This window comes from Pseudoalteromonas sp. SR43-2 (assembly GCF_014163885.1).
Taxonomy (GTDB): Bacteria; Pseudomonadota; Gammaproteobacteria; order Enterobacterales; family Alteromonadaceae; genus Pseudoalteromonas; species Pseudoalteromonas distincta.
On record NZ_JACJED010000025.1, the window covers coordinates 1 to 57,671 of the forward strand.

A 57,671-nucleotide genomic window follows, 5' to 3' on the forward strand; every position below is an offset into this window, starting at 1 on the left:
ACATATGGTCACTCAGTTTCAATTGAGACTCTAATTTGTTTGCCTCGCTACCTAAGTAGTTTGGCTGTTAGAACTCAATCTGTACGAGTGCCCACACAGATGATTGCTTTATATTGTTAAAGAACATTTTGAGTCGCTTTAGCGTCTCAAGGGATGCGAATAATACACCCTTTATTTTTCGAGTCAACACTTTGTTTTAAACTTTCTTTTGGAAGATTTAAAACCGAAGTTTTATTTAACTCTCTGAGTAGTTCGTGCCTCGCTATGCTTCGTCCGCTGCGCGTCGCCATATCCCGTCTCAGTGGGGTCGCATTATAGGGAGCGGCGGATTTTACGCAAGCGTTATTTGCATAAAATAGTAATTAAAATTAAGCCCCAAGCAAGCACACATGATAAGCACAAGTTACCCACAAAACCCTGTTGATAACTCTGTTTTTTAACTATAAAACTAAACACTTTTATCCTGATGTGATAAGTTGCGGTCACTTTTTTTAACTCATGTATTTAGGCAGTATCCATGACAGACATAATAAATAGTATAAGTGCCCTTCTATGGGGGCAAGTTCTCGTCTACTTATTAATAGCAGCGGGCCTCTTCTTTACTTTTCGACTAGGCTTTATTCAATTTGTGCAATTCCCACATATGTTCAAAGTTATGTTTGGTTCTCGTAAATGTGCCGATAACGAAATTTCATCCTTTCAGGCTTTTTGTACTTCATTAGCAGCTCGTGTCGGTACTGGTAATATGGCAGGTGTTGCTGTTGCCTTATATCTAGGTGGCCCAGGTGCTATTTTCTGGATGTGGCTTATTGCATTAATAGGTATGGCTACAAGTTTTGCCGAGAGTACTTTAGCTCAGGCTTATAAAACAAAAGATGCAGATGGTAATTTTAGAGGTGGCCCTGCTTATTATATGCAAAACGGTTTAGGCAAACGTTGGATGGGAACTTTATTCTCGTTATGTTTAATTTTAGCCTTTGGTTTAGTATTTAACGCAGTACAGTCAAACTCTATTGCTGCAGCATTTGAAGTAGCGTTTGATGTACCTAAGTACATAGTAGGCATTTGCTTGGTTATTGGCTCTGGCATCATTATTTTTGGTGGCCTAAAAACAATTTCTCGCTTTGCTGAAATGGTTGTGCCATTTATGGCATTAGCTTACCTGCTGGTTGCACTTTATGTATGCGCCATTAACTTTACTGCACTACCTGATGTGCTAGTGCTTATTATAAAAAGTGCTTTTGGTATTGAACAAGCTGGTGCTGGTGCTATTGGATACGGTGTCACACAAGCGATGATCCAAGGTATAAAGCGTGGTTTATTCTCAAACGAAGCTGGTATGGGTAGTGCAGCTAATGCCGCGGCTACTGCGACGCCTTACCCTCCTCACCCAGCATCACAAGGTTATGTGCAAATGTTAGGCGTATTTATTGATACTATTGTTATTTGTACAGCGACTGCTTCTCTTATTTTACTATCGCAGCAATTAGTACCTGAATCTGGTGTTATGGGGATTGAACTTACACAAGCAGCATTACAAGAACATGTCGGCGACTGGGGTACTTACTTTATTGCTATTGCTATATTGTTTTTTGCTTTTACTTCTATTGTGGCTAATTACTCTTACGCTGAAACAAATTTAATGTTTTTAGAGCACAACTCTAATAAAGGTATGTTTATCTTTAGACTTGTTGTTTTAGGTATGGTGATGTTTGGTGCTGTTGGTGAGCTTGGTTTAATTTGGACGCTGGCAGATATATCAATGGGTTTAATGGCCATTGTAAACGTTATAGCGCTATTTATGCTTTCAGGTGTTGTTGTATGGCTTTCAAAAGACTATAACGAACAACGCAAAAAGGGCTTAATACCCACCTTTGACAAAAGTAAGCATCCTAAACTTGCTAAAGAGGTTGACCCAGCGGCCTGGGAATAGAAAATAATCAGCGAGCTACGGCTCGCTTTTTTAGTTCTAAAAATAACAAATACTACGCTTAATCATCTCATTACTTATAAATAAAAAGTTATATTAATTTTAAAACTATTTTATATTTAATTACGTAGGACATATGAATTAAGTTATCTATAAAAAGGAGAGCCGATGGATGACATGACAAAAAAATACAGTATAGACACTACTGATTACCAAGTTGGGCAAGATAATGTACAAAAGTGGGGATTTGATATCCATAACCCAGTATTTGGTATAAGCGCCTTCTTAGTTGTTTTATTTGTAATACTTACCCTAGTTTTTGACCCTACCGTTACCCGTGATGCACTAACCTCGACTAAAGACGCAATAATTAATCAATTTGATAGTTACTTTATGTTACTAGCCAATGCCTTTGTGATCTTTTGCGTTATTTTAGCATTTTCTCCTTTAGGTAAAATTCGGTTGGGTGGCGTAAAAGCTCGTCCAGAACATGGTTACATGTCATGGCTTTCAATGCTCTTTGCAGCAGGAATGGGGATTGGCTTACTGTTTTGGGGAGTTGCTGAGCCAACTGCATATTATACTGGTTGGTATCATATGCCTATGGGCGTTGAGCCAAATTCACCGCAAGCACACTCTTTAGCTTTGGGTGCAACCATGTACCACTGGGGTTTACATGGATGGGCGATTTACGCTGTTGTTGGATTAAGCTTGGCTTTTTTTGCATTTAATAAAGGCCTTCCTTTATCTATACGTTCTGTTTTTTATCCATTATTTGGTGATCGCGCATGGGGGTGGCTTGGTCATATCATAGATATACTCGCTGTACTGTCTACTTTATTTGGTTTAGCTACATCGCTAGGCCTTGGCGCTCAACAAGCTACCAGCGGGATAAATTATCTGTTAGGCACTGATTACGGGACTGCTTTTCAAATATCTGTTATTGGTTTAGTAACGTGTATTGCAATTTTCTCAGTTATTAGAGGTATTGAGGGCGGTGTTAAAGTACTGAGCAATGTTAATTTAATTTGTGCATTTATTTTATTATTAGCTGTTATTGCCCTTACTTTCTCTGATGCAATTACTGCTGTTTGGTTTACCCTTGGGGCGTACGTAGAGCACTTTGTACCTTTGAGCAATCCATTCAATAGACCCGATGAAGATTGGATGCACTCTTGGACTGTGTTTTATTGGGCATGGTGGATATCATGGTCGCCGTTTGTTGGGATGTTTATTGCCCGAGTTTCAAAGGGGCGCACTGTACGCGAGTTTTTACTCGTCGTCATTGGCCTACCAACGCTTCTTAGTTTGGTTTGGATGGGCGTATTCGGAAATATGGCAATTACACAAGTTATAGATAAAGTTGGCCCACTTGGACAAAATGGTTTAACTGATATCTCAGTGACTTTATTTCAAGTATACGAGCAGTTACCTCTTTCTAGTTTTATTTCTATTATTTCTATAGCACTCGTTTTGGTGTTTTTTATAACGTCGTCTGATTCAGGATCGCTTGTAATAGATGGTATAACTGCGGGCGGTAAAATAGATGCACCAGTGCCACAACGTATATTTTGGGCTACAGTCGAAGGCGTGATTGCAGCAGTATTGCTCTGGGTTGGTGGCTCGCAAGCATTGCAAGCGCTTCAGTCGGGCGTAGTTACTACAGCTTTGCCGTTTTCAATAGTACTTATTTTAATGTGTGTTGCGCTTATTCAAGGCTTGTTGAGCGAGTATCCAATTTACAAAGCTCAGAGTAAACTGCAATAACAATTTATCCTTTATAAGCGATCCTCAAGGGTCGCTTATAAAATCTTCGCAATTCGTATAACTAAGTGCTTAACGCATTCCCTATACTCCCACCTTAAATTTATTTTTAGACACCGCACTTCTATTACATTCATTAATGCCACCCCTCGTTAAAACTTAGGTGCAGGAGTAATTGCCATGAAAATTAAATAACCAGCGTTCTGATTTTTTGCTCTGTTATACACAGGTGCTCTTATACCAATTCAGTTAATTAACCAGCTGGGATAAAAGTAGTAACGGTTAATTACAAACAGGGAGCTTTATAAATGTATGATGGTGAAACTCTAAGATAATAAAAAGAAATAGATTTTAAAGGTAAGTAGGTATTAAAAATAAGATTAGAGAATTTAAGTAAGAATAATTTTTGAATGTTTTAAAATTAGAAGCAATTTAGAATTTAAGTGAATTTTATCTGAAGATTTTAGTAAAGATGGTGCCCGAGGCCGGACTTGAACCGGCACGACTTGTTAGTCGAGGGATTTTAAATCCCTTGTGTCTACCAATTCCACCACTCGGGCATCGAGTTTGCTAATTAAAGCGTGTGGAGTAAATTATATGGAGGCGGAACCCGGAGTCGAACCGGGGTAAACGGATTTGCAATCCGGTGCATGGCCACTCTGCCATTCCGCCTAAATGTTTCCAAATAATTTGGAGCGGTACACGAGGCTCGAACTCGTGACCTCGACCTTGGCAAGGTCGCGCTCTACCAACTGAGCTAGTACCGCAAAATACTATTTTATCAGCTTTAAATTATCTTGGTTAAACAATTTAAAGTGGTGCCCGAGGCCGGACTTGAACCGGCACGACTTGTTAGTCGAGGGATTTTAAATCCCTTGTGTCTACCAATTCCACCACTCGGGCATCGAGTTTGCTATTTAAAGCAAGTGGATAAAACTAATATGGAGCGGTACACGAGGCTCGAACTCGTGACCTCGACCTTGGCAAGGTCGCGCTCTACCAACTGAGCTAGTACCGCATCATATTAATTCTAAATTAACCATTTTATAAATTACACTTGGTAATGCAATTAAACCACAAAGTGGTGCCCGAGGCCGGACTTGAACCGGCACGACTTGTTAGTCGAGGGATTTTAAATCCCTTGTGTCTACCAATTCCACCACTCGGGCATCGAGTTTGCTAATTAAAGCGTGTGGAGTGTTGAAATGGAGGCGGAACCCGGAGTCGAACCGAGGTAGACGGATTTGCAATCCGGTGCATGGCCACTCTGCCATTCCGCCCCAGTACGGGGTATTAACCTTAAGATAAACTTGGAGCGGTACACGAGGCTCGAACTCGTGACCTCGACCTTGGCAAGGTCGCGCTCTACCAACTGAGCTAGTACCGCATTTTATTTATCAGTTATTTGAATTAGCACATGATGATTTATGTGAACATTCAGGCAACTGATTAATTACCGCTTTGTTTATCTCGGGGGCTATGCCCTCTCAACACGGACGCATTCTACAGAGATTATTAAACGCGTCAATACAAAAAATGCTAGTTTTGAACTGTTTGCTTGTTTTTTATCTAAAACGGTGCGTTATTATACATTTAGAGTTAATTTTTAGTCAATTCATCCCATGCTGCACGTAAATATTGCATCATAGAACTCAAGGTTAAAAAGGTCGCAATGTACAGTAGTCCAAAACTTAAATAGTTCATCCATGTATCATATTGCCAAATCAAACCGATAATGGCTAACATTTGTGCAGCCGTCTTAATTTTACCCATGTTTGATACAGCGACATTACCACGCTTACCCTGCTCTGCCATCCATTCACGAAGTGCAGATATGATAATTTCACGGCTTATTATAATAAGAGCAGGTATGGTCATGTACATTGACTGGTACTGATCAGATAACGCTACAAGTGCGGCACATACCATTACTTTATCAGCAACAGGATCTAAAAAAGCACCAAAAGGGGTTGATTGCTCAAGCTTTCTTGCTAAATAACCGTCTAGTATATCGGTGATTGATGCAAGCCAAAAAATAAAGGCGGCAGCAAAAAAAGCCCAGCTATAAGGCAAATAAAATATCACCAAAAAAACGGGGATAAGAAAAAGTCTAAATGTTGTGAGTGTGTTTGGAATATTCCACATAACTACTTGGATATGTCTTTTTTGCTATATTCGCATGTAGGGCTAGCCCTTGTCATGCAAATGGTTAAATATCTTCTCAGCCATGTCAGGGCTGATCCCAGGAACTTTCTTTAACTGTTCTATATTAGCAGCTTTTACTCCCTGCATGCCCCCTAAATATTTTAATAATGTTTGCCGACGCTTAGAACCGACTCCATTTATTTCTTCTAGTAGTGATTGCGTACGTTGTTTTTGGCGTTTATTACGATGACCTGCAATTGCAAAACGATGAGATTCATCACGTATATGCTGTATTAAATGTAGCGCAGGTGCATCTGAATCCATAGGAATGGTTTTTCGACCACCGTCAATTAATAGTGTTTCAAGGCCTGGCTTACGGCTAGTACCTTTAGCAACACCTACTAACAAAGGCATTTTTGTATGTGGCCAGTTAGAAAAGTACTGCTCCGCGCGCCCCAGTTGCCCCTTACCACCATCAATAAAGATAACGTCTGGAATTTTGTCTTCATCTACTAATTTGTTGTAACGCTTATTAAGTGCAAACTCCATTGCAGCATAATCATCACCACCGGTTATACCCGTTACATTATAGCGCCTATACTCTTTTGTATTTGGGCCTTGTGAGTCAAATACAACACAACTTGCAACAGTGTTCTCACCCATAGTGTGGCTTATATCAAAACACTCCATTCGGGTAATATCATCAAGTCGCAGTGTTGCTTTTAATTGTGCATAACGTTTATTAATAGAGTCTTGGGTACTTTGCTTAACTGCAATACTGTTTAATGCATTTTTATTGGCCAGTTGTAAGTATTGAGCACGCTCACCACGGGTAACTACTTTAAGTGTTACTTTGCGCTCACTTATTTGTGTGAGTGCTTCACCGAGTGCCCCGCTCTCTTCTATTTCAAAAGGTAATATGATTTCTTTTGCAATACGCCCTGTTGCTCCTGGCGCTAAATAGTACTGTCCTAAAAATGAGGTCAATATTTCTTGCTCGCTTGAATCTTTAGGTACTTTTGGAAAATACGTTTTACTACCCAATACTTTGTGATCGCGGATCATTAATAAATGAATACCATTTAAACCATTTAAATGAGCAAAACCAACTACGTCCATTTCAGCAAAATTACCTGATATAGACTGTTGCTCCTGCATTTTACGAAGTAGCATTATTTGGTCGCGAACTTTTGCCGCCAGTTCAAAATTTAATTGTAGGCTGGCTGCTTCCATTTTTTTTATTAAATCAGCAATAACTTCGTGAGATTTACCCGTTAAAAACTTACGGACATAGTCAACTTGCTCGCTGTAATCATCATCCGTAACTTTATTCACACACGGAGCTGAGCAACGCTTAAGCTGATATTGCAGACACGGGCGACTTCTTGCGCGGTAATAAGCATCTTCACATTGACGAACAGGAAATATTTTTTGCATTAACCGCAAGCTTTCAGATACCGCTCCCGCGCTCGGAAAAGGTCCAAAGTACTCACCTTTAATTTTACGGCTGCCACGATGAAACGCTAAACGAGGGTGTTTATGGCTAGTTAATAAAATATAAGGATACGACTTATCGTCGCGTAATAATATGTTGTAGCGAGGCTGGTATTTTTTTATTAGATTATTTTCAAGCAGCAGCGCTTCTGTTTCAGTATTAGTGAGTGTGACTTCGATGTCACAAATATTACTCACTAAAACGCGTGTTTTGCTATCGGTAATGTTACTTCTAAAGTAACTGCTCACACGCTTTTTTAAATGCTTAGCTTTACCAACATAAATAACTTGGTTGTCACTATCAAGCATGCGGTATACACCCGGCTCACTTGATAGCGTTTTGAGAAAATGTACGTGATCAAATTCAGACATAAATTATAGTTAGTACGAAACGTCTATATCAATCATTTTATGACGAATTGCTAAATGGGTAAGCTCAACATCACCACCTACATTTAGCTTTTCAAACATACGATAGCGATAGCTATTTACTGTTTTTGAACTTAGGTTTAAACGCTCAGCTATATTTTGTGCTTTTTCGCCTTTAGTGATCATAAGCATAATTTGCAGTTCGCGTTCAGACAAGCTCTGAAAAGGATTTTCGTCTGTGCGACCTGTCACTTGCGCAAGCGCTATTTGCTGTGCAATTTCAGGGGCAATATAACGCTGACCAGCATGAACACAACGAATGGCTCGCACCATTTCGTCAGAGCCTGCACCTTTAGTTAAAAAGCCATGTGCACCAATTTGCATTACTTTACTCGGAAACGGGTCTTCACAGTTAACGGTAAGCACAATAATTTTTACATCAGGGCAATAACGACAAATCTTTTTAGTCGCTTCTAATCCGCCCATGCCTGGCATATTCATATCCATTAATACTATGTTTGGCGCATGCTGACGACAAAACTGTACAGCCTCTTCGCCAGTTTTAGCTTCACCAATTACTTTAAACCCTCGTACATCATCAAGAATACGCTTGATTCCTGTTCGTACAAGTTCATGGTCATCAACTAAAAGTACATTAATCAATGGAACATCCTCACTTACCTAACAACATGCAATTTAATTAAATTAATTTGCCACAGTAACATACATAGAGCGAAACAATAACTAATATTATTGCCTCGCCCTAATAGTTTAAGATGACGATTTTTCGCTAAATCTGTCAACCCATAACGCAATGATACCATCACCCGTTACATTACACGCAGTACCAAAGCTATCTTGTGCTAAATAAAGTGCAATCATTAATGCAACCGCGCCTTCATTAAACCCAAGCATGCTTGTTAATAAACCAAGCGCCGACATGACTGCACCACCTGGAGCACCTGGTGCTGCAATCATTACTACACCTAACATCATAATAAACGGTAGCATACCCATTAATGAAGGGACTTCCATGCTTGGCGATAAAAACATAACAGCCATTGCACAGGTTACTATGGTTATAGTAGAACCTGATAAGTGAATAGTCGCGCAAAGTGGTACAGTAAAATTAGCTACGTCTTCTTTAACGTTATTTGCTTTACTTGATTGAAGCGATACTGGAATCGTTGCTGCACTTGACATAGTACCTAACGCTGTAAAGTAAGCTGGTAGCATATTTTTAACTAATTCGATTGGATTACGTTTTAATAGTACACCTGTCGCTATATATAAAACGCTTAACCATAACCAGTGCATAACAAGCGCTGCAATCAGTACTACGCCAAATGTTTGCAGTGTATCTACCACAGTGCCTGCCACTGTCATTTCAGCAAATACACCAGCAATATAAAATGGTAAAGCAGGAATAATTACTTTTGATAATAACCCGTCAATCACATCACGGCCCTGATCAGACACCTTTTTAAGCGTATCAAGCTCTAACTGGCTCATGCCTATGCCAAATACAAAAGCAGTGACTAATGCGGTCATTACCCCCATAAGTGGCGGGATTTCTAAATCAATAAAGCTACCAATTTCTGTAGCAACTTCTGCCTCAAATGTAATGCCACCGCTTAAAAAAGGGATAACAGCACTCACTAATAAAAATGCAAGCGTACCGGCAATAATAGTAGAGCTGTAAGCAAATCCGACTGTTTTACCAAGTAAGTGACCAGACCCTTTTGGCAGGCCTGCAATACCTGATGCAATAAAAAATAATATAATAAGTGGGATGGTAAAGGAGATTATTTGACCAATCAGCTCTTTTACTGTGAATAAAAGTTCAACTCCAGTTATAGGTACATATAGTCCAACTAGGATACCGGCCACAATACCGGCAATTAATTTTAAGATTAATTTCATTGTGATTGCTTAATTGAATTTAGATACGTGTTTTTATCATGTTTTAGAGGCATTGTGTGATAAAACTATTCAAGTTACATTCATGTGCGCAAATATTAAACAAACACAGCTTAATTCAATACTCTTTTGAACATTTTTTGACTAAACGAGGTTTTACTCTTTAAATTTTAAATTAAGCCCGCACCTATAATAACTAAAGCACCGCTAATAATTGTTTTTTATTTCGACTGGTTATAAGCCCAATAGATATATGTTATAGCCAAACTTTACTTTAGTTTTTTTAAACTCACAGTAAAGTGTGTTTATATAGTTAGTAGCAAAGGCTATTAACACGTTGATCAGATTGCATCCAAAGGAACATTATGTCTACTATTTTTGAAGATAACTCACTAAGCATCGGTAATACACCGCTGGTAAAACTTAACCGTGTTACAGGTGGGAATGTATACGCTAAAGTTGAATCTCGTAATCCAAGCTTTAGTATCAAATGCCGCATTGGTGCATCGATGATTTGGGAAGCTGAAAAGTCAGGTCAGCTTGTTGAAGGTAAAGAACTTATTGAACCAACATCTGGGAACACCGGTATTGCACTTGCATTTGTTGCAGCAGCACGTGGTTACAAGTTAACGCTTACTATGCCAAACACCATGAGCCTAGAACGTCGCAAGCTATTAAAAGCATTAGGTGCAAATCTAGTACTTACCGACGGTGCAAAAGGTATGAATGGCGCAATTGAAAAAGCAAAAGAAATTCAAGCAACAGCACCTGATAAGTATATTTTATTACAACAATTCGAAAACCCTGCAAACCCAAAAATTCACTTTGAAACAACAGGCCCTGAAATTTATGATGCGCTTGATGGCAAAGTAGACTTTTTTGTAGCCGGTGTTGGTACTGGTGGTACTATTACAGGTGTTAGCCGCTACCTCAAAACAGAAAAAGGTCTAAACGTTAAATCTATTGCTGTTGAGCCAACTAACTCTCCAGTTATTAGCCAAACGCTTGCCGGTGAAGAAATTAAACCTGGTCCTCATAAAATCCAAGGTATTGGTGCTGGCTTCATTCCTGGCAACCTAGATATGGACTTAATTGATGGAGCAGAGCTTGTATCTAACGAAGACGCCATTGCAATGGCACATCAGTTAATGAAAAAAGAAGGTATTTTAGTCGGTATTTCGTCAGGTGCAGCGGTTGTTGCAGCTAAGCGAATTGCTGAAAAGCCTGAAAACGCAGATAAAAATATTGTTGTTATCCTACCTAGTGCAACTGAGCGTTACTTATCAAGCCCAATGTTTGATGAAGAGTTTAGTGAACAAGAGCTAGTACAATAATTAATTTTAAGATTTTTAGAAGGATGCTTTAGGCATCCTTTTTTATTATTTATTATCCAATTTTCTATTTATTACCCGCCATACCTTTACATCTGCATAGATAAACCACACACTTGAAAAAAACTAATTAATAATAATTAATATGAAAAAAATCACGAGTTTATTAAGTTTGGTCATCTGTTTATTTTTATCAGCCTGTGGTGACGATACCAAAACACTCGGCGACACTCCTGGCGATACAGCAACCGCTTATTTTGATGCGCTTTATAACCAGCAAGACCTTCAAAAAGCCAGCACCATGGCAACCCCCAACCTTACACGTATAATGAAATCCTACGGCACCGCTAAACAGTTTTCCCGTAACTTAGTAAACATGCAATACGATGAAGTAACCATTGAAGTTGATATGACCAATATGAGCGTCCGTGAACAATACGGCGATAACGCTAAAATAAACCTTATTTTTACCGGTTATTTAAATGGTGACAAAATTGACGAAATGCGCAGTGTAAAAATGCTTCGTAAAAAGGGCAAATGGTACATAGATAAAATTGTTGCCGACCCTTACGCTCGTTAAAAACAACTGAATTAAACATAAAAAGGCCTTACATTTGTAAGGCCTTTTTCGCTTTAGTTAGGGCGTGTTGATCTTTGTGGATTGAAGTTTGTTCAATCTAGGGGCGATTTAATCGCGGCGCGAGGTTTGTAACCTAGTGAGCTCGGTAACTGCTCCTGCGTTACCCTACTGGCTTACATCCATGTAAGAATAAGTAAAAACCGAGCAAAGCTTCCGCGTCCTGCTCTCGCCCTTGACCTACACCCATGTAGGCAACAAAGAGTTAATCGTCCCTAGAAAGAACCCAAAGGGCAGCGCATGTTTGGCATTTATGCTGCGTTACCGCCTATTTATGGGGAATAACCACTCTACGTAGGCTCTGCCTTGCCTAAAAACCAAACAGCCTGCTGCAAATTCAACCACGAAGGTTCAACACGCCCTAGTATTTAAAGTACTGCGCTACAGCTCACCAGGTTGAAAGTTATCAACTGCAATGGCTTTCTTACGTAGCTTATTAGCATGATGCATTGCATCTGCATCAGTTTGCTCTAACAACTTATTTTCAAGCGCATAATTTATAGCACCTTCAATATCAAGCGTTGCAGGCACACTGCCCTTACGCTGCCATTGTTTTAAGTCTTTAAACTGCGCTTGCATATCATGCATAGCTAAAAATGCGCTTTCCATGACCCCTGTACCTGCATTTTCATCTACATAACATAAATGCGTTAAGCGGTTTCTAAATACACCAGGTTGAGTCATACGCTCGCAAATACTTTGTGCTATTTCATCACTTGGTCTGTGGTAATGGTTTCCCAGCGGGAACACGATACGTTTAAGGATAAAATTAACAACCGGATTTGAAAAGTTTTTAAAGAAGCCATTAAACGCTTGGCCAATTTCAAATAATGAGTTCTCAATTGCATATTTTACAAATGGTAAATCAGCTTGTTGGCGCCCTTCATCTTCATAACGTTTTAAAACAGTTGATGCCAAGTATAAATGACTTAATACATCACCCAAACGCGCTGATATCATTTCTTTACGTTTAAGCTCACCGCCAAGCATTAACATTGCAACGTCTGTACAAATAGCTAAGCCTCGGCTCATTCTACTCAGTTGTTTATAATAAATAGCCGTTTCACCACCTACAGGCGCTTTCGCAAAGTAGCTACGTGTTAAGCCATGCACAAATGCCATGCCTGCGTTACTTGCTGCAAATAATATATGGTTCATTAATAAACCATCAAATTGTTCAAGTGCTGCGTCGTCATCTTCCATTGCAGCGGCTTCCATTTCTTTTAAAACAAATGGGTGGCAGCGCGTTGCGCCTTGGCCAAATATCATTAAATTACGCGTTAGAATATTCGCCCCTTCTACCGTAATTGATACTGGAATCCCCATGTAGCCATGCGCCAAATAGTTATTAGGCCCTACTTGAATTCCTTTACCTGAATGAATATCCATTGCATCATTCATTACCGTACGACCCATTTCTGTCATATGGTATTTAGCAATCGCTGTTACAACCGATGGGCTTAATTTTAAATCAATCGCACCTGCGGTCATTAATCTGCACGACTCAAGTGTGTAAGTTAAACCACCAATACGCGCAAGTGCCTCTTGCACGCCTTCAAATTGCCCAATTGATACACCAAACTGCTGGCGTACCATGGCATATGCCGATGTCATTTTTGAAGCTAAATGCCCAGTTGCTGCACTTAATGCTGGTAGTGATATTCCACGCCCTGCACTTAAACACTCAACAAGCATTCTCCAGCCACGCCCTGCACACTCTTGACCACCAATGATCCAGTCCAGTGGTATAAATACATCTTTACCGTAAGTGGTACCATTCATAAAGGCCATATTAAGCGGATAATGACGCTCACCCGTTTCAACACCCGGATGATCGGTTGGTATAAGCGCACACGTTATACCTAGCTCTTTTTTATCACCTAATAAAGCATCAGGGTCATACATTTTAAATGCTAAGCCGAGTACAGTAGCCACTGGTGCAAGCGTAATGTAACGTTTTGACCAATTTAAACGCAGGCCCATTACTTGCTCGCCATTGTACTCACCCATACACACAACGCCTGAATCAGGAATGCTGCCAGCATCAGAGCCCGCCTCTGGTCCCGTTAGTGCAAAACAAGGAACATCTGTACCATTAGCTAAACTTGGCAGCCAACGATCTTGCTGCTCTTTAGTACCATAGTGAAGAAGTAACTCGCCCGGACCTAAGCTATTAGGCACCATAACAGTGACTGCAGCTGTTAAGCTTTTAGTCGAAATTTTTGACACTATCGTTGAATTAGCAATTGCCGAGAACTCACGACCGCCAAATTTTTCAGGAATGATCAGCGCAAAAAAACCTTCTGTTTTTAGGTAATCCCACACTTCTTTTGGTAAGTCTTTGTCTTTTTGTACAATTTGATAATCATCAAGCATCGCCAATAAGGTTTCTACTTGGTTAGCCATAAATGCGTTTTCTTTATCGCTAAGCTCTGGTTTTGGAAAGTGGTGCAGTTTTTGCCAGTCTGGGTTACCACTAAATAACTCACCATCCCACCAAACATCACCTGCTTCCATTGCCTCTCGCTCTGTTTGCGATAATGGCGGAAGCACCTTTTTGAACATTTTAAACGTAGGACGACTAATCAAGTTTAGGCGAATATCTTTAACCGCAAAAATAACCACCACCACGACCAGCAATATTATAAATATTAACATGCGCACATTCCTTACACATTGAATGAAAATAGTAACTTAATTATGACCCATCTTAATTTAAATACAATCATTGCACGACGAGTCGTGAGCCTTAACGCATTCATTTTATTGTTTTAAACATCACTGCTATTATCAACGTTTTAATAACAATAAATTAAAGGAATAGCATGACCCCCTTTCGATTTAAACTAAGTATGAGCGCCTTAATGGTAGCAAGTACTCTTGCTTTAACGGCCTGCGATGCGCAAGTATCTATCGACACTACCGATTCACCACACACTAAAAAAGCTGTAACAGCTAAAGATGCAAATACATTTATAACAAACACAGAAAAAGAACTGAGTGCACTTTATTTAGAATCGAGCCGTGCAGAGTGGATTTACGCAAACTTTATTACTCACGATACATCTGCTCTATCGGCTGAAGTTAACCGTAAAATGACCGAAACAGTCGTGCGTTTAGCAAATGAAGCTGCAAAATACGACGAACTAGAGCTTGATTACGATGCTCGCCGTAAGCTTGATAAACTAAAACTAGCACTTACACTTCCAGCCCCACAAGACGCTGATAAAACAGCGCAACTTTCACAAATTGTCGCAGAGCTTGGCGGGCTATATGGTAAAGGTAAATACTGTAAAGAAGATGGCAGCTGTTTGAGCCTTGGCGACATGACCTCAAAAATGGCCACCAGCCGAGATTACAACGAGCTACTTGATTTATGGCAAGGCTGGCGTGAAATATCAAAACCCATGCGCCCACTTTACGAGCAACAAGTAGCACTTACCAACGAAGGTGCAAAGGAGCTTGGTTATGCCGATACGGGCGCTATGTGGCGCAGTAAATACGATATGCCTGCTGATGACTTTACCACTGAGCTTGACCGTATTTGGGGCCAAGTTAAACCACTTTATAACTCGCTACATTGCCATGTTCGCGCAAAGTTAGGTGAAAAGTACGGCACCGACAAAGTACCTCAAGATCAGCCAATACCAGCGCACTTGCTTGGTAATATGTGGGCGCAAGCATGGGGTAATATTTACGATGTAGTTGCACCAGAAAACGCCGATCCGGGTTACGACGTAACCGAGTTATTAGCTAAAAATAATTACGACGAACTTAAAATGGTAAAAGGGGCTGAAAACTTTTTTACCTCAATGGGTTTTGATGCACTACCAGAGACATTTTACGAGCGCTCATTGTTTGTAAAACCAAAAGACAGAGATGTGCAGTGTCATGCATCAGCATGGAATATCGATAGCAAAGACGATTTACGTATTAAAATGTGTATTCAGCGCACAGGCGAAGAGTTCTCTGTTATTCACCATGAGCTAGGCCACAATTTTTATCAACGCGCTTATAACAAACAGCCTTTATTTTATCAAGAAAGTGCAAACGATGGTTTTCATGAAGCTATTGGCGACACCATTGCCCTTTCGGTTACACCAGGCTACTTAAAAGAAATTGGCTTACTAGAGCAAGTACCTGATGAATCAAAAGACATTGGTCTATTGATGAAAATGGCACTTGATAAAGTGGCTTTTGTGCCATTTAGCTTAATGGTTGATCAATGGCGTTGGCAGGTATTTTCAGGTGAAGTAACCCCAGAGAACTACAATAAAGCATGGTGGGAACTACGTGAAAAATACCAAGGAGTGCAAGCTCCTATCGCACGTAGCGAAAACGACTTTGATCCGGGTGCTAAGTACCACGTTCCGGGCAACACGCCTTATACACGTTACTTTTTAGCGCATATTTTACAATTTGAGTTTCATCGCAGCTTATGTGAAATTGCCGGTAACGATAAAGCCATTCATCGCTGCTCTATTTATAATTCAAAAGAAGCAGGGGATAGGCTAAACGCTATGCTTGAAATGGGTTCATCTCGCCCTTGGCAAGAAGCGCTTGAAACTGTAACAGGTAAGCCGCAAATGGATGCAACAGCAATGCTCGATTACTTTGCACCATTACAAACATATTTAGATAAACAAAACGAAGGCCGCAACTGCGGCTGGTAAATAGCGCTGAATAAAAAGCCCGCTCAAATGAGCGGGCTTTTTATTCATATTCTAATTTTAGTTAAATTAGAACTGTAAGCTTACATTTGCAAAGTAAGCATCATAATCAGAATCATCCCAGTTATTGCCGTAACCTGCTTCTAAACCAACATTGTTGTTGAAAAAGTGTTGAGCACCAAGAGTGTAATCATCATTTTTATTAACTGTAACAAAAACCGATGTTGCTTTGCTGAAATAGTAGTTAGATGCTAATTGCCAGTTACTTGAACCGCCATCAACATCTTCAAACTTACCTTCAACAGTTAAGTAGTTACCTTGCTGTAAATCAACAAAGTACTTAGCTGCTACTGCACGGTAGTCAAACTCATCATCTGCTGTTACTGTAAAGCCGATATAATCAGTGCTGTTTAACTGGTGGTTATATGCTAGGTCAAACACAAACTGATTGTCAGCATCTTCAACATCTACAAACGTTGCTTTTAATAAAAGGTTTGGATTAAAGAAGTAACCTGCAGAAAGTTCAATTACATCCGTGCTTGAGCCAAAATCACTATCGAAATTATTGTACTGTGCACCTAATACAAAATCTTCTACAAAATACTCACCGCCAACGCTAGTAACATCTCCAAAATCATTATCACTGTATGCACCATAAACATTTGTTTGCTTATTGATGTATTCAAATTGATCGTAAGGACCTAAAGTCGCTTTTGGAGAAAAATAATAAGTTGAGTCAACAGTTATTGTGTCATCACCATCTACATCCACGTATCCTACATGGCTGATTGATTGGTAAGTATCTGCAGCTATTGCAGTGGTTGCAGCGCTTGATAATAAAATGCTCGAAATGATAACGGCTAATTTTTTCATTTTAAATTCCCTATAAATATTACTTTTATGCCTCAGCTGTCTAGCTAAAGTCGGGGCGCATCCTAACGTCAAAAAAATGAACAAAAACTGAATAAGAGGGCAAATTAAAACCACTTGAAATGTAAATAATTACAAGCAAATGTAAACAACAGGTATCAAAAAAATCTACGTAACAATAGTCTGTCGTCTTTTAAACTCAAAAAGTAACAAATAAGGTACAAGTTGTCGCTAAATTAAACACAACTTAATTATTCGATAAACCTCATCAATATAACCTCCCCTCACTAAATTTTTCTAATTTCTCAAAATAATGACTATATTTAATTCATTATTTCTGAATTTATAATAAAAACTAGGTTTGTATAAGTGCATATTTTTATCTGTTTTTTCCAATAACCATTATTTACCAGCAAAAAAAACTCCAATACTCATTATTTTATAGCTATTATCATCGACTCTACTTAATGGCTTTAATAACAATCTAGCCATTTATGGCAACTCTATTTATAACTTAAAGGGGTTATTTAGATGAGCATAATAAAAGCCGTAATTATGGTTAGTAAAAGTTTATAGTTAAAAGATCAAACGTTTATAAACAACAAAGCCCGCTAAATTTAGCGGGCTTTTTAATATTACTTTTGTATTAACTAAGTACGGGACTTAATTAAAACTGAAAACGCATGTTAGCAAAGTACGCATCGTTGTCAGAATCATCAGCGTTGTTTTCGTAACCCACCTTTACACCAATATTTTTATTGATGAAGTGCTGAGCACCAAAGCTGTAAGTGTCTTGCTTGTTGTAGTTAGCAAATACAGATGTTGCTTTTGAGAAGTAGTAGTTAGTTTCTGCTAACCATTGGTTTTCTGCGTCATCAATGCTTTCGTATTTACCTTCAAAAGTTAGGTAGTTACCTTGCTGTAAATCAATAAAGTATTTAGCAGCAACTGCACGGTAATCAAAATCGTCGTCTGATGTAAGTGTAACACCTACGTAATCAGTGCTGTTTAGCATGTAGTTGTAAGCTAAATCAAATAATGCGTAATCGTCGCCATCTTTGTTTTCAACTAGTGTTACTTTTGCAAGTAAATCAGGGTTGAAAAAGTAACCACCCGTCAGTTTATAAAGCTCACTGTTAGAACCTGAATCTGGGTCTAGGTTTTCGTAAGATGCGCCAACAACAAATTCATTAATGAAGTATTCACCACCAACTGATGTTAAATCGCCAAAGTCGTCATCAGCATAGCCACCATATACGTTAGTTTGTTTATTGATGTATTCAAACTGATCGTACGGACCTAAAGTTTTTTTAGGAGATAAGTAGTAAATAGAATCTACAGCAACGGTGTCGTTGTTATCGCTATTTTTGTAGCTTAGGTTACTAATTGAATTATAGCTGTCTGCAGCAGCCGCAGTGCTAGATAATAAAATGCTCGAAATAATAACTGCTAATTTTTTCATTGTAAGACTTCCCTATGTACATTGCTTTTTATGCTCTAGCTGTATTGCTAAAGTCGAGGCACATGCTAACGTTAGGAAACTGAATGAAAACTTAACTAACCAGTTGTATTTATTAAGTTAATTGTAAGGAAGTGTTGTAAACTGTAAAATTAAAGTAGTTGCAACATCTAGTCAACAACTACTTAAAACATGTACCGTATTAAAGCGCGTGTTGGCTAATAATTCGGTAAACATCGTTAATATTATCGCCAGACTTAAACTCTTTACTAATTGGTGTTGGATCTGAGCCAACCCATATTTTTAGCTCGGCATCTAAGTCAAAATGGCCTGCACTTTCTTTACTAAACTTGGTAATTTTAGAGTAAGCAATACTCACCATTTCCATTTTAGAACCGGTCATACCTTGCTTATCAATTAAGATTAAGCGCTTATTAGTAAAAATAAACATATCACGTACTACTTTATATGCTTTTTCTACTTGCTCGCCGTCAATTAATGTATTGGCGAGGATTTTTTCTAAATCAGAATCGTCAACTTCGCTTGCATTACCCATAAGTCCGCTAAGTAAACCCATTATACTTTCTCCTGTTTAAATATTTGATTCTCTAACGTATGACCATTAACTAACTGCCTGTACTGCCAGTGTTGTTGATGACAAAAATTCAGTAGTGCAATATCAAGTGGATCGCTCGTTGGCTGATACTCAACTACATATTCTTTATGTTGGCTCATATACACACGACTCACACCTGCAATTGCTTGAAGCTGTTGCTCAACATTTTGATAAGCTTCGCTTAGCATTAATGTATAAAAGTGTTTATCGGTATTATTTGTTTTTGTTTGATGCTCGCTTAGTACGCCTTTATCTAAATGAAGTACCTGTGAGCATAGTCGCTCAAGCTCAGTTAAATCGTGAGAGCTTAAAATAAATGTAGCCTGTTCACTTAATTCTGATACCAGCTCACGTACTTCTCTGGCATGAATCGGATCCAGCCCTGCGGTTGCTTCATCAAGCATTACAATTTGTGGTGCGCCAATAAGTGCTTGCGCTATCGTAACGCGCTTGCGCATACCGTGCGATAAATCCCCCGCACGCTGCTCTGCAATTTCTTTTAAGCCAACTAAATCAAGTACACGTAGCGCCTCAGTTTGGCTTTGCTTAGCACCCATACCTTGTAGTTTTGCATAAAAAGCGAGTTGCTTGTCTATATTAAAACGAGGGTCAAGTTGCGCGTCTTGCGGTAATGCACTTACTTTATTAAATAAAGCAGCGCTCCCTGGCTTATGCCCTAATATTTCAAGGCTGCCTTTACTTGGCCCTATATAACCGCACAACAAACTAAATAAGGTGGTTTTACCCGCACCATTTGGCCCAACAAGTGCCACTGGCGCGCCTTTGTTAATTTCAAAGTCCACATTATTAAGCGCAAGTTTTGCACCATACGATTTACTCAAACCGCTGGCTGTAATTAATGGTCTCATAGTGAGCTCCTTGCAAAAATACGTTGAGCAACGCTTAGTAATACCGCAGTTTGCACAAGGGGAATAGCCACAGCGCTCAATAATGGTAGATTTTGCCCCGCTAATAGCTCTATTTGCACACCCGGAAATAAATAATCAAGCAAGCCTAATGCGGGTATTTGCCATTGCAATATACCAACTACAATACCGCCTGCTGCAAAATATAAAATTGCCAATACAATAGATAAACGCGATGAGCGAGCAAAGGTATTAATTAACGTCATTAGTGCTACAAATGGGCACAAAGTAATCACTAATATTAAAAATATAGAAAGCGCACGGGCAAAACCACCAGCCAGTAAACTTGGATCTCTAAAACCCAATACCGCGAGTGTAGCCACAAGCGTTATACCCACCAAACATGCTAATACTCCTAGCTGCCCTAAAAAACGGCCAAACAGTATTTCAAAGCGAGTGGAGCGCAGTGATAAAAACCTTAGTGTGCCGCGCTCTCTATCGCCTACCGTTTGGTCGCTACAAATAAATAAACCAAAAACGGGAAAGCTATATAAGGCTATTAACCAGTACATAGCAAATTCGGCCTCAGGCCAATCAAGCAGCTTACTTAAACCAATGGAGCCTGATATATCACGGGCTATTTGCTCAAAATCGGGTGCACTTACAATGCCTACTGCCTGCCCTATTGGGTAGCGCAGTATTATTAGCCACACCAATGCAAAGGCTGCTAATGCAATAAGTCCACGTTTTGTTAAAAACATACGTACAAGCTCAAATCCCGCTATTTGCGTTAATCGCCCTACGTTTATCGGTAATGGTGTTGCCATTGACTATCCTTAATGACTTTTTATTTTCTGTTTATTTATCCACACTAAGTGTAAACACCTTGAATTACCAGCAAAAAAAAGCCCACCTATGGTGAGCTTTGTAACAATACATTTAAATGTAACAACATAAATTGCGATATAAATTATAAATGCTGCTTATAAACCTCAAGTGCTTGGCTTAAATCGCTAATTAAATCTTCTACATCTTCAAGGCCAATATGCAAGCGAATAACCGGCCCTAAATCCCAACCTGTATTTGAGCGCAGCCCTTTCATGGTTAAATTAGCCGTTACCAAACTTTCAAAACCGCCCCACGAAAAGCCCATTTTGATATGCTCAAGGCTATCTAAAAAGGCATCAATCGCTTTTTGATTGCCGGTTTTCATCACAAATGAGAACAACCCATTACTGCCATCAAAGTCACGTTTAAAGAACTCATGCCCTGGGCAGCTTTCAAATGCAGGGTGTCGAATATGATCAACAAGCTCATGTTGCTCAAGCCATTTAGCTACTTCTATTGCTGCTTTTTCATGTTGATTTAAACGCACACCCATTGTACGCAGGCCTCTAAGTGCTAAATACGCATCATCGGCACTGGTACATTGCCCTAGTAAGTACGAGTTTTCGCGCAAGGTTGGCCAGTACTTTTTATTAGCAACAGCCACCCCCATCATCACGTCCGAATGGCCGACAATATACTTCGTTGCAGCCTGAATACTAATATCAACACCGTGCTCAAGCGGACGATAATGCAAACCGTTGCCGTAGGTATTATCAAGTATGGTCATTACGCTATGCTCATTGGCTACTTTTACCATAGCAGGCACATCTTGCACTTCCATCGTAATAGAACCTGGAGATTCTAAAAACAACACTTTAGTATTTGGCTGAATGTAGTCTTTAATACCTGCGCCAATGGTTGGCGGGTAGTAGGTTGTTGTAATGCCCAGTCCCACTAAAATTTTATCGCAAAAATCGCGAGTTGGTTCGTACACGTTATCAACCATTAAAATATGATCACCGGTTTTTAAAAACGATAAAAATACTTGGCTAATCGCCGCTGCGCCACAAGGGTATAGTGCACAGCCTTCGCCGCCTTCAAGTTCTGTAATCGCTTCTTGTAGTGCAAAGTGTGTTGTTGTGCCCCGGCGCCCATAAAATAACGTTTTATCGCCACGGGTTTTAGCCGCTTCTTTTAAATCTGCTACAGTATCAAATACAATGGTAGATGCACGCTGTACAACGGGATTTACTACGCCATGTGTATAGGCTTTTTTGCGCCCTGATGATACCAGCTGAGTGTTTTTATTACTTTTACTCGACATTGTTAATCCTTAAGGGTTTATGCGCCAATGCTCAATTAAATAACGAGAAATAGAGTCGGTTCTAGGCAGCTTTAAATGCTCCCCTTCTTCGTGCCAATTACCAAATTGCTCTAAGTCTTCACGACTAAACCATTTTGCATCGTCTAGCTCTTCTTTATCTACGTTAATTTCCTCAGATGTCGCCTCTGCAAAAAAGCCAAGCATAATGGACGATGGGAACGGCCATGGCTGAGATGCAACATAACGTACGTTATCAACCTCTATACCTGCCTCTTCTTTAACTTCACGCGCAACAGCTTGTTCCAGTGTCTCCCCTGGGTCTACAAATCCAGCAAGCGACGAATACATACCAATAGGCCACGCGGCTTGGCGACCTAATAAACAGCGTTCTACTCCGTCAGCAAAGACTTTAGTAACGACCATAATCACTGCAGGATCGGTACGCGGGAATGTAGGATGCTTACAGTTTTCGTTTTCACATACACGAGAATGCCCAGCTTCCACTGAACGGTTTTTACTACCGCAGCGCCCACAAAAACGGTGCGTGGCATGCCAATAACATAAACCTCTCGCAAGGGCGGCTATTGAGGCATATTTAATGGTTACTTGAGGCCCATATTGGCGAATATCAAAAAATTGAGCGCCCTCTATTAAAGGCGTAAGTACGCTTTCATCCAGATCAGATACATCCAATGCAAACACACCATGTTTAGCATTATTTAAACCAACAAAAATAGCACTCGTTAAATCTAAATGCGCCACTTGTTGATACGTTAAATAGCTTACTTTAGGGGTATCTTTAATAAATAGGGTTTGATTATTTTTAACTAAAACCCATTTACTTTGCGCCGACATTTGCGCTTTAAGCCACGATGGGTCTTTACGAAAATTTGAGCCTCTGTCTAGTGGCATGTTGCTGTAATGAAGCATGTAAGTCCTTGGTAACTCGTTATGCTTTAAAATTACCATAATCATTTAGCAAACCCAATTGATTACAGTAATAAAAAAAGCCTATATAAGGCTTAATTCATCTATTACGGCTTTGTATTAAAATCTCTCATGTTGCAGGCACTTAGCTTGCACCTTTTTAACTATTTTTTGCTGTTAAAGGAGCAAAGTATTGTCAATTAAATGAAATTGCTCAGCGCTTTGTTTTAATACCTCAGCAGTTAACCTGTCTGCACCGTATACATCGCACGGTACATTATATTGATTTTTTAAATGCCCAAGTAACAAAGCAAAGTCACCATCGCCAGAGAGCAAAATAACCTTATCAAGATTCTTACCCTGCTCTAACATGTCTATTGTTATGCCTACATCCCAGTCACCTTTTGCACTGCCATCACGGCGTTGAATAAATGGCTTTAGCTTTACGTCAAAGCCAATCGCACGCAAAATATTTTGAAACTGATTTTGCTTTTCATCACCTCGATAAATAGCGTACGCAAAAGCACATTCAATATTGTATTGCGCCTGCATTACCCGCCAAAACGCATTGTAGTCAAAGTTTTTTCCGTAACTCTCGCGGCACGTGTAATAAATATTTTGCACATCAACAAAAATACCTACGCGTGGTTTCGTGCTTTGCTGCTCGTTTTGTAAAGTCATTTAGTGTCCTAGTGAGGATTAATAGCAATAAAAGTAACGTTATAAAATAAGTGTACCTTGCAATTTATATTTAAGTAACCTAAATTAGTTACATACCCTTATGTAACCAATATTGGTTACATATTAAAAAGTAACCATTTTGAGATTTTTATGATTGGTGTGATCAGCGGCGATATTATTAAATCGCAAACAATCCCTAAGCAGCAATACGATGCCATGCTTTATCAACTAGAGCAAAGTTTGCGAAACATTTCGGGGGAGCAAACACTTTGGAATATATACCGAGGCGATGCCTTTCAGTTACAAGTTAATAATCCTGAGCTCCTTTTTAAAAATGCCATACTTGTATATTTACACCTTAAATCGTCAGGTTATGAGCTGCGCCAAAGCTTGGCACTTGGGCAAATAGATAACCCACGCAGCGATATAAAAACAGCAACCGGTTCTGCTTTTACCCTTTCGGGGCAAGGCCTTGATAAAATAGGTAATCAACGCTTTGTTTTTAATATTAACGAGCAGCAGCTCGATGAAAGCTTAAACCTTAATTTAGCCTTTGCCGACGTATTGCTCACTAAAATCACGCAAAAACAAGCAAATGCCCTGTATGTCTATTTAACATCACCAGACAACAGCCACGCGGCACTGGCTAAAGAGCTTAAAACAAGTCGCGAAAACGTAACCAAACTACTAAATTTAGCGCACTACCAACTTATAGAGCGCTTTATTAAGCACACACAACACGTTATAAAAAATATAATTAAAGGAGGTGAATAATGGAATTTTCACTTTTACTGGTCGCGCTTATTATTGGCCACTTACTCGCTGATTTTTACTGGCAACCTATGAGTTGGGTAAACGACAGAAATACCCGTCACTTTAAAGCCAGTAAGCTTTATTTTCATGTACTAGTGCATGGTGTAACAAGTGCACTCATTATTACCCTGTGGGAATACACATTCGGGTGGCAGCAACTAAGCAGTGTTTTAATTGCCACGGCGAGCATTATGCTCAGCCATTACTTTATTGATATAGCTAAATCGTATTCTAATAAAGGCGTGGTGCCTTTTTTACTAGATCAAATAGCGCATATACTCGTTATTATTGCGCTCAGTATTTGGCTAACTGATAATAATAGCTTTATGGCTGCAATTAATAATATGCTCACTGATCCCAACATACTGTGGGTGGTATGCGGTTATTTAATTATTTTCAGTCCCAGCGCAGTATTTATAAGAATGATGTTAGAGCGTTTAACAAGTAACTTTTCAAGTACTGGTAGCTTACCACTTGCAGGGCAAAGCATAGGCATGCTTGAGCGCGTACTTATGCTGAGCTTTATATTGCTTGACCAATTTGCAGGGCTGGGTTTTTTACTTGCGGCAAAGTCGGTATTTAGGTTTGGTGATTTAAGTGCAAGCAAAGATAAAAAGCTTACCGAGTACGTTATGCTCGGCACATTACTTAGCGTAAGTGTTACTTTATTTGTAGGCTTGGGTATTAACTATTTAATCAGGTAGGCAATACAGTAAGTACAAATTACAGACAATAAAAAACGCGCTACTTCTATTAAGAAGGTAACGCGTTTTTTGTGTTGGTTCTTAATTAAACGCCAACACAATCATTAATAATGAATTAATCGTTATTTGTGCGACGACGGCGTTGGCCATTACCGCCGACAGATTCACGCTTTGCCCATGGGTTTTGCGCGCTGTCATCTGTTTTAGCAGCTGGCTTTTTAGAACCACCACGGCGTGGGCCGGTACCATTACCACCATTATTTGGCTTTTTGCTGTTAGGCTTGCTGCTATCAGATTTAGGCTTATTAAAAGGCTGCTTTTTCTTAGGCTTTTTAGCCGGTAACGGACGAGCATCTAATGCGCGCTCTGCTACTGGATTAATAGGCTCAAAACCGTCTTCTTCAGCACGTGGAATAAGCTCACCAATAAAGCGTTCAATACCATATAAATCAACAGCATCATCAACCGTTACAAACGAAATCGCATGACCCGACGCACCAGCACGGCCTGTACGGCCAATACGGTGAACGTAATCTTCATATACGTTTGGTAAGTCGTAGTTAACAACATGCGGTAATTCAACAATGTCTAAACCACGGGCAACAATGTCTGTTGCTACTAGTACGCGGACTTCACCACTTTTAAAACCATCAAGTGCTTTAACGCGAGCACCTTGTGACTTATTACCATGAATAGCAGCGCCTGTAATATCATCACGCTCTAGTTGCTTAACCAAACGGTTAGCACCGTGCTTTGTACGGCTAAACACTAACACTTGTTGCCAATCGTTAGTGCGAATCAAGTGGCTTAGCAATGCTGTTTTACGTGTTTTATCTACCGCGTAAACGCACTGAGTAACACTTTTTGCAGTGGTATTTTTTGCTGCAACTGAAATTTCAACTGGGTCATTAATTAACCCTTTTGCTAATGCACGAATTTCATCTGAAAATGTAGCCGAAAACATCAAGTTTTGACGTTTAGCAGGCATTTTAGCAATTAAGCGTTTAATGTCGTGAATAAAGCCCATGTCTAACATACGGTCAGCTTCATCGAGTACAAGCACTTCAACGCTATCAAATTTAACTGCATTTTGATTATGTAAGTCGATTAAACGACCCGGCGTTGCTACTAAAATATCAACACCTTTACGAAGACGCTGCATTTGTGGGTTAATTTTAACGCCACCGTAAACTACAAATGAGCTCACATCCGAATGCTTAGCGTACTCTTCAACGTTTTCGCTTACTTGCAAAGCAAGTTCACGCGTAGGCGTTAAAATAAGTGCACGTACGTGGTTACTTTTAGCTTTAGGGCCCGACGACAAGCGCTCAATAAGTGGTAACGTAAAACCCGCTGTTTTACCTGTACCTGTTTGCGCTGCTGCCATAACATCACGACGTTCAATAATTGCAGGAATTGCTTGAGCCTGAATCGGCGTTGGCGTTTCATAGCCCTTTTCTAAAACCGCATTAACCAAAGACTGTGATAAACCTAAACCTTCAAAACTCATATAAACTCTCTTTTAAATTAGGCTACGTTAGCCAGTTGCGCGCATTATACCTGTAGTAGCTAAGAATGCATGCCATTATTTGCGTTGCTGGCAATTGAGCACCGTTCAATAAAATTAAACCAGTGCTCAAGTTGCTTAAAAATGCAAAAAACGGCCATGAGCCGTTTTTTGTTTATACTTAATTACTCTAAGTATTAGAGTTACTTAACACCTAACTCACGCAAACGTTCTTGCAAGTAGCTATCTGCCGTGTAGCGCTCAGAAAGCACAACATCTGGATGCGGGTGTAAAAATAACGGTAGTGAAATACGCGATTTAGTAGATGCTTTACCCGTTGGGTTAATTACACGGTGAATTGTCGATGGAAAATACCCGCCCGACGCTTCTTGTAGCATGTCGCCGATATTAATAATTAAGCTGCCAAAATCACATGGCACGTCTAACCAACCGCCATCTGTTTTTTGAACTTGTAAACCAGGCTCATTCGAAGCTGGTAATACAGTCAATAAATTAATATCGCCATGGGCTGCTGCGCGAATAGCACCTGGCTCTTCATCACCCGTCATTGGTGGGTAATGTAGGATACGTAACAATGTTTGCTCAGAATCGGCAATCATGTCTTTTAAATCAATTGAAAACTTAGCACGCACATCAGCTGGTGCTTCAGCCTGAACCCAGCTCAACAATGTACCAGCAAATTCACTTGCTAAACGGTAGTATTCACGTACATCAGCTTCAAGCTGGGCAGGAACGCGACCTTTAGGATACACATGGAAGTACTCTTTAATGTCTTTTATTGTAAAGCCTTTCGCTACTTCTGATACTGAAGGCGGAAAGTAACCGTCTTGAGTTTCTTTAGAGAATAAAAAGTCGTGCTTTTGCTCTGAGTTAAAAAAGTCTTGCCAATTTTTGTAAATAGACTCAACTAAAGACTGTGGGATTGGGTGGTTTTTTAAAACGCCAAATCCAGTATTTCTTAACGATTCAACAAATTGTGCAGCCGCATCGGGAGCTTTATAATCAACAGTAGGTAATTGCATTGTACGTTCCAGTGAATAGGTTGTGTGAAGTGAGTTGCTTTTAATAGTGCTAAATTACTTATATAAAGTAGCAAAGCCTTCATTATAGCGCTATGCGAGGATAGACAAATGACCTCAAAAACATAAGGACATATGTCCGCAAAGCATAGTCACCGCCACTTTGCTTGATCAAGATCAACTTATAAAAAAACGTCGAATTTGCAAGGTTTAGTAACTATCTCTGGTCTACTAGGGCGTGCTGACCTTTGGTGGGTGAATTTGCAGCAGACTGTTTGGTGTTTAAGCAAGGCAGAGCCTATGATGTGTGGTTGTTCCCCATAAATAGGCGATAACGCAGCATAAATGCCAAACATGCGCTACCCTTTGGGTTCTTTCTAGGGACGATTAACTCTTTGTTGCTCGGTTTTTACTTAGTCCACTAGGTTACAAACCTCGCGCCGCGATTAAATCGCCCCTAGATTGAACAAATTTCAATCCACAACGGTCAACACGCCCTGACAGAATATATTTTATTTGTGTAAATAAGGCCCCCCATGCGACAAAAAGTATCTTTTAAAAGCGGCGATTTAGAACTTGCCGGCCAACTTGAACTTCCCTCTGGTGACGTTAAGTTTTACGCGCTATTTGCACACTGCTTTACATGCGGTAAAGACATTGCAGCAGCTACACGAATTAGCCGTGCACTCACACAACAAGGTATCGCCGTACTGCGTTTCGACTTTACCGGTTTAGGTAATAGTGATGGCGACTTTGCTAACAGTAACTTTTCATCAAACATTCAAGATTTAGTATCTGCGGCAAATCATTTACGTGAACATTTTGCTCCGCCGCAACTACTCATTGGCCACAGTTTAGGCGGGGCTGCGGTTCTTGCTGCTGCGGAGCATATTCCTGAAGTATCGGCTATTACAACCATTGGTGCACCGTCAGATGCGCAGCACGTAGCGCATAACTTTGAAGCACACCTTGATGAAATTAACGCAGCAGGTGAAGCTAAAGTTAACTTAGCTGGTCGTGAATTTACCATTAAAAAGCAATTTATTGACGATATAGCCAAGTACGATAAAAGCCACATTAGTAAACTTAAGCGCGCATTATTAGTAATGCACTCCCCTATTGATGCGACGGTAAATATTAGTGAAGCTGAAAAAATTTATGCATCAGCTAAGCATCCTAAAAGCTTTATTAGTCTAGATAACGCCGATCACCTTTTAACAAATAAAAACGATGCTGACTACGCTGCACAAATAATTGCAACGTGGGCAAACCGTTATGTTAAGTACGACAAAACTAAATACACGGCAAGTTTAACGGGTGGCAATGTACTTGTTGAAGAAAAAGACCATGTATTTACTCAGCACGTAAGTACAAAAGATCATACTTGGCTTGCAGATGAGCCAATAAAAGTAGGCGGTAAAAACTTAGGTCCCGATCCGTATCATCACTTATTAGCGGGGCTTGGTGCCTGTACGGCCATGACACTGCGTATGTACGCTACACGTAAAAACTTACCACTGGAGCATGTAAAAGTAGAGCTTGATCACACTCGCGATTACAACAAAGATTGCGACGATTGTGAGCAAACCGGTAACCTTGAAGCCATTACCCGTAAAATCACCTTACGTGGCGACTTAACAGAGCCACAACGCCAGCGTTTACTCGAAATAGCCGACAAATGCCCAGTGCATAAAACACTACATAATAACCCAGTTATTGTAAGTGAACTGGTAGAATAACTGCCGTAAAATTAATATAGCGCAGGTAACACTGCGCTATGATTTAACTTTTATAGACCTAATTTTTACTACCTAAAAATCTCTCTACCTCTTTACTCATTCTATCCACCAGCCATTTTGGCCCGCCATCGTACATATCGTTATGGCGCGATTTTTCTATTAGTGTTTGTGTAACAGGAAACTTATCCAGCTCTAAATCATTTAACAACACATTCGCATCAGCTGAGTAATCACTACCGCGTAGACTAAGTACGCGAATGTTTTTATTACGTGGGATCAACATGCGGCGATGATCGAGCGTAATAATAGTGCTTACTTCATTGGGGTAAATAGAGCCATATAATGCGGAAATATCACCGCCATTAGAATGCCCAAATAAGGTGAGTTTTGTAAAATCGTACGCTGGGTATCTACTCGATAGCTCATTAACTAAAAACTTAAGCGTTACTACGCCACGATGCCAGTTTTCCATGCGAGTTGTTAAGTAAGGCTGCTCACGATTAAGATCAGGGTCGCTTTTTAGTTCATGTGCAACGGCTATTGTTAAATATCCGTGCTGACTAAACGCATTACTGGCAAACGTATACCCGTTATGGCTAATCCCGTAACCTGCGTTAATAAACGCTACAGGGCATTTTACTTGTTCAGTGCACTTAGCATTGTTACTTGGTAGTGTGATATTGATAGGAATAGTACGATTACGGCTTTCATCAGTTATAACGCCATCGTTTGCATAGCTTGTCGCGCTTATTGCTGATGTGCTTATAACTGATGCACTTAGAGCTAGTGCGCTTAACATAAAAAGCTTTTTAAGTGTTTTTTGCATATTTAAACTTATATAAATTATTGTTTTTAATTAAAAATAATTTTTACTTTATAGGTTTGCATTCTCTATTGTCAAACTATGCGATAATAACCGCCATTGTTTAAATATATTTAGTAAAAGATCCAATAAATGAAATCATACAATAGCATTCAAGAACGCATAGAAATTTTAGAAGACAAACTAACTGCAATACATGACGAAATCGAAACACTAAAAACCCCTGCTAAAAACAACAATGAACGTATTATTTTTAAGTTTATTGAAACAGGCAGCACAGGTAAAACGAAGGATTTTGTTCGTGAGTTAGGTATTAAATCACCACGTGACGGTTTGTTTTCATCAGGTGACGTTACAAAACTAATTAAAGATGGCGCTGAAGATATTTCACCAGCGTTATTAGCAATCGCAAGACAGCTTGCCAGTGCACGTAATAAAAATGGCCCTAGCCGTTAATTACGCAGTCACGCAGTATCTAGAAGCCCAGCCAAGCTGTCGCTTCTAGATAGTAATTATATTAAACTAAATTAATCACAAAGCTCTATATTGAGGCTGGTAAGCAAATTAAGTGCTTCGAAGCGATCAAACTTAGCATTCGCTAACATATTATTATTTAAATCTATATTAAATGCTGTCGCACCTACAAAATCACATTTTGTTAAGTTAGTTTGAAAAAACTCACTATCGCGAAAATCTGTTCCTGTAAATTCACTACCGCTTAAATCAGCATGTCTAAAATCAACATTTTTGGCAAAGCAGTGTGTTAGTTTGAGGCCTTTGAGGGTTAATTCAAAAAAAGAACTATTACTGAGCTCGCAATAATTAAAGCTCACCGGTGCGTTAATACTAAGCGCTGGCCAATCCACGTCAGTCCATTGCAGACTATTTAATTTGCAGTGGCTAAAACTTACATCTTCAAGCGAGCTGTAGTTCCATTTAAGTGACGATAAATTACAGTTTTTAAAGTTGCACTGTATAAATCGGCAATTTTTAAACTGCCCGTCTGAAAAGTCGCAATCGGTAAATGTGCACTCTTCAAACTCAGAATTTTCAGTTAGTTGCTCTTCGTGCTGCAAAGCATTAAATTGCTCGTCGAAGTAGTGATTATTATTTGAAATTGACACTATTAACCTAGTTTTTAATGGACGTAGACGTTATTTTTAGGTAAATCTTTTTTAAGCGCAAGCACTGCAATAAAAATCAAAGCAAATAGTGGAAATAGCGCTAAACAGCCACCCACAAAAGCTAAAACGCTAGGCATAGTACTTTTACGCTTACCTATTTTGTAGCTAATTACAGCAAAAATAGGAATACTCAGCACAATAAAAAAAACTAAAAATTCACCAAGTAAGGTGGCATTGATCGACATAATAATTCCTTTTTCGTCTATTCGATTAAAATACATGTTGCTGAAAATTTAACCACAAAAAAACCCTTAAGCATATAACTTAAGGGTTTTTAAATTTAGCTCAATAAGCTAAACAAAAATTACTCTTCGCTAGGTATCGCTTTTTCAACAACACTAATTGCAAGCTCAGCTAACGAATCCATATTAGGCTTACTAGGCGCGTTAGTTAATAAACACGACGCTTGTGTTGTTTTAGGGAAAGCAATAACGTCACGAATGTTATCGGTACCACATAAAAGCATTGCTAAACGGTCAAGGCCAAATGCTAAACCAGCATGTGGTGGTGTACCGTATTTAAGTGCATCAAGTAAAAAGCCAAATTTGTCTTGTTGCTCTTGCTCGTTAATACCTAAAATTCTAAATGCAGTTTCTTGCATATCTGCATTATGAATACGTACCGAACCGCCACCTACTTCGTAGCCGTTTAATACCATGTCGTAGGCATCTGAAATAGCCGCAGCAGGGTTTGCTTCAAGCTCACTTGCAGTAATATCTTTTGGTGCAGTGAATGGATGATGCACAGCATGTAATGTGCCCTCGTCATCTTCTTCAAACATTGGGAAATCTACAACCCAAAGTGGTGCCCAACTATTAAGGTTAGTGATTTCTAAGTCAACACCAATCTTAACGCGCAGTGCGCCCATTGCTTCATTTACTGTATTGCGCTTATCGGCACCGAATAAAATAATATCGCCAGACTGTGCATTAGTACGCTCAAGTAATTTTGTGATTACGTCTTCGCTTAAAAACTTAGCCACTGGTGATTGAACACCTTCAGCGCCTGCAGTGTGGTCATTTACTTTCATCCACGCCATGCCTTTAGCGCCGTAAATACCAATAAACTTAGTGTAATCGTCAAGCTGTTTACGAGAAAGCTTAGCGCCACCCGGTACAGTTAATACAGCAACACGACCTTTTTCGTCGTTAGCTGGACCTGAGAAAACATTAAACTCTACGTCTTTAACTAAATCTGCAACATCAACTAACTTCATTGGGTTACGTAAATCTGGCTTATCAGAACCGTAAAGGCTCATTGCCTCGCTGTAAGGCATGATTGGAAAATCGCCTAAATCAACGTTTAACAATGTTTGCCACATCTCGCGGATCATTTTTTCAGTCATACCACGTACTTGATCAGAGCTCATGAACGAGGTTTCTATATCTATTTGGGTAAATTCTGGTTGACGATCGGCACGTAAATCTTCATCACGGAAACATTTAACAATTTGGTAGTAACGGTCAAAACCCGACATCATCAACAATTGCTTAAATAACTGTGGAGACTGTGGTAAAGCGTAAAAACTACCTTTATGAACGCGACTTGGCACTAAGTAATCGCGTGCGCCTTCTGGCGTTGCTTTAGTAAGTACAGGTGTTTCGATGTCTAAAAAGCCGTTTTCATCTAAAAAGCGACGAACAAAGCTGCTTGCTTTAGCACGTAATTTAATACGGTCACTCATTTCGAGACGACGTAGGTCTAGGTAGCGGTATTTTAAACGACGCTCTTCTGAGTTTACTTGGTTAAAATCAAGTGGAAGCGGTTCAGAGCGGTTAATAATTGTAAGCTCAGTACCTAAAACTTCAATTTCACCTGTTGCCATATCTTTATTTACTTGGCTATCAGGGCGTGCACGTACAGTACCTTTTAGCTGAACACAAAATTCTTGGCGAAGTGTGTTAGCTGAACTCATTAACTCTTCAATGTCAGAGTCGAATACAACTTGTACTAAACCTTCTCTATCGCGTAAATCGACAAAGATAAGTCCACCAAGGTCACGTCGTTTGTTGATCCAGCCACATAGTTCAACTTCTTGATCTACGTGAGTTTTATTTAGCTGTCCGCAATATATAGAGCGCATAGTTTTCCTGTCAGATAAAAGGCTTAAACGGTTGTATTTATTTGTTTTAAGGCGTGTGATTTAAAAAACAGGTCACCACAATACAAATAAAGCCGCTAGCAATCTAAAAATAATCAAATTAAGCCCTGCATTATACTCAACTAACATTAAGATGCTAGGGCGTGTGCCGCTTTTGCCCCTGAATTTACAGCAGCTTGTTTTGTTATTTGCTACACTATCGTCACTTTATAATAAGGCGCTAGTTTGTATGTTATATATTGGATGCCCGCAGTGGTCGAGTAATGCATGGAAAGGCAATTTATTTTCAAGCCAATGTAAAAATGCCGATATGCTTAGCCAATACGCACAACATTTTAACTCTGTTGAAGGTAATACCAGCTTTTACGCTGATCCTTCGCCAAGCACCGTATTGCGCTGGGCAAACAGCGTACCCGATGATTTTAAATTTACGTTTAAGTTTAATCGTCGCTTTAGCCACGAGCTGCATCTTACTAATGTTCAAACCGAGCTTACTGATTGGCTTAACTTGTTCTCCCCTATTTTAGAAAAAACCGGGCAAATCATGCTGCAATTACCTAAAGCATTTGGCCCTGGTGACTTACCCAAACTCGCCCAATTTATTAGCCTGTTACCAAAAGAGGTTAATTACGGTGTAGAGGTACGTCATACTGCGTTTTTTCAAAAGGGTGAAGCCGAAATAGCGCTTAACCAATTATTAATGGCAAACAACATAAATCGTATATCGATGGATACTCGCGCCCTATTTGCGGTAAAACCAACAACCGAAGCGCTAATAGATGCACAGCAAAAAAAGCCCCACTTACCGGTACATGCAATAGCTACTGGCTCAGAGCCTATGGCGCGCTTTGTAATAGCCGATTTACAAAACGACTATAAACCCTTTTATAAACCGTGGCTAAGTAAAGTAAAACAATGGCTTGATGAAGGAAAAACCCCTTATGTGTTTTTTCATACGGCAGATAACCGAGAAGCGCCATTATTAGCAAGGCAGTTTTGCAAAGACCTTGGTTATGATCACAAAGCATTAAACCCATTTACTGGCGAAAAAGAAGCCCACCAGCAAGCACTTTTTTAAAAGTAAAACGACAGAGAAACAATAATGAGTGAATACGCACGTTACTTTACCGGCTACCCAGCTAACATCGTTGAGCAAGTATTAAGCCTTATAAATAACAAAAAGGTATGTGACTACTTACTTAAAAAGTATCCGCAAGCACATACCATTACTAGCGATAAACTACTTTATAACTACGCAACCGAGCTTAAAAAACAGTATTTAAAAAATGCACCACCGTTTGGGCGCGCAGCATTTAAAAAGCAAGGCGACATGGTCACCAACGCACTTGGTACACATACGTATCGAATGCAAGGTAAAACCCGTAAGCACGATTTAGCGATAAACAGCGACTTGCTCCGCGCTCCCGAGCCATTATTAAAAGCGTTAGTGGTACATGAGCTCGCCCACTTTAAAGAAAAAGACCACAACAAAGGTTTTTATCAACTTTGCTGCCATATGGAGCCGAGTTACCACCAGCTAGAGTTAGATTTAAGGATTTTTTGTGTGGTAGTAGCGATGGGAGAGAACCCGTATGGATAAAGAGATGTAAAATACAACGTTATCAACAGCTTAAGGATTTAAAAATGGATTTAAGAGATTTCGGTCTATTCTTAGAATTTATGATTGAAATACAACCACTAATATTTTTAATCATCAGTGTCTTCGCTGTCTATCTAAGTTTTAAAATGCTTTCAAATGCAAAAGCATCTAGAGCACATGAGGAAAGAATGAAGTTAGCTGAAGTAAAAATGAATATCAGAGCTTTATTTGCTAAATCGATTGATAACCTTACTGATGCATACGACCAAAACAGCTTAATTTTTACGAAATTAGAAACCTCTTTTCCTAACTATGCATCTTTATACATAGATAAACATAAAGAAATGCTTGAAGTATCAAAAGTACAAAAAAAAGAGATGGAGGAAACGTACAGAAACTATATCGAAAATATTGAACGTTCGATTGTTCTCGAGGACTCAATCAAGTTTCTTTTACAGCTTCAAGGCAGCTGCTTCGTTTCTCCTAGGAATAATATATCCACGGAAAAGTATTTTGATGGTATGTTACAAAGTATTGAACATTTAGAAAAATCACTTTCTGATAATAAAAGTAAACGTTTCAGAAATCGATGTGACTTTCACAACTAACTAGTTATTTAAATTAAAAAACGCGATTTTATACCGCGTTTTTAAGTAACTTTTCAACTGACAGCTAAAAAGCGTGTTGGGTTTCGTTTCCCTCAACCCAACATAAGGTTAAAGCCCTAAGCCTGCCATAAAGTCGTCATCTGCGTCGTCTTGCACAACGTCTTTAGCGTTTTCTTTTTCAGCTTTCTTTTTAGCTTCGTTTTCAATTATGTCATCTGGATCTAGTGCTTCTGCAATATCAAAGTCGTGTAATTTAATGAACTCTGTTTTATCCATCGCTAGTTCCAAGTAAAAAATATTTTGTTTACTTGTGGTGAATGTTACGCGACGGGCTTGCGGGCGATCCATTGTGGTATCTACCGATATTTGCACTTGCTTATTTATTGCCATCATTTTTGGCTGGTTTTGCGTAATAGACGTATGTAATTGCTCACGCACTTTAGACGTAAAGTCGCCAACAATTTGATTCATCAACTCGCCTAGTACGTTTGATACGTCGTCTGATAAATGGCTATGCGCTATTTCATCTTCTGGCATCCCCATGTTGCGCATGTAATCGCCATAAATTTCCATCGCTGCTTGCGAAGTAAAGTTGGTAATTACGAGCCCTGTAAAACCGCCATCAAATAAAACAAAGCAACCAATATCTGGTCGCATACATGTACGTGTTATTTTTTGCACCATGGCTGAGTAGCTAATACCATTACCGCTGGCTGATGTGAGTACACCTGTCACTGAATGACAAAGGGTTGCTAATATATCGTCTGTGCTGATGACCTTACTTTTGCTCATTTAATCTTCTCTTTTGTACTTATTATTCATAATTCTAGTCAAGCTACTGAATTTATCACTGACTATCCAGTATAAAATGTTAAAATAGCGCCATTATTTACAAAGAGACTGCCTTCGTGACCATAAAAGACAGTATTTATGCCTCTGAGCAACAAGTAAAAGATTTTAGCTTTGACCAAAATGTAGTCGAAGTTTTTCCAGATATGATCCAGCGCTCTGTGCCTGGCTACGCAACGATTGTCAGTACAATGGGTAAACTTGCGGGTGAATACGCACAAAGTAACTCAAATCTTTATGATTTAGGCTGCTCTTTGGGCGCAGTCACGCTTAGCATGCGCCGTAATATTCACACCGATAACTGCCATATAATAGCGGTAGATAACTCTCAAGCTATGGTTGAGCGTTGTAAGGTGCACTTACAAGGTTTTAAATCGGATGTGCCGGTTACTGTTACTTTGGGCGATATTAACGAGCTTGAAATTCAAAACGCCTCGGTTGTGGCAATGAACTTTACGCTGCAGTTTATTCCACACGCACAGCGCCAAGCCGTACTTGAGAAAATATACGCTAATTTAAAACCTGGTGGTGTATTGATGCTAAGCGAAAAAATTAAAGCCGAAAACGAGCAATGCGATAACCTATTAATTGATTTGCACCACGACTTTAAACGTCACAATGGCTACTCGGAGCTTGAAATAAGCCAAAAACGTACCGCCATCGAAAACGTTATGCGCCCAGATACACTAAGCGCTCACTTTACTCGCTTACAAGATATTGGTTTTAGCCAAACTCAAGTGTGGTATCAATGTTTTAATTTTTGCTCAATGGTAGCAATTAAATAAAGAGAGTCATCCATGTCTCAATGGTTTAACCAATTTTACGCATCTATCGCACAAAGCCCACTTAGTCACTGGCTAGAAACCCTCCCTGCTCAATTAAAACATTGGCAAAACGAGGCTAGCCACGGTGATTTACCTAAATGGCAAAAAGTACTTAAAAACTTGCCTGAGGTGGCAACTTCGCATGTTGATATTTCTACTAAGGTAGAAATTGGCGCGCCAGGGGAAATGAGTGATGGCGAGCAAAAGCAAGCCATGCATTTATTAAAACGCATGATGCCATGGCGCAAAGGCCCATTTAGTGTGCACGGTATTGAAATAGATACAGAGTGGCGCAGTGATTGGAAGTGGGACCGCCTGCTTCCTCATATTGAGCCACTAAAAGGCCGCACTGTTTTAGATATTGGTTGTGGCTCAGGGTATCATTTATGGCGTATGCGCGGTGAAGGCGCAGAGTTTGTCGTGGGTATTGATCCATCTGATTTATTTTTATGTCAGTTTCAGGCAATTAAACACTACAACCCAGATGAAAACGTACATTTACTGCCACTAGGCGTTGAAGCATTACCCGAGCTTAAAGCGTTTGATACTGTTTTTTCGATGGGCGTACTTTATCATCGTCGCTCACCTATCGACTTTTTAGCGCAGTTAAAAGCGCAGCTTCGCCCAGGCGGCGAACTCGTACTTGAAACCCTAGTAATTGAAGGCGACGATAACACGGTATTAGTCCCTACCGACCGCTACGCTAAAATGCGCAACGTTTGGTTTATTCCAAGTACTGCAGCATTAAAGCTGTGGATGGAACGTGTTGGCTTTAAAGATGTGCAAATAAAAGATTGCGCTATTACCACACTTGAAGAGCAACGCAAAACCGACTGGATGGAAAACGAATCGTTAATCGACTTTTTAGATCCAAACGATACAAGTAAAACAATTGAAGGCTACCCTGCTCCACTTCGAGCCATATTAACCGCAAAAGCATAGCTGTTAATTTAACGCCTTTAATACTAAAAAAACGCCTACGGGCGTTTTTTTGTTTATTTAAACAACAAACAGCGGACAAGTGTCCTTGTTAATTATTTCAAAATTACATTTACGCTAGCCGCGACCTTGCAATTGTTGTAAAATACGCGCGTTTCTAAGCAACCCAAAACAACTATTTTGAGGAAAACCTGTGAGCGAACAAAAACAGTCTCTAAGCTATAAAGACGCGGGCGTAGATATCGACGCTGGTAATGCACTTGTTGAGCGTATTAAAGGCGTAGTTAAAAAAACTCGTCGTCCTGAAGTAATGGGCGGAATTGGTGGTTTTGGCGCACTTTGCGAAATTCCTGAAGGCTACAAGCAACCAGTATTAGTTGCAGGCACAGATGGCGTTGGTACTAAACTACGTTTAGCAATTGACTTAAAAAAACACGATACGGTTGGTATTGATTTAGTTGCAATGTGTGTGAACGACTTAATTGTTCAAGGTGCTGAACCCCTGTTTTTTCTAGATTATTATGCAACTGGTAAACTAGATGTAGACACAGCAGCTGACGTAGTGACAGGTATTGGCAAAGGTTGTGAAATTTCAGGTTGTGCCCTAATTGGTGGCGAAACAGCTGAAATGCCTGGTATGTATGATGGTGAAGACTACGACATGGCAGGCTTTTGTACAGGCGTTGTAGAAAAATCAAAAATTATTGATGGCACAAAAGTAGCAGCAGGCGATCAGCTTATTGCACTTGCATCAAGCGGTCCTCATTCAAATGGCTTCTCTTTAATTCGTAAAGTACTTGAAGTGTCAAAAGCTGATACCAGCGCTGACTTTGAAGGTAAAACATTAGGCGAAACTCTACTTGAGCCTACGCGTATTTACGTAAAACCTTTACTTGAGTTATTCAAAAACGTTGACGTACATGCGCTTTCGCATATTACTGGCGGCGGTTTTTGGGAAAACATTCCACGCGTATTACCCGCTTCAGCAAAAGCTGTAGTTAAAGGTGATAGCTGGCAGTGGCCACCAATTTTTAATTGGTTACAAGAAAACGGCAACATTACTACACACGAAATGTACCGTACATTTAACTGTGGTGTAGGCATGGTTTTAGTAGTCCCTGCAGACAAACTTGAGCAAAGCTTAACAATGCTAAAAGACTTGGGCGAAAATGCATGGCACCTTGGTGAAATTCAAGATGCAGCAGCTGGCGAAGAGCAAGTTGAAATTGTAGGTGGTGCTAAGTAATGGCACCGACTCGTCTGGTAGTTTTAATCTCAGGTAGTGGCTCTAATTTACAAGCCATCATAGATGCCTGCGAACGTGGCGAGATAAACGGGCATATAGCGGCTGTTATTAGTAATAAAGCAGACGCTTATGGCCTAGAGCGTGCAAAACAAGCAGGTATTGCTACAAAAGTGCTCAGTCATAAAGATTTTGACTCGCGCGAAGCGTACGATGCGCAATTAATGAACGTTATCGACTCTTTTAAGCCAAATCTAGTTGTATTAGCTGGGTTTATGCGTATTCTTACTCCTGGCTTAGTGCAAAAATATGTTGGAAAAATGTTGAACATTCATCCATCTTTGTTGCCTAAGTATCAGGGGCTGAATACCCACCAAAGAGCAATTGATGCAAAAGACGATGTTCATGGCGTAAGTGTTCACTTTGTTACTGAAGAATTAGACGGCGGTCCCGTTATTCTTCAAGCGCAAATACCTGTACTCAAGGATGATACAGCAGAAACATTAGCAAAACGCGTGCATGAGCAAGAGCATATAATTTATCCTTTGGTGGTCAAGTGGTTCAGTGAACACAGACTTACTATGGAAGCAGATTATGCAGTTCTTGACAAAAAACAACTTCCTGCACACGGCGCGCACTACCCACAATAAAAAAATAAGTGCCCTGTTGTTATGTGCGGGCGCTTTACTTCCAACTAGCCTAATTGCAGGCGAATTGACCCAGTATCAAGCTAATTACGATATTTTACGCAAAGGTAAAAATCATGGTGAGGCTGTTCGTGAGCTCAAAAAAACGGGCGACGATACTTATGAACTTACTTATCACAGTAATATTGAGTGGATGATTTTTTCTGACTCTCGCGAAGAAACCTCAAAGTTTACGTACAAAGATGGCAAGGTTACCCCGCATCATTACAATATGATCCGCACCGGTACAGGCCCAGATAAAGATTACAAAATTGATTTTGATACAACAAACAAAGTAGTGACTAGCAGCGCTAGCGAATACCCACTTAAATGCGAATGGACTGATGAATTTCAGGATGCTATTTCGTACCAAGTGCAAGTACGCGAAGGATTGAAAAAAGGCGAAACAAGCTTTTCATTCCCCCTTATAGATAAAAAAGGTAACCGCCGCGACTACAACTTTGAAGTATCTGGCACCGAGATGATTTCGTTGCCTATCGGTAATGTAGAAGCTATTAAAGTAAAGCGTTTATACGATAACGATAAACGCCAAGCAATTGCATGGTTTGCGCCAGAAATGGATTACATGCTGGTACGTATGTGGAAAGGCGAGAAAGGGATGGAACAGTTTGAAGTGCAAATGAACTCATTTACTGTTACTGCGCCTACTGCTGTTGCGCCTGCAACAGCAGAGCAACCTCAAGAAGCTAACTAAATTTAATTAAACCAAAGTTAATATTTAAAATAGGTGGGCTAAATTAGCTCACCCATTTTAAACAATGCAAATTCCCCAGGCTCCATTTTTTGCCAGCGCTCATCATTCGTCAAAGGCCTTGTAGCTATAACTGTTACTACATCGTTTGGTGTGGTCTCTTGTTGAAAATCAACCACCATGTCGGCATCAATCAACGTTGCTTTACCAAATGGCGCACGGCGCGTTATGTAATGTAAGTTATTAGTGCAATACGCTAAAACAAACACCCCATCGGTCAATAACATATTAAACACCCCTTTTTCACGCAGAGTTTGCGAAAGCTTAGCCGCGTATCTAAAAACCGACGCCATATTACTTGGACGCTTTGGGTATTTTTCACGAATTTTATCAAGCAACCAACAAAAAGCGAGTTCGCTATCGGTGTTACCTACTGGGCGATAGTACTGCGGTTTTAAATCATGATAATTAGATAGCTGCCCGTTATGAGCGTAAGTAAGCTCGCGCCCCCATAACTCTCGCGTAAAAGGATGAGTATTTTCAAGGCATACTCTCCCGCGGTTACCTTGGCGAATATGGCTAATAACCGAGACACTTTTAATGGGGTATGCTTTGACGAGCTTTGCAATTTCAGATTGATAACTCGGCTCAGGATCTTTAAAGGTTCTACAGCCTTTACCTTCGTAAAATGTAATACCCCAACCATCTTTATGTGGTCCCGTGTTTCCGCCACGCTCTAAAAGGCCTGAAAAACTAAAACAAATATCGGTAGGCACATTGGCTGACATGCCAAGTAATTCACACATTAATAAAATAACCCTTAAAAACCATACATTAAAATAAATAGCGAATATTTGTGTATTAAGCGTACACTAAATTGCAGCCCGCTATAACGGCTATACTTACTTAAAAAGTGTCATTTTGCTATTAGATTTATTTATTTTTACGTTAACACTACTTACGGCTAATGCTTTGACTATACGATAGTTATTGAGCGTTCCTCTGTCGGGTAATTAAATATCGTATTTAAGTTACTTTCTACTACAATTTAACTTCGTTATGTACTTGAAAATTACTGTTACTAGCGCTACTCTAAGTGAGGTGGTCTGACCTCTATTAAGGAATAAAAATGACACTCATATTTACACTGGTTCTAATCGCGTTGCTTTGCACTGCGGTTTACCACAGAGCAAGTTGGAACACAGCACTTGGTGTTTCGGCTATAACTTTATTAATTGGTACCTTTGCGGGTGCTTTTGGTTTAATTAGCTGGTTGATCTTTTTGATCATCGCGGTTCCTCTTTCTGTTACTGGCCTTCGTCAGCAATATATCATCAAGCCTATTTTTGCTACGTTTAAAAAAGTAACGCCAAGCATGTCTGATACTGAAAAATCAGCTATTGATGCCGGTACGACGTGGTGGGAAGCTGACTTATTTTGCGGTAACCCAGATTGGAAAAAACTTCACCAATACCCAGTTCCTAAACTTACTATTGAAGAGCAAGCCTTTGTTGATGGCCCTGTTGAAGTAGTATGTAGCATGTTGGACGATTGGGAAGCAACGCACGAACTAACCGACCTTCCTCAAGATGTATGGCAATATCTAAAAGATAATAAATTCTTTGCCATGATCATCAAAAAAGAATATGGCGGTTTAGAGTTTTCTGCATTTGCACAGTCTTGTGTACTTCAAAAACTAACAAGTAAATCAACATTACTTTCGTCAATTGTTGGTGTACCGAACTCTTTAGGCCCAGGTGAATTATTACAACACTATGGTACAAAAGAGCAAAAAGATCATTACTTACCGCGCCTAGCGAGCGGTCAAGAAATTCCATGTTTTGCATTAACTTCGCCAGAAGCGGGTTCTGATGCAAGCTCAATTCCAGACTACGGTGTGGTATGTAAAGGGAAATGGAATGGTGAAGAGGTTGTGGGTGTTAGTTTAACGTGGAATAAGCGTTACATTACACTTGCCCCAGTGGCTACCGTACTTGGTCTTGCGTTTAAGTTACAAGATCCTGATGGGCTAATTGGCGACAATAAAGAGCCAGGCATCACCTGTGCACTTATTCCAACGGACACTCCTGGAGTTGAAATTGGTCGTCGACATTTCCCGCTAAACGTACCATTTCAAAATGGTCCTACTCGCGGTAAAGATATTTTCGTACCACTTGATTATATTATTGGTGGTCCAGATATGGCTGGTCAAGGCTGGCGCATGCTGGTTGAGTGTTTATCGGTTGGTCGTGCAATTACATTGCCGTCAAATTCTGCCGGTGGCATTAAAATGATTGCCGTTGCAACGGGTGCGTATAGCCGTATTCGTCGTCAGTTCCGTTTACCTATTGGTAAAATGGAAGGTGTTGAAGAGTCACTAGCAAAACTTGCTGGTTACGCATACAGCTCTGATGCTGCGGTTAGTATGTCTACGGGTGCGGTGGATTTAGGCGAAAAGCCATCGGTAGTTTCTGCCATTATTAAATACCACCTGACAGAGCAAATGCGTGATGCAACTATTCATGCAATGGATGTGCTTGGCGGTAAGGGCATCATGCTTGGGCCAAATAACTATTTAGGTCGTGGCTATCAAGGTGCACCTATTGCCATTACCGTTGAAGGTGCAAACATCTTGACCCGTAATATGATTATTTATGGTCAAGGTGCTATTCGCTGTCATCCATTTGTACTTACCGAGCTAGGTGCGTGCGAAATTGAAGACCGTGAAGAAGCGCTTAACGTATTTGATAAAGCGCTAATGGGTCACATTGGTTTTACTATGTCGAACCTTGTACGTACTAAATGGCTTGCACTTACCGGCGCTCGTTTTACAAGTGTGCCGTACAACGACGAAACCGCTGAATTTTACCGTATAGCGTCACGCTTTAGTGCATCACTTGCTCTTATGTCAGACATTAGCATGGCAGTATTTGGTGGTTCACTAAAACGTAAAGAACGTATTTCAGCACGTTTAGGTGACTTACTTAGTTACTTATACTTAGTGTCTGCAACGCTTAAGCGTTACAACGACGAAGGCCGTAAAAAAGAAGATTTTGCTCTAGTAAAATGGAGTTGCCAAGATCACCTTTACCATTGCCAACGTGCACTTGCTGATTTAATTAATAACATGCCTTCGGCTCCACTACGTGCCGTGTTAAAAGTATTGTTATTCCCGTTTGGTCGCCCTGTTCGTAAACCAACTGACCAACTTGAGCATAAACTTGCGCAACTACTACAAGTACCTAGTGAAACGCGTAACCGCTTAGCAAGCTACGTATACTTAAAAAATGAGCCGCTTAACCTTGTGGGCCGTCAAGAGCAAACGCTTAAAGACATCCTAGACGTTGAGCCATTATTTGAAAGAGTATGTAAAGAGAAAGGCCTTAAACTGCCATTCTTCCAGCTTGATAAGGTAGCGCAAATGGGGCTTAAAGCAGGCATATTAAGCCAAGCAGAGGCTGATAAACTAGCTGCTGTTGAGCAATCTCGTTTAGATGTTATTAACGTTGATGACTTCGACCCTGCGGACTTACTTGCAGGCAAAGCCGCACGTAATAGCGTTAAAAAAGAAGCTGATGCTGCTTAACTAAGCTAAGCATTTACAGACCAAAAGCCAGCATATAACGTGCTGGCTTTTTTATGCACAATAAAAAGTTTTAACAACGTGATGGAGTAGTTTAATTCGTTAGGTTGTTTAAATAATTATACAGCTTGGTATAACAGGCAGCTCTGACACCTAACCAACCCTAAAAGCTCTGTATTGATTAAATACCCTTAATTCATCTCTATACTCCTGTAAAAACTTAAACCCTCTCAAGAGCTCTACAAGTACAACACTATAAAGTTAATGACTATACCAATTAGCAATAATACTTAGAGCCTGCCTAGCAGTGTTAAAAGTCTCTGATATACGACTGCATGAATGCAGGAGATAGAGCAATGCAGGATCATTTGCCGAAAACAACTAAATAACGAATTATTCATTATTATCGACATGCTTTTCTTACATCAAAATAGATTACTTAATTAAGCGAACTGGGGTTAAACCTGCCGTTAAGTTAACTGCGGTAAAAGTTTCAAAGTTACGAAAGAAGGGATACAGCGCAATGCACAAGCACTTCCCAGAGCATCGGCAGATTGATATAGGTATTGATACGGATAATAAGGAATATTAGCAGGTTCGTGCAAGTAATGTGTTTGATAGCTGATAGCCAAAGAATGTTTTACTAAATTATTTAATCAAGGACTTTATAAGCTTGTTATTGAGGAAATAACAAGTGGCGGAGTGGACGGGACTCGAACCCGCGACCCCCGGCGTGACAGGCCGGTATTCTAACCAACTGAACTACCACTCCGCAGTGGTATGTGCATGGGGTAATGCACTTACTAATTTTAATCATGATATCAAATGGCGGAGTGGACGGGACTCGAACCCGCGACCCCCGGCGTGACAGGCCGGTATTCTAACCAACTGAACTACCACTCCGCAGAGATATCATTATACTTGTTATTACTTAATTTGTTGGCGGAGTGGACGGGACTCGAACCCGCGACCCCCGGCGTGACAGGCCGGTATTCTAACCAACTGAACTACCACTCCAGCATACAAATTTTGTAATATAACATTGTTTAAATAGTTGGCGGAGTGGACGGGACTCGAACCCGCGACCCCCGGCGTGACAGGCCGGTATTCTAACCAACTGAACTACCACTCCAGCGCATATTTAAACTGTTATTTTTTCTTATTGGCGGAGTGGACGGGACTCGAACCCGCGACCCCCGGCGTGACAGGCCGGTATTCTAACCAACTGAACTACCACTCCATAATAAGAATATGTTTTACAACCATACGTTGTGTAAGTGTTGGCGGAGTGGACGGGACTCGAACCCGCGACCCCCGGCGTGACAGGCCGGTATTCTAACCAACTGAACTACCACTCCAGCTTTTACTTACAAGTTTTACGAAAATGGCGGAGTGGACGGGACTCGAACCCGCGACCCCCGGCGTGACAGGCCGGTATTCTAACCAACTGAACTACCACTCCATATTTTCGTTGCTGTTTAGGTCTCCCTGACAGCGGCGTGAATAATACGAACCAACCCCTATTTCGTCAAGGGCTTTTTTGTTTTTTTATAGGTTTTTTAGTCATCTGTCATCGAAAGGTTTAAAATTTCACCTGATCTGTCATTTTTTGAGCCATTTTTACCGACTTGATTTTTTTCTGTGTCGGCAACATCACCTTCGCTTGTTTTCTTTTTCTTTAAAAAAGGCAGCTTAACTTTAAATTTAATCGGTTTTTTCTGAACAAATATACGAATTAACAACCAACCGAGTAATAAAATAAGCGTATTGCAGCCTACAATTAAACTAATAATTGTTGATGTGGCCATTTTTTCTTCAGCAGGTTCACTCTCAATCATTTTATCTGGTGTAATAATCGTTTCCGGATCAATTTCGGGCACCGCTTCTATGGGTCGTTCTATCTCAAATTTATACGTTGGCAGCGTTGCCATAAATTCACGACCATTAACATTAGTGCCAAAAACAGACAGTTCAACACTATATCTACCCCAATCATAATTTTTAACACTAATCTGACGTGAGTCTTTAGCTGCAGCATCTATGGTAAACATCTGCTCTTCGTTATTAGGATAGTATATTTTTCCCTGGATGATGACTGTTTCTGGCTTAACGATACTTGGGTCTATATTTATAGTTAACAGATGCTCGTCTGTGTCTTGCTCTGCTAACGCGACTTCGGTTACAAAAGGTGGCTCGTGCACTTCTATTGTATTTTGCACAATGCGACGCTGCAGCAGAGGTGTTGCCACGTAAAGCTCTGGTGTCCATTCACCCGCAGGAAAATCTAAAGTAAACTCGCCGGTAAACACACCATCTTTAGGGCGCTCATCAAATCCACGTCCATCGTCTTTAAATTCCGCTACTTCTTGAATGCCTGCGCCAAAGTTAGCAAAGTTTTCATTGTTGGTACTTACAAAGTCAACATTAAGGCTCACAACATCCCTAAATAGGTTTGTGTTAATTGGCTCACCGTCGTTTAGTATTTTCCCGGTGATTTTTATTGTCTCCCCCCTAAACAACATTGAAGGAAGAGGCTCTGCCTCAAGAGATATTTCGCCTAATACAACTATTCTGCTATCGGGCAAAATACTGCCTATTACTTGCCAAGGACCTGCCATAGGTTTCTTTATGGTAACTAAATCGTAGCTGAGTTCGTCAAACCAATCTAAGTTAGGGTTTTTAACTGAGTCAGTAGCAAAGTACTTACTGCCATCGGGCCGCACTAAAATAACAGCAGGCGTACCTGATTTTCTAAAAAACAGCAGTGTTATTTCATCTATTTTGCTATCTATGCGAAAACGATTATCAAGTAAAGGGATCTCATTTTGATGCCCATCGCGCTTGAGCACTTCTACTTGTTTTACGCCATATGCATTGCCAGTAAATAAACTAGCGGCACATAACGCTGTTACAAAATACATCGTTTTCATTAAATCGCCTTATTCAGCGCGCCATATACATTGGCCGCCTTCTTTGTTTACAAGATCTAATCGTGCTTCGTGTGCGCTTTGCTCAGCGTCGCTTGCTCGCAATACAACTAATGGGGCTCTATCGCTATTTAAACGCTTTATACCGCCTTTCTGTTGCTCGCTGCCGTCATCTTTGTTTTGATTCAAATTCAGCTTTGTTTGACCACCCGTCATGGCAAGGTAAACATCGGCTAAAATTTCAGAATCCAGTAGCGCGCCGTGAAGTGTTCGCTTTGCGTTATCTACATCGTAACGACGACATAATGCATCAAGATTGTTCTTTTGACCTGGATGCAAGTCACGCGCCATTTTAAGCGTGTCGAGAACTTGACAAAAAGTCTCTGTTTTAGGATAGCCCTGATTAAGTAGTGCAAATTCATTATCCATATGACCAACATCGAACGGTGCGTTATGAATAACTAACTCAGCCCCTTCAATATAGTCGAAAAACTCTTGGGCAATTTGATGAAATAACGGTTTATCACGTAAAAATTCGTTAGTGATACCGTGAACGTCGATTGCTTCTTCTTCACTTGGCCGTTGTGGGTTTATATAAACGTGAAAATTATTGCCTGTTAAACGGCGATTTACTAACTCCACACAACCAATTTCTATAATACGGTGCCCTTGTTTAGGGTCGATGCCGGTGGTTTCTGTATCTAAAACTATTTGTCTACGTGCCATATCGAATTTAGCCTGATTCTGGTATCTTTCTATAATCACTTTATTGTACATAAGATCAAGGTAAAACAGTGCAAAAAACCGTAGAGATTTACACCGATGGCTCATGTTTAGGTAATCCAGGCCCCGGCGGTTATGGTATTTTTATGATTTATAACGGCCACGAAAAAGAAATGAGCCAAGGTTATAAACTCACAACAAATAACCGAATGGAAATGCTCGCGGCTATTGTAGCCCTAGAATCACTCACTCGAGAATGCGAAGTAAACCTAACAACCGATAGCCAATATGTTAAACAAGGCATTGAATCGTGGATCACTAACTGGAAAAAACGTGGCTGGTTAACATCAGCTAAAAAGCCGGTTAAAAACGTCGATTTATGGAAACGCCTAGATAAAGCCTGTAGCGAGCACAATGTAACTTGGAAGTGGGTTAAAGGGCATAGCGGCAATAAATACAACGAAATAGTTGACGATTTAGCCCGCGATGCCGCTGGCAGTAAAGATTTACTAGAAGATGTAGGCTACCAGCCTTAAATTTATTCTAAGCTAGTTGTTATACCAATTTTATTAAAAACATGTTCATTCTATCGCATTAAATAACTCACTAACTGCGTTAAAAATTATTCATATAGAACAACTATATGTCACAATTTTCGCCTTGTTAATGTGCTATTTTCTTAGCGCTATAATAGATCACTTACTTAATGCAATTGGTATTATTTTTTTTGCTCGCACGATTTAAAGTGTTGCTTTGACGTTTGTCTAAGCCCTGCCCCTTTTACTGGTGCAAATTGCGGCCTAGCATGCCACTTAGGTTTTATTGGCGTAAGTGGCGCAACTCTTTTTCGTGCCACCAGCATATAAACACTGCCCATTGGTTTTAAATACTGTTTTGCAAAAGTACGCCAAAACTCAAATCTTGATAACCTGTTACCTCTTGCCAGTGATGAATAAATAAAACGTTCGTCACTTACAATTTCAAAACCCAATAAATTTAGCCAATCTTTAACCCTCGCAGGGGTAAAAAAGCGCCCTGTCCATGGTAATTTCTGACCACTAAAAGGCAGCATTTGTGCAAGCCCACACAAACTAAACGGGTTAAAACCAGTCACTAGTATATAACCACCCGGAATAAGCGTGCGATGTGCTTCTCGTAAAATGTGATGTGGGTCTGAATGATACTCTAAGCAGTGGCTTAGTATGCAGGCATCAATACTGTGCTCGTAAAATGGCAATTCATCTATGTCAGCAACTACCCCGGTGTAAGGCCCAGGCTCTGCAACACACACTTGGTGTTTAATCGTACTTATACTTGTGTTTAATTCGCCACTTAAATTACCCAACTTAAGCATATGATAGCCAAACATACGCGGTAGCCATTGCTCCATTTTACGTTCAATATCTGTGCGTAAATAATCCCCATGAGGAAACTGCTGCCACGACAGTGGTTTGGGTCCTTCTTGAAAACTAAGGGCTGGTTTCATTTTTTGAGCTCGTTATACTATGTGATAAGTGTCACTTTATAGAGCAATTTACCATGGTGCAAGTCAAAGCAATTAAAGCCTTTTCTGATAATTACATTTGGTGTTTAACTACCGATAACAGTAACCAAGCATGGGTAGTCGATCCAGGCCAAGCACATCCCGTATTAACGTACTTAGCTGAGCACAAACTAAGGCTTGGTGGTATTTTAATTACGCATCATCACTACGACCACACTGATGGCGTAGCTGAATTAGTTGACGCCTATCCAGATATATCGGTTTATGGCCCTGCAAATAGTCCATTTAAAGGCGTCACTCACGCACTCACTGATGGACAAAGCATCAGTGTGCTTAATATTAACTTTACTATTTTAGCAACTCCTGGGCACACGCTTGATCATATTTGTTACACAAATGATGAACTTGCTTTTACAGGCGATACATTGTTTAGCGGTGGATGTGGGCGCTTATTTGAAGGCACGCCGGAGCAAATGTGGAAATCTTTTAATAAACTAAGAGAGCTGCCTGCAAGCTGTGTTGTGTATTGCACACACGAATACACGCAAGCTAATCTTGCCTTTGCCAAAGCAGTTGAACCACGCAATCCAGAACTCCTTGCGTACAGTAAAAAAGTAGATGAATTACGCAGTAATAATCAAATCTCATTACCTACTTCTATTGGACAAGAGCTAAAAATAAATCCATTTATGCGTAGCGATTTGCCAACCATTATAGAGTTAGTGCCCGAGAAATTTATCTCGGTTACAAAAAACAATGAACCTTGGGGAAACTTTGCGAGTCTGAGACAGTTCAAAGACAATTTTTAATGCAAAAACTAATACTTTAATATTTATTTTATTAGAATCATTAACTTAAGATATAGTGATGATTCTATTTCTGCGTTTTAAAATGTCATTAAGTGGCAATGTTAACTCATAGCAGGTAGTATTCGCCGAGTTTTTTACCCGATGTATTGGTATTTATGAATAAATCTCCCCTATTAGTAGCCTTGGCGTTAGCGCTAAGTGGTTGTCAAACACTGACAACTTTAGAGTCAGACTCTAAAGTTGCCACGCAAGCAAACCAACAACTCGAAGGCGCAAGTCCTAACGACATTAACAATGCATTGATGGTAAACGCACAATATCAGCAAGTTGACTCTGATGAGCAAGAAGCTCCCGTGTTTGATGATGTGTGGGAGCGAATTCGCTACCAACTTTCTATCGAAATACCGCAAAACCGCCCTGTTGTTACTGAACGTAATTATTACGCTCGCCACCAAGCCTATTTAGATCGTATTTCTAAACGTGCAGAACCTTACTTACACTTTATTGTTGAAGAAGTAGAAAAGCGCGAAATGCCAATCGAAATTGCACTACTGCCTATTGTAGAAAGCGCATTTGACCCGTTTGGTTATTCTAATCGCAGCGCATCGGGCATTTGGCAGTTTATGCCTGCAACCGGTGAGCGATTCGATTTAAAACAAAACTGGTGGTACGACGGTCGTCGCGACATAGTGCAGTCGACTCGCGCAGCACTTGACTACTTATCGTATTTACATAAAACACTTGAAGGCGATTGGCTAAATGCGATTGCTGCTTATAATTCAGGTGAAGGGCGCTTGATGCGCGCAATTAAAAAGAATCGTAAAAAGCATTTACCTACCGATTTTTGGTCTCTTGATTTACCAAGCGAAACAACAGCCTACGTACCAAAGTTATTAGCACTTGCCGATTTATTAAAACGCTCAGATGATTTTAACGTTACATGGCAACCAGTAATTAATGCACAAGTGGTTGAAGTGGTTGATGTTGGCTCGCAAATAGATCTAGCACTTGCTGCTGATATGGCCGATATGACGCTTACAGAGCTATACAGATTAAACCCCGGTTTTAATCGCTGGGCAACTGATCCTAATGGCCCACATTCTTTATTACTGCCAGTAGATAAAGCAGAGCAATTTAGCCAAAAACTAGCAAACACTGATGTTAAAAACAGATTACGCTGGCAGCGTTATATTGTGGCTCGAGGCGACAGCTTATCAGTAATTGCCAAAAAATTTACAACGAGCTCAAGTGCAATCCGATCGCTTAATAAACTCAAATCAAATACGATTAAAGTAGGCCAAGAGTTACTAGTCCCGCTTACTGATGGCGCTATAAATAGCGAACATTTACCAAAGCAGATGCGTTTAGCTGCTAATAAAGCAACTCGCACAAAGCTTTCGCACACAGTTAAAAGTGGCGACACGTTATGGGACATTAGCCGCGAATATGACGTAACTATGGATGAGTTGGCTAAATGGAATAAGCTAAAGAAAAACTCTGTACTGCGCCTAAATCAAAAACTTACTGTGTATAAGTCAGCTAATAAACCACAAGCAACGGCAAGTACCAACCGTACTATTACATACAAAGTACGCCGTGGTGACTCACTTGCACGTATTGCGTCTAAGTTTAACCTAAGCGTTAACGAAATTATTAAGTGGAATAACTTAGCCGGTCAAAAATACTTACAACCTGGCCAAAAGCTAAAACTTAAAGTAGATGTCAGAAGTAGTTAATTTATAAAGCTACAAAAGCAAAAAGGAGCGCATGCGCTCCTTTTTTAATACCTTAAAATTAAAGTATTAAGCAGGTAGTTTTTCTAGCCATACTTTTAACCAAGGCTCGGTTACTGGCCATGGTTCAAAATCTTCACATGCATCTATTTCTAGGCGGTTGCCCACAGGCTTTGCTTGTAAATCGCGTAGTAACTCGTCAAAGCTACGCCCTGCGCCACAAAATGTATCGCCGTAACATCTGTCACCCATTGCAATTACACCAAACGGTTTATCGGTAAGCATTGGGAAAGTGCTATTCATTGCAAAGTACAATCCGGCCAAATTACTCGGTACATCACCTTGGCCTGTTGTGGAGGTAACAATTAAAATATGCGATGCATTTTTTATATCATCAAGTGATGCTTCAGTAATTACTGTAGCAGTATGACCCGCTTGCTCTATTGTGGCTGCAACTTCATCGCTTAAACGCTCTGCACCGCCATTAACGCTGCCTACAAAAATACTAATATGTGCCATTAATAATCCTTTTCTTGCTCTGGCCAACCTAGCTGCTTACATATTTCAAGCATGTCTTCACCTAGTGGCGCTTTAATTGTTATTGATTCATTACTATAAGGGTGCACAAAACTAAGCTCTGTTGCAAATAACATTAAGCGTCTTAGCTCAAAATGCTCTCTAAAAAATTGATTATGCTGGTTATCACCATGATTTACATCACCAATGATAGGCAGTGATAAGTGCTTTAAGTGTCTGCGAATTTGATGCTTTCGCCCGGTTTTTGGAAAACACTCAACTAAAGAGTAACGCACTGTTGGATACTTACCTATAGGAATAGGCAATGCAGCTTGGTGCAAGCAATTAAACTGGGTTTGCGCTTCTTGCGGTGCTTTATCTTGATCTGCAAACTTATCGGCTATTTTATCAAGTTCTTCTTTAAGCGGTTTATCTAAAAACACTGACTCTGGCGCAAAACCGCGCACTAAGGCCAGATAGCGCTTAGCAATAGTACCTTCAATAAATAGCTGGTTCATATCGCGAGCTGCTTCCGAGCTCAATGCAAACAGTAATACGCCCGACGTAGGTCTATCGAGCCTATGTACTGGAAATACATGTTGACCTAGCTGGTCGCGCAACATTTGCATAGCAAACTGGGTTTCGTGTTTATCTAAAAACGAGCGATGCACTAATAAACCTGAAGGCTTATTTATAGCCACATAGTTTTCATCTTGATACAAAATAGTCAGCTCGCCATATTCAATAGGCGCTGGAGGCTCACTCATTTGGTTCTCCTAAAAAGGTATCAAGGGCTGTTAGTAATTCAATAATTTCATCGCTTCCGGCTTTATTCACAAGTGTCATTTGCGCCATAGGGGCAATAGCAAAGTTACGCGGCAGTGGTTGCCTATGTGTTATTAATTGCTGTATTTTTTCAATAAATACAAATTGTAACCACTGCTCAAATGCCATTGTATCGTGACAAAAAGGAGTATTTGAAAGCAGTGCCTCAGCGTCTATTGGCTCACTTTGCCAAAGCGCGTGTTTTTGTAAAAGTGCCGTTAGCTGCACTAAATAAGTTTGGGTTTGCTGGTACATAACCACCCTCTTTTATATATGTAATGCAATTATACCCTGTTCCCTCACAAGCGGCTATGACGTATAATTAATGTAATTTTGCAGTAAAAACAGTTGAGAAAACAATGAGTGATCAAATAGCTACATTAGGTCAGCTTTTAGATGGTGCGGGTACTCAGTGGCGTGCTTTTGATATTGGCAGGCACATTACTAAGCTTGATAAAAAACAATTTTTAGCTATTGAACAAGCTCAAGTGCCTTACCCTTATCCACTTGCTGGTCATGCATGGCTCGCTATTCAATTTTGGGATACTAAAGCCAGTAAAGAACCGTATGTATGGTTTTTAAAATTCCCACTTGATGAGCAAAGTATGCTTGTAAGTGCTAGTCGCGATCACTTTGCTGATATGGTTATACAAGCGCTAGGCACTGAAATTACAGGCGAACAAGCCGATGGAAAGCTTGATAATAACCCTTATGTTTTTACACCAAACGCAAATAAATTAGCGGCATTTAACGCCCAAGTAAAAGTACTATTAAAACAGCCTGCATCGCAGTATTACGAGCATGCACAACTGTACTTTAGCGGTAAAATTGGTTTTGATAATTGGCAAAGTGTTGCACTACAGGGTATTGCCGATTTTGCACTACGCTTAGACAGCGATACAAACTTAAGTAATCTGCAAAAAGCATGGGCGCATTTACCTATTGAAGTACTACAACCACTCAGTGCCATGCTTGAACACGTTGAAATACCAACATCAATGAGTGAGTTACTTGTTGATTACACGCAGGGTGCAATTAGTAACAACGACACAGTGGCTATAACCGCAGCACTAAGATCAGCTTCAAAAGGTCAAGCTCAAGGGTTATGCGCTCAATTAGTTGATACTGTACTAAGCTCACCAGTGAAGCACGACTCTGACGTGTTACTAACAATAGCTGGGCGGTGTTTTAAACAATTAGAAAACCCTGAACGCTTACATGTATTTATGGATAATTGCGCGCATCATCAAAAAATTGAAGAACTGTTTCCAAGTATTTTTGCTGACTTAGTTGCAATACCAACTATTCGCCCGCATTTATTAGGCTTATTACGTAAAGAAAATCGTAGCGAAACCCTCGCGCGTGCAATTGGAAGGTTATTCTCTTAAATGGCAAGTTTATGGACGTTCATACTTATTGGTAGTGTAATTTACTTATTTTGGCTTAACCGAAAGGTTGCTGAAGCGGCGAACGTTCATGCTAAACGTCAAAGTGAGCAACTGCAGGTGCAGTTGATGAGTGTTGCATGCACAAAACGCCGCTTTGGTTTTTTAAAGAACGGCAAGCCAGGCATTAAAAGTGAATTTATATTTGAGTTTTCAAGCGACGGTGAAAATGCTTATCAAGGTGTGTTAATTATGGAGAATGAGTTTTTGAAAAGTGTGGTTGTTCCACCGCATAAAATATAAACTTAATATACTTTAAGAGTGTGTGTCTTAAATTAATAAATTTAATTCAACACAAAAAACTAAGGCGTAACTAAAGTTACGCCCCAATTGGACTGCATCCTGCTAGATATCCATTATCTTAAATCCGTATTATCATCCCCTGAACGAGTAAACAACCTTGTTTACCCTCACATTGCATCCTGCAATATCCATGGCCACCTTGGCAAACCCACGAAATCTATCGTTTGGCTACATCTGTAGCATCATCCCTGGTAATCCTTTTAAGTAGCTCCTGCCACTTTTTGCATCCTGCAATATCCATGGCCACCTTGGCAAACCCACGAAATCTATCGTTTGGCTACATCTGTAGCATCATCCCTGGTAATCCTTTTAAGTAGCTCCTGCCACTTTTTGCATCCTGCAATGTCCATAGCCATCTTGGCAAACCCACGAAATCTATCGTTTGGCTACGTCCCGTAGCATCATCCCTGGTAATCCTTTAAAGTAGCTCCTGCCACTTTTTGCATCCTGCAATGTCCACTTGCCATCTTGGCAGTCCTGCGTAAACTAACGCTCCTGCTACTTCCTGTAGCGTCATCCGTGATTATCCTAAAGTAACTCCTAGCTACTAAGTGCTTCATGCACTTCCTTATTCTTCCTTGTATCCGTTTTAGCTTGTCCTTTATGCTTCCTGCTAGCGTCTGCTATGTTGCCTATTCCTTATCCTTGGCAGTAACTCAATCATTGAGCTATGTCGTCTTGACAAAGAGAAGTTTAAAGCAATCAGGGGGGAGAAATAGGACTTAACACTAAATAAATAAACGTCACAAAAATGAAAAAACAAAATAAACACTGCAGAACAATGACTTAGAACAAAAAAGGCTACTTATTAGTAGCCTTTAAGTGACAATGCTTACGATGATGTGAGATATATCTCACGGTCTTATGTCCGTTTGGGCGCATTGGCTCACATTATAATTTTAAATAGTTGGCTCAATTATTGATTTAAACAGTAACTCGCCCTCTACTTGATTAAAAGTAAGGTGTTTAAAAGCTTCAAACTTTTCAGTTTTAAAAAATTCAATGTGCTCCTTACGTGTTACAAATACAGCCATCCCCGTTGACTCAGCGTTACATTTAACTAAATCATCCAGCCCACGTAGTAAGTAACGGCCAAAGCCTTGTCCATGAAAATGTGGGTCTACGGCAATAAAAGCTAAAAAATAGTAATTGCCTTTTTGTTTAAGGGCGTCTCTAATTGTTTGTTCTTTATCTATTAATTGATTTGTTTGTAAGTAGCCCGCACTCAGCATTAATTTTAAACGCCAGTGCCAATAACGCTGCGCTTGTAATTGGCTATTAGATTCAAATACACACGCTACTGCTTTTAATTTATCGTTGCGGTATAAACCAATTAATGGCTGTTTTTCTTGCCAAAAACTACTGAGCTCTTCGCGAATTAATGATCGTAATTTTTTTTCGTAAACTGATTTATTTTCGTCATTGTAGCTAAGCATGTTTAGTAATACAGGATCGTCATGATAAGCCTGATAAATTAGGCTCGCTGCAGTACTAATATCTTCTGCAGCTAAATACTGTACGCTGAACGTATCAGCTGGTGTGGTTACACTCATTGTATTTCCTTTATTATTTTAGCTATAGGCTGTTTAACTTTAAACCTAACTATATACCTAAAATTATTAACCGTAAATTCAGCGAGGGTTTAACTAGCAGGAGGTACAGTTAGGTACTAGTATGAATTTTCATTCATTTAAAGGAGCAATATCATGGATACGACAAAACACGACATTAACACACTTTTTGCACAGCTTGGATTACCAAATAGTGATGAGCAAATAGATGCATTTATTGCCTCACATGAATTAGAAGACACAACACTACTCCAAGAAGCTTCTTTTTGGGATGAGGCACAACAGCACTTTTTAGCTGAATCCCTTGCACAAGACGGAGATTGGAGTGAAGTAATTGACGAGTTAGATGTGCGCATTCGTCAAAGTAAGTAATTTTATTTAATGTACCCTCCCTTATTTATTGCTAACATAGCATCTGCGCAGCATTTATATGCTGCGTATTTATTTTATTAAAGAGTTATATATCTAATGAATTCAGTTGTATTTGATGCAATCAAAGCCCTTCTCGATGAAGGCAAAACCCCTACTG

General features: G+C 40.0%; 53 protein-coding genes and 15 tRNA genes (1 of these 68 running past the window's edge). 25 read left to right on the forward strand and 43 right to left on the reverse strand.

From position 1 onward, the window contains the following. The first annotated feature begins 517 nt into the window (after window positions 1-517). Both H5120_RS17655 and H5120_RS17660 read left to right on the forward strand, forming a co-directional pair. Entirely contained in the window at window positions 518-1,933 is a 1,416-nt protein-coding gene (locus H5120_RS17655) for a sodium:alanine symporter family protein (RefSeq protein ID WP_039488519.1), read from the forward strand. Window positions 1,934-2,098: 165 nt separating this feature from the next. Next, complete coding sequence (locus tag H5120_RS17660) at window positions 2,099-3,697, forward strand: BCCT family transporter (RefSeq protein ID WP_149602921.1); 1,599 nt, start codon at window positions 2,099-2,101, stop codon at window positions 3,695-3,697. 470 nt (window positions 3,698-4,167) lie between these two features. Here the strand turns inward: H5120_RS17660 and H5120_RS17665 are convergent. The 12 genes from H5120_RS17665 to H5120_RS17720 form a co-directional block, all read right to left on the reverse strand. Beyond that, a tRNA-Leu gene (locus H5120_RS17665) sits at window positions 4,168-4,254 on the reverse strand. 38 nt (window positions 4,255-4,292) lie between these two features. Next, window positions 4,293-4,366 (reverse strand) — tRNA-Cys (locus H5120_RS17670). A 19-nt stretch (window positions 4,367-4,385) separates the two neighbouring features. After that, window positions 4,386-4,461 (reverse strand) — tRNA-Gly (locus H5120_RS17675). 49 nt (window positions 4,462-4,510) lie between these two features. Continuing rightward, a tRNA-Leu gene (locus H5120_RS17680) sits at window positions 4,511-4,597 on the reverse strand. A gap of 39 nt (window positions 4,598-4,636) precedes the next feature. Further along, window positions 4,637-4,712, reverse strand: a tRNA-Gly gene (locus H5120_RS17685). A gap of 64 nt (window positions 4,713-4,776) precedes the next feature. Next, window positions 4,777-4,863 (reverse strand) — tRNA-Leu (locus H5120_RS17690). Window positions 4,864-4,900: 37 nt separating this feature from the next. Beyond that, a tRNA-Cys gene (locus H5120_RS17695) sits at window positions 4,901-4,974 on the reverse strand. Between the two features lie 31 nt (window positions 4,975-5,005). Further along, window positions 5,006-5,081 (reverse strand) — tRNA-Gly (locus H5120_RS17700). A 212-nt stretch (window positions 5,082-5,293) separates the two neighbouring features. Continuing rightward, window positions 5,294-5,839, reverse strand: a complete 546-nt coding sequence (gene pgsA, locus H5120_RS17705; protein WP_182675646.1) for a CDP-diacylglycerol--glycerol-3-phosphate 3-phosphatidyltransferase — start codon at window positions 5,837-5,839, stop codon at window positions 5,294-5,296. Between the two features lie 42 nt (window positions 5,840-5,881). Then, window positions 5,882-7,705, reverse strand: a complete 1,824-nt coding sequence (uvrC, locus tag H5120_RS17710; RefSeq protein WP_039488521.1) for an excinuclease ABC subunit UvrC — start codon at window positions 7,703-7,705, stop codon at window positions 5,882-5,884. Between the two features lie 9 nt (window positions 7,706-7,714). Further along, a complete protein-coding gene (gene uvrY / locus H5120_RS17715) occupies window positions 7,715-8,365 on the reverse strand; it encodes a UvrY/SirA/GacA family response regulator transcription factor (protein WP_002963136.1) in 651 nt (216 codons plus the stop codon). A 108-nt stretch (window positions 8,366-8,473) separates the two neighbouring features. Then, entirely contained in the window at window positions 8,474-9,625 is a 1,152-nt protein-coding gene (locus H5120_RS17720) for a dicarboxylate/amino acid:cation symporter (RefSeq protein WP_002963137.1), read from the reverse strand. 362 nt (window positions 9,626-9,987) lie between these two features. On the opposite strand from H5120_RS17720, the gene cysK reads away from it, so the two are divergent. Together cysK and H5120_RS17730 are read left to right on the forward strand one after the other, a co-directional pair. Then, window positions 9,988-10,956 carry a cysteine synthase A gene (cysK, locus tag H5120_RS17725; protein WP_002963138.1) on the forward strand — a complete coding sequence of 323 codons (969 nt, stop codon included), beginning with the start codon at window positions 9,988-9,990 and terminating at the stop codon, window positions 10,954-10,956. Window positions 10,957-11,098: 142 nt separating this feature from the next. Continuing rightward, window positions 11,099-11,533, forward strand: coding sequence for a hypothetical protein (locus H5120_RS17730; protein WP_002963139.1), 435 nt, complete (start codon window positions 11,099-11,101; stop codon window positions 11,531-11,533). A 438-nt stretch (window positions 11,534-11,971) separates the two neighbouring features. On the opposite strand, the gene H5120_RS17735 is transcribed toward H5120_RS17730, so the two are convergent. Then, the gene (locus H5120_RS17735) at window positions 11,972-14,248 is read right to left on the reverse strand and encodes an acyl-CoA dehydrogenase (protein WP_182675647.1); all 2,277 of its coding nucleotides are present in this window, start codon (window positions 14,246-14,248) and stop codon (window positions 11,972-11,974) included. Window positions 14,249-14,415: 167 nt separating this feature from the next. On the opposite strand from H5120_RS17735, the gene H5120_RS17740 reads away from it, so the two are divergent. Then, entirely contained in the window at window positions 14,416-16,263 is a 1,848-nt protein-coding gene (locus H5120_RS17740) for a M2 family metallopeptidase (protein WP_182675648.1), read from the forward strand. Window positions 16,264-16,329: 66 nt separating this feature from the next. Here the strand turns inward: H5120_RS17740 and H5120_RS17745 are convergent, their stop codons facing one another. The 8 genes from H5120_RS17745 to H5120_RS17780 all read right to left on the reverse strand — a co-directional run bounded on the left by H5120_RS17745 (window position 16,330) and on the right by H5120_RS17780 (window position 23,831). After that, window positions 16,330-17,133, reverse strand: a complete 804-nt coding sequence (locus tag H5120_RS17745; protein WP_182675649.1) for a putative porin — start codon at window positions 17,131-17,133, stop codon at window positions 16,330-16,332. Between the two features lie 664 nt (window positions 17,134-17,797). Continuing rightward, window positions 17,798-18,592 (reverse strand): putative porin, encoded by a 795-nt coding sequence (locus tag H5120_RS17750; protein WP_182675650.1) that lies wholly within the window; start codon window positions 18,590-18,592, stop codon window positions 17,798-17,800. 199 nt (window positions 18,593-18,791) lie between these two features. Further along, complete coding sequence (locus H5120_RS17755; protein WP_007377979.1) at window positions 18,792-19,166, reverse strand: PH domain-containing protein; 375 nt, start codon at window positions 19,164-19,166, stop codon at window positions 18,792-18,794. Beyond that, on the reverse strand, window positions 19,166-20,074 hold the full coding sequence (locus H5120_RS17760) for an ABC transporter ATP-binding protein (RefSeq protein WP_182675651.1): 909 nt from the start codon (window positions 20,072-20,074) through the stop codon (window positions 19,166-19,168). The genes H5120_RS17755 and H5120_RS17760 overlap by 1 nt, the downstream gene beginning before the upstream one ends. Next, a complete protein-coding gene (locus tag H5120_RS17765; protein WP_008139071.1) occupies window positions 20,071-20,898 on the reverse strand; it encodes an ABC transporter permease in 828 nt (275 codons plus the stop codon). Before H5120_RS17765 ends, H5120_RS17760 begins: the two co-directional genes overlap by 4 nt. Window positions 20,899-21,041: 143 nt before the next feature. Beyond that, window positions 21,042-22,223, reverse strand: coding sequence for a cystathionine beta-lyase (locus H5120_RS17770; RefSeq protein WP_101162947.1), 1,182 nt, complete (start codon window positions 22,221-22,223; stop codon window positions 21,042-21,044). Between the two features lie 9 nt (window positions 22,224-22,232). Continuing rightward, window positions 22,233-23,153, reverse strand: a complete 921-nt coding sequence (gene nudC / locus H5120_RS17775) for an NAD(+) diphosphatase (protein ID WP_182675677.1) — start codon at window positions 23,151-23,153, stop codon at window positions 22,233-22,235. Between the two features lie 174 nt (window positions 23,154-23,327). After that, complete coding sequence (locus H5120_RS17780; RefSeq protein ID WP_024594121.1) at window positions 23,328-23,831, reverse strand: NYN domain-containing protein; 504 nt, start codon at window positions 23,829-23,831, stop codon at window positions 23,328-23,330. A gap of 150 nt (window positions 23,832-23,981) precedes the next feature. Between H5120_RS17780 and H5120_RS17785 the strand changes: the two genes are divergently transcribed. Both H5120_RS17785 and H5120_RS17790 read left to right on the forward strand, forming a co-directional pair. Then, window positions 23,982-24,605 (forward strand): hypothetical protein, encoded by a 624-nt coding sequence (locus tag H5120_RS17785; protein WP_007586990.1) that lies wholly within the window; start codon window positions 23,982-23,984, stop codon window positions 24,603-24,605. Then, complete coding sequence (locus H5120_RS17790) at window positions 24,605-25,348, forward strand: DUF3307 domain-containing protein (protein WP_182675652.1); 744 nt, start codon at window positions 24,605-24,607, stop codon at window positions 25,346-25,348. Before H5120_RS17785 ends, H5120_RS17790 begins: the two co-directional genes overlap by 1 nt. 115 nt (window positions 25,349-25,463) lie before the next feature. On the opposite strand, the gene H5120_RS17795 is transcribed toward H5120_RS17790, so the two are convergent. Together H5120_RS17795 and H5120_RS17800 are read right to left on the reverse strand one after the other, a co-directional pair. Then, window positions 25,464-26,858 (reverse strand): DEAD/DEAH box helicase, encoded by a 1,395-nt coding sequence (locus H5120_RS17795; RefSeq protein ID WP_182675653.1) that lies wholly within the window; start codon window positions 26,856-26,858, stop codon window positions 25,464-25,466. A 200-nt stretch (window positions 26,859-27,058) separates the two neighbouring features. After that, window positions 27,059-27,898: an isopenicillin N synthase family oxygenase gene (locus tag H5120_RS17800; RefSeq protein WP_008172584.1), complete on the reverse strand. Its 840-nt coding sequence runs from the start codon at window positions 27,896-27,898 to the stop codon at window positions 27,059-27,061. Between the two features lie 533 nt (window positions 27,899-28,431). On the opposite strand from H5120_RS17800, the gene H5120_RS17805 reads away from it, so the two are divergent. Next, the gene (locus H5120_RS17805) at window positions 28,432-29,634 is read left to right on the forward strand and encodes a bifunctional alpha/beta hydrolase/OsmC family protein (protein ID WP_182675654.1); all 1,203 of its coding nucleotides are present in this window, start codon (window positions 28,432-28,434) and stop codon (window positions 29,632-29,634) included. Between the two features lie 58 nt (window positions 29,635-29,692). On the opposite strand, the gene H5120_RS17810 is transcribed toward H5120_RS17805, so the two are convergent. Then, window positions 29,693-30,460: an alpha/beta hydrolase gene (locus H5120_RS17810; RefSeq protein WP_182675655.1), complete on the reverse strand. Its 768-nt coding sequence runs from the start codon at window positions 30,458-30,460 to the stop codon at window positions 29,693-29,695. Between the two features lie 129 nt (window positions 30,461-30,589). Here H5120_RS17810 and H5120_RS17815 point away from each other — a divergent pair, with 129 nt between their 5' ends. Then, window positions 30,590-30,913, forward strand: a complete 324-nt coding sequence (locus H5120_RS17815; protein ID WP_007377991.1) for a hypothetical protein — start codon at window positions 30,590-30,592, stop codon at window positions 30,911-30,913. A gap of 71 nt (window positions 30,914-30,984) precedes the next feature. Here the strand turns inward: H5120_RS17815 and H5120_RS17820 are convergent, their stop codons facing one another. The 3 genes from H5120_RS17820 to aspS all read right to left on the reverse strand — a co-directional run bounded on the left by H5120_RS17820 (window position 30,985) and on the right by aspS (window position 33,724). Then, window positions 30,985-31,581 carry a pentapeptide repeat-containing protein gene (locus H5120_RS17820; protein WP_182675656.1) on the reverse strand — a complete coding sequence of 199 codons (597 nt, stop codon included), beginning with the start codon at window positions 31,579-31,581 and terminating at the stop codon, window positions 30,985-30,987. Between the two features lie 14 nt (window positions 31,582-31,595). Next, window positions 31,596-31,826, reverse strand: coding sequence for a hypothetical protein (locus tag H5120_RS17825; RefSeq protein ID WP_182675657.1), 231 nt, complete (start codon window positions 31,824-31,826; stop codon window positions 31,596-31,598). Between the two features lie 119 nt (window positions 31,827-31,945). Continuing rightward, a complete protein-coding gene (gene aspS, locus H5120_RS17830; RefSeq protein ID WP_182675658.1) occupies window positions 31,946-33,724 on the reverse strand; it encodes an aspartate--tRNA ligase in 1,779 nt (592 codons plus the stop codon). A 247-nt stretch (window positions 33,725-33,971) separates the two neighbouring features. On the opposite strand from aspS, the gene H5120_RS17835 reads away from it, so the two are divergent. Genes H5120_RS17835 through H5120_RS17845 form a run of 3 tightly spaced genes read left to right on the forward strand, consistent with a single transcriptional unit; the run spans window position 33,972 to window position 35,950 of the window. Continuing rightward, window positions 33,972-34,820 (forward strand): DUF72 domain-containing protein, encoded by an 849-nt coding sequence (locus H5120_RS17835; protein WP_002959975.1) that lies wholly within the window; start codon window positions 33,972-33,974, stop codon window positions 34,818-34,820. A gap of 24 nt (window positions 34,821-34,844) precedes the next feature. Continuing rightward, window positions 34,845-35,342, forward strand: coding sequence for a M48 family metallopeptidase (locus H5120_RS17840; RefSeq protein WP_182675659.1), 498 nt, complete (start codon window positions 34,845-34,847; stop codon window positions 35,340-35,342). A 44-nt stretch (window positions 35,343-35,386) separates the two neighbouring features. After that, window positions 35,387-35,950, forward strand: a complete 564-nt coding sequence (locus H5120_RS17845) for a hypothetical protein (RefSeq protein ID WP_182675660.1) — start codon at window positions 35,387-35,389, stop codon at window positions 35,948-35,950. 108 nt (window positions 35,951-36,058) lie between these two features. Here H5120_RS17845 and H5120_RS17850 read toward each other — a convergent pair whose 3' ends face one another. Further along, entirely contained in the window at window positions 36,059-36,742 is a 684-nt protein-coding gene (locus H5120_RS17850; protein ID WP_182675661.1) for a DUF3334 family protein, read from the reverse strand. A 116-nt stretch (window positions 36,743-36,858) separates the two neighbouring features. Between H5120_RS17850 and cmoA the strand changes: the two genes are divergently transcribed. From cmoA to H5120_RS17875, 5 genes are all read left to right on the forward strand, one after another. After that, window positions 36,859-37,584, forward strand: coding sequence for a carboxy-S-adenosyl-L-methionine synthase CmoA (cmoA, locus tag H5120_RS17855; protein WP_182675662.1), 726 nt, complete (start codon window positions 36,859-36,861; stop codon window positions 37,582-37,584). Between the two features lie 12 nt (window positions 37,585-37,596). Next, window positions 37,597-38,565, forward strand: coding sequence for a tRNA 5-methoxyuridine(34)/uridine 5-oxyacetic acid(34) synthase CmoB (gene cmoB / locus H5120_RS17860; protein WP_182675663.1), 969 nt, complete (start codon window positions 37,597-37,599; stop codon window positions 38,563-38,565). A gap of 190 nt (window positions 38,566-38,755) precedes the next feature. Next, entirely contained in the window at window positions 38,756-39,808 is a 1,053-nt protein-coding gene (gene purM, locus H5120_RS17865) for a phosphoribosylformylglycinamidine cyclo-ligase (protein ID WP_002959993.1), read from the forward strand. Then, window positions 39,808-40,455 (forward strand): phosphoribosylglycinamide formyltransferase, encoded by a 648-nt coding sequence (purN, locus tag H5120_RS17870; RefSeq protein ID WP_182675664.1) that lies wholly within the window; start codon window positions 39,808-39,810, stop codon window positions 40,453-40,455. Before purM ends, purN begins: the two co-directional genes overlap by 1 nt. A gap of 16 nt (window positions 40,456-40,471) precedes the next feature. Continuing rightward, entirely contained in the window at window positions 40,472-41,206 is a 735-nt protein-coding gene (locus H5120_RS17875; protein WP_182675678.1) for a DUF3108 domain-containing protein, read from the forward strand. Between the two features lie 38 nt (window positions 41,207-41,244). Here H5120_RS17875 and H5120_RS17880 read toward each other — a convergent pair whose 3' ends face one another. After that, complete coding sequence (locus tag H5120_RS17880) at window positions 41,245-42,009, reverse strand: class II glutamine amidotransferase (RefSeq protein ID WP_182672923.1); 765 nt, start codon at window positions 42,007-42,009, stop codon at window positions 41,245-41,247. Window positions 42,010-42,332: 323 nt separating this feature from the next. On the opposite strand from H5120_RS17880, the gene fadE reads away from it, so the two are divergent. Further along, a complete protein-coding gene (fadE, locus tag H5120_RS17885) occupies window positions 42,333-44,789 on the forward strand; it encodes an acyl-CoA dehydrogenase FadE (protein WP_182675665.1) in 2,457 nt (818 codons plus the stop codon). Window positions 44,790-45,481: 692 nt separating this feature from the next. Here fadE and H5120_RS17890 read toward each other — a convergent pair. The 9 genes from H5120_RS17890 to dnaQ form a co-directional block, all read right to left on the reverse strand. Then, window positions 45,482-45,558: transfer RNA gene (locus H5120_RS17890), tRNA-Asp, on the reverse strand. A 54-nt stretch (window positions 45,559-45,612) separates the two neighbouring features. Next, window positions 45,613-45,689 (reverse strand) — tRNA-Asp (locus H5120_RS17895). Window positions 45,690-45,726: 37 nt separating this feature from the next. Further along, window positions 45,727-45,803: transfer RNA gene (locus H5120_RS17900), tRNA-Asp, on the reverse strand. A gap of 38 nt (window positions 45,804-45,841) precedes the next feature. Further along, window positions 45,842-45,918 (reverse strand) — tRNA-Asp (locus H5120_RS17905). Window positions 45,919-45,949: 31 nt separating this feature from the next. Then, window positions 45,950-46,026, reverse strand: a tRNA-Asp gene (locus tag H5120_RS17910). A gap of 41 nt (window positions 46,027-46,067) precedes the next feature. After that, window positions 46,068-46,144 (reverse strand) — tRNA-Asp (locus H5120_RS17915). A 27-nt stretch (window positions 46,145-46,171) separates the two neighbouring features. Beyond that, window positions 46,172-46,248: transfer RNA gene (locus H5120_RS17920), tRNA-Asp, on the reverse strand. 97 nt (window positions 46,249-46,345) lie between these two features. Further along, window positions 46,346-47,716 carry a TIGR03503 family protein gene (locus tag H5120_RS17925; RefSeq protein WP_182675666.1) on the reverse strand — a complete coding sequence of 457 codons (1,371 nt, stop codon included), beginning with the start codon at window positions 47,714-47,716 and terminating at the stop codon, window positions 46,346-46,348. Between the two features lie 9 nt (window positions 47,717-47,725). Next, window positions 47,726-48,439, reverse strand: coding sequence for a DNA polymerase III subunit epsilon (gene dnaQ, locus H5120_RS17930; RefSeq protein WP_024606537.1), 714 nt, complete (start codon window positions 48,437-48,439; stop codon window positions 47,726-47,728). A gap of 68 nt (window positions 48,440-48,507) precedes the next feature. On the opposite strand from dnaQ, the gene rnhA reads away from it, so the two are divergent. Then, window positions 48,508-48,972 (forward strand): ribonuclease HI, encoded by a 465-nt coding sequence (gene rnhA / locus H5120_RS17935; protein WP_024606536.1) that lies wholly within the window; start codon window positions 48,508-48,510, stop codon window positions 48,970-48,972. 182 nt (window positions 48,973-49,154) lie between these two features. On the opposite strand, the gene H5120_RS17940 is transcribed toward rnhA, so the two are convergent. After that, window positions 49,155-49,922, reverse strand: a complete 768-nt coding sequence (locus H5120_RS17940) for a class I SAM-dependent methyltransferase (RefSeq protein WP_182675667.1) — start codon at window positions 49,920-49,922, stop codon at window positions 49,155-49,157. Between the two features lie 53 nt (window positions 49,923-49,975). On the opposite strand from H5120_RS17940, the gene gloB reads away from it, so the two are divergent. Next, window positions 49,976-50,749, forward strand: a complete 774-nt coding sequence (gene gloB / locus H5120_RS17945; protein WP_182675668.1) for a hydroxyacylglutathione hydrolase — start codon at window positions 49,976-49,978, stop codon at window positions 50,747-50,749. A gap of 155 nt (window positions 50,750-50,904) precedes the next feature. Next, window positions 50,905-52,485: a LysM peptidoglycan-binding domain-containing protein gene (locus H5120_RS17950; RefSeq protein ID WP_182675669.1), complete on the forward strand. Its 1,581-nt coding sequence runs from the start codon at window positions 50,905-50,907 to the stop codon at window positions 52,483-52,485. Window positions 52,486-52,551: 66 nt separating this feature from the next. On the opposite strand, the gene H5120_RS17955 is transcribed toward H5120_RS17950, so the two are convergent. Genes H5120_RS17955 through H5120_RS17965 form a run of 3 tightly spaced genes read right to left on the reverse strand, consistent with a single transcriptional unit; the run spans window position 52,552 to window position 54,078 of the window. Then, window positions 52,552-53,001 carry a flavodoxin gene (locus tag H5120_RS17955; protein WP_010553680.1) on the reverse strand — a complete coding sequence of 150 codons (450 nt, stop codon included), beginning with the start codon at window positions 52,999-53,001 and terminating at the stop codon, window positions 52,552-52,554. After that, complete coding sequence (truC, locus tag H5120_RS17960) at window positions 53,001-53,765, reverse strand: tRNA pseudouridine(65) synthase TruC (RefSeq protein ID WP_182675670.1); 765 nt, start codon at window positions 53,763-53,765, stop codon at window positions 53,001-53,003. Before truC ends, H5120_RS17955 begins: the two co-directional genes overlap by 1 nt. After that, on the reverse strand, window positions 53,758-54,078 hold the full coding sequence (locus H5120_RS17965; protein WP_002963030.1) for a YqcC family protein: 321 nt from the start codon (window positions 54,076-54,078) through the stop codon (window positions 53,758-53,760). The genes truC and H5120_RS17965 overlap by 8 nt, the downstream gene beginning before the upstream one ends. A gap of 104 nt (window positions 54,079-54,182) precedes the next feature. Between H5120_RS17965 and H5120_RS17970 the strand changes: the two genes are divergently transcribed. Both H5120_RS17970 and H5120_RS17975 read left to right on the forward strand, forming a co-directional pair. Next, window positions 54,183-55,211 carry a DUF3549 family protein gene (locus H5120_RS17970; RefSeq protein WP_182675671.1) on the forward strand — a complete coding sequence of 343 codons (1,029 nt, stop codon included), beginning with the start codon at window positions 54,183-54,185 and terminating at the stop codon, window positions 55,209-55,211. Further along, window positions 55,212-55,511, forward strand: coding sequence for a DUF3301 domain-containing protein (locus H5120_RS17975; RefSeq protein WP_002963032.1), 300 nt, complete (start codon window positions 55,212-55,214; stop codon window positions 55,509-55,511). A 959-nt stretch (window positions 55,512-56,470) separates the two neighbouring features. On the opposite strand, the gene H5120_RS17980 is transcribed toward H5120_RS17975, so the two are convergent. Then, a complete protein-coding gene (locus H5120_RS17980) occupies window positions 56,471-57,124 on the reverse strand; it encodes a GNAT family N-acetyltransferase (RefSeq protein ID WP_024597670.1) in 654 nt (217 codons plus the stop codon). 153 nt (window positions 57,125-57,277) lie between these two features. Between H5120_RS17980 and H5120_RS17985 the strand changes: the two genes are divergently transcribed. Together H5120_RS17985 and H5120_RS17990 are read left to right on the forward strand one after the other, a co-directional pair. After that, entirely contained in the window at window positions 57,278-57,514 is a 237-nt protein-coding gene (locus H5120_RS17985; RefSeq protein WP_002958240.1) for a DUF2789 domain-containing protein, read from the forward strand. Between the two features lie 96 nt (window positions 57,515-57,610). Then, on the forward strand, window positions 57,611-57,671 hold the 5' portion of the coding sequence (locus H5120_RS17990; protein ID WP_007378199.1) for a hypothetical protein. It continues 206 nt past the right edge of the window; the window shows 61 of its 267 coding nt (coding positions 1-61); the start codon lies at window positions 57,611-57,613; its stop codon lies off the right edge, out of view.

Bases quoted from the DNA above. Each gene is read 5' to 3' on its own strand.
- H5120_RS17755 (WP_007377979.1), bottom strand. From the start codon at position 19,166: ATGGGTTTACTTAGCGGACTTATGGGTAATGCAAGCGAAGTTGACGAT.
- H5120_RS17980 (WP_024597670.1), bottom strand. From the start codon at position 57,124: ATGAGTGTAACCACACCAGCTGATACGTTCAGCGTACAGTATTTAGCT.
- H5120_RS17765 (WP_008139071.1), bottom strand. From the start codon at position 20,898: ATGGCAACACCATTACCGATAAACGTAGGGCGATTAACGCAAATAGCG.
- fadE (WP_182675665.1), top strand. From the start codon at position 42,333: ATGACACTCATATTTACACTGGTTCTAATCGCGTTGCTTTGCACTGCG.
- H5120_RS17825 (WP_182675657.1), bottom strand. From the start codon at position 31,826: ATGTCGATCAATGCCACCTTACTTGGTGAATTTTTAGTTTTTTTTATT.
- cysK (WP_002963138.1), top strand. From the start codon at position 9,988: ATGTCTACTATTTTTGAAGATAACTCACTAAGCATCGGTAATACACCG.
- H5120_RS17655 (WP_039488519.1), top strand. From the start codon at position 518: ATGACAGACATAATAAATAGTATAAGTGCCCTTCTATGGGGGCAAGTT.
- H5120_RS17850 (WP_182675661.1), bottom strand. From the start codon at position 36,742: ATGAGCAAAAGTAAGGTCATCAGCACAGACGATATATTAGCAACCCTT.
- H5120_RS17800 (WP_008172584.1), bottom strand. From the start codon at position 27,898: ATGCAATTACCTACTGTTGATTATAAAGCTCCCGATGCGGCTGCACAA.
- H5120_RS17940 (WP_182675667.1), bottom strand. From the start codon at position 49,922: ATGAAACCAGCCCTTAGTTTTCAAGAAGGACCCAAACCACTGTCGTGG.
- gloB (WP_182675668.1), top strand. From the start codon at position 49,976: ATGGTGCAAGTCAAAGCAATTAAAGCCTTTTCTGATAATTACATTTGG.
- H5120_RS17970 (WP_182675671.1), top strand. From the start codon at position 54,183: ATGAGTGATCAAATAGCTACATTAGGTCAGCTTTTAGATGGTGCGGGT.
- H5120_RS17925 (WP_182675666.1), bottom strand. From the start codon at position 47,716: ATGAAAACGATGTATTTTGTAACAGCGTTATGTGCCGCTAGTTTATTT.
- H5120_RS17845 (WP_182675660.1), top strand. From the start codon at position 35,387: ATGGATTTAAGAGATTTCGGTCTATTCTTAGAATTTATGATTGAAATA.
- H5120_RS17840 (WP_182675659.1), top strand. From the start codon at position 34,845: ATGAGTGAATACGCACGTTACTTTACCGGCTACCCAGCTAACATCGTT.
- pgsA (WP_182675646.1), bottom strand. From the start codon at position 5,839: ATGTGGAATATTCCAAACACACTCACAACATTTAGACTTTTTCTTATC.
- purN (WP_182675664.1), top strand. From the start codon at position 39,808: ATGGCACCGACTCGTCTGGTAGTTTTAATCTCAGGTAGTGGCTCTAAT.
- H5120_RS17795 (WP_182675653.1), bottom strand. From the start codon at position 26,858: ATGAGTTTTGAAGGTTTAGGTTTATCACAGTCTTTGGTTAATGCGGTT.
- H5120_RS17985 (WP_002958240.1), top strand. From the start codon at position 57,278: ATGGATACGACAAAACACGACATTAACACACTTTTTGCACAGCTTGGA.
- dnaQ (WP_024606537.1), bottom strand. From the start codon at position 48,439: ATGGCACGTAGACAAATAGTTTTAGATACAGAAACCACCGGCATCGAC.
- H5120_RS17975 (WP_002963032.1), top strand. From the start codon at position 55,212: ATGGCAAGTTTATGGACGTTCATACTTATTGGTAGTGTAATTTACTTA.
- H5120_RS17750 (WP_182675650.1), bottom strand. From the start codon at position 18,592: ATGAAAAAATTAGCAGTTATTATTTCGAGCATTTTATTATCTAGCACT.
- H5120_RS17810 (WP_182675655.1), bottom strand. From the start codon at position 30,460: ATGCAAAAAACACTTAAAAAGCTTTTTATGTTAAGCGCACTAGCTCTA.
- H5120_RS17965 (WP_002963030.1), bottom strand. From the start codon at position 54,078: ATGTACCAGCAAACCCAAACTTATTTAGTGCAGCTAACGGCACTTTTA.
- H5120_RS17955 (WP_010553680.1), bottom strand. From the start codon at position 53,001: ATGGCACATATTAGTATTTTTGTAGGCAGCGTTAATGGCGGTGCAGAG.
- H5120_RS17780 (WP_024594121.1), bottom strand. From the start codon at position 23,831: ATGACTTTACAAAACGAGCAGCAAAGCACGAAACCACGCGTAGGTATT.
- aspS (WP_182675658.1), bottom strand. From the start codon at position 33,724: ATGCGCTCTATATATTGCGGACAGCTAAATAAAACTCACGTAGATCAA.
- H5120_RS17745 (WP_182675649.1), bottom strand. From the start codon at position 17,133: ATGAAAAAATTAGCCGTTATCATTTCGAGCATTTTATTATCAAGCGCT.
- H5120_RS17730 (WP_002963139.1), top strand. From the start codon at position 11,099: ATGAAAAAAATCACGAGTTTATTAAGTTTGGTCATCTGTTTATTTTTA.
- H5120_RS17740 (WP_182675648.1), top strand. From the start codon at position 14,416: ATGACCCCCTTTCGATTTAAACTAAGTATGAGCGCCTTAATGGTAGCA.
- H5120_RS17950 (WP_182675669.1), top strand. From the start codon at position 50,905: ATGAATAAATCTCCCCTATTAGTAGCCTTGGCGTTAGCGCTAAGTGGT.
- H5120_RS17815 (WP_007377991.1), top strand. From the start codon at position 30,590: ATGAAATCATACAATAGCATTCAAGAACGCATAGAAATTTTAGAAGAC.
- H5120_RS17660 (WP_149602921.1), top strand. From the start codon at position 2,099: ATGGATGACATGACAAAAAAATACAGTATAGACACTACTGATTACCAA.
- H5120_RS17790 (WP_182675652.1), top strand. From the start codon at position 24,605: ATGGAATTTTCACTTTTACTGGTCGCGCTTATTATTGGCCACTTACTC.
- H5120_RS17835 (WP_002959975.1), top strand. From the start codon at position 33,972: ATGTTATATATTGGATGCCCGCAGTGGTCGAGTAATGCATGGAAAGGC.
- H5120_RS17760 (WP_182675651.1), bottom strand. From the start codon at position 20,074: ATGAGACCATTAATTACAGCCAGCGGTTTGAGTAAATCGTATGGTGCA.
- H5120_RS17785 (WP_007586990.1), top strand. From the start codon at position 23,982: ATGATTGGTGTGATCAGCGGCGATATTATTAAATCGCAAACAATCCCT.
- H5120_RS17770 (WP_101162947.1), bottom strand. From the start codon at position 22,223: ATGTCGAGTAAAAGTAATAAAAACACTCAGCTGGTATCATCAGGGCGC.
- H5120_RS17880 (WP_182672923.1), bottom strand. From the start codon at position 42,009: ATGTGTGAATTACTTGGCATGTCAGCCAATGTGCCTACCGATATTTGT.
- uvrC (WP_039488521.1), bottom strand. From the start codon at position 7,705: ATGTCTGAATTTGATCACGTACATTTTCTCAAAACGCTATCAAGTGAG.
- nudC (WP_182675677.1), bottom strand. From the start codon at position 23,153: ATGCTTCATTACAGCAACATGCCACTAGACAGAGGCTCAAATTTTCGT.
- H5120_RS17720 (WP_002963137.1), bottom strand. From the start codon at position 9,625: ATGAAATTAATCTTAAAATTAATTGCCGGTATTGTGGCCGGTATCCTA.
- truC (WP_182675670.1), bottom strand. From the start codon at position 53,765: ATGAGTGAGCCTCCAGCGCCTATTGAATATGGCGAGCTGACTATTTTG.
- H5120_RS17805 (WP_182675654.1), top strand. From the start codon at position 28,432: ATGCGACAAAAAGTATCTTTTAAAAGCGGCGATTTAGAACTTGCCGGC.
- H5120_RS17735 (WP_182675647.1), bottom strand. From the start codon at position 14,248: ATGTTAATATTTATAATATTGCTGGTCGTGGTGGTGGTTATTTTTGCG.
- cmoB (WP_182675663.1), top strand. From the start codon at position 37,597: ATGTCTCAATGGTTTAACCAATTTTACGCATCTATCGCACAAAGCCCA.